General features: G+C 41.1%; 53 protein-coding genes, 2 pseudogenes and 1 riboswitch (1 of these 56 running past the window's edge). Of the genes and pseudogenes, 47 read left to right on the forward strand and 8 right to left on the reverse strand.

Going from position 1 to position 57,671, the window contains the following annotated elements:
* Window positions 1-170, forward strand: a 170-nt coding sequence (locus H539_RS28785; protein WP_035322899.1) for a transposase, incomplete at its 5' end; no start/stop codon positions are given.
* 394 nt (window positions 171-564) lie between these two features.
* On the opposite strand, the pseudogene H539_RS28790 reads toward H539_RS28785, so the two are convergent.
* Window positions 565-1,371 (reverse strand): annotated as a pseudogene (locus H539_RS28790) (family 43 glycosylhydrolase); the annotation flags it as partial.
* Between the two features lie 527 nt (window positions 1,372-1,898).
* Between H539_RS28790 and H539_RS0115875 the strand changes: the two are divergent.
* The 4 genes from H539_RS0115875 (at window position 1,899) to H539_RS0115890 (ending at window position 6,776) form a co-directional block, all read left to right on the forward strand.
* Window positions 1,899-3,164, forward strand: coding sequence for an ABC transporter substrate-binding protein (locus tag H539_RS0115875; RefSeq protein ID WP_035322905.1), 1,266 nt, complete (start codon window positions 1,899-1,901; stop codon window positions 3,162-3,164).
* A 99-nt stretch (window positions 3,165-3,263) separates the two neighbouring features.
* The gene (locus H539_RS0115880) at window positions 3,264-4,154 is read left to right on the forward strand and encodes a carbohydrate ABC transporter permease (protein WP_026694330.1); all 891 of its coding nucleotides are present in this window, start codon (window positions 3,264-3,266) and stop codon (window positions 4,152-4,154) included.
* Between the two features lie 6 nt (window positions 4,155-4,160).
* Window positions 4,161-4,991: a carbohydrate ABC transporter permease gene (locus H539_RS0115885; RefSeq protein WP_026694331.1), complete on the forward strand. Its 831-nt coding sequence runs from the start codon at window positions 4,161-4,163 to the stop codon at window positions 4,989-4,991.
* Between the two features lie 30 nt (window positions 4,992-5,021).
* A complete protein-coding gene (locus tag H539_RS0115890) occupies window positions 5,022-6,776 on the forward strand; it encodes a glycoside hydrolase family 2 protein (protein ID WP_026694332.1) in 1,755 nt (584 codons plus the stop codon).
* Between the two features lie 329 nt (window positions 6,777-7,105).
* Here the strand turns inward: H539_RS0115890 and H539_RS0115900 are convergent, their stop codons facing one another.
* The 3 genes from H539_RS0115900 to H539_RS0115915 all read right to left on the reverse strand — a co-directional run bounded on the left by H539_RS0115900 (window position 7,106) and on the right by H539_RS0115915 (window position 10,982).
* Window positions 7,106-7,501, reverse strand: coding sequence for a ribosomal maturation YjgA family protein (locus H539_RS0115900; RefSeq protein ID WP_026694333.1), 396 nt, complete (start codon window positions 7,499-7,501; stop codon window positions 7,106-7,108).
* 365 nt (window positions 7,502-7,866) lie between these two features.
* The gene (locus H539_RS28795; RefSeq protein ID WP_081415915.1) at window positions 7,867-8,493 is read right to left on the reverse strand and encodes an extracellular solute-binding protein; all 627 of its coding nucleotides are present in this window, start codon (window positions 8,491-8,493) and stop codon (window positions 7,867-7,869) included.
* A 1,250-nt stretch (window positions 8,494-9,743) separates the two neighbouring features.
* The gene (locus tag H539_RS0115915) at window positions 9,744-10,982 is read right to left on the reverse strand and encodes an ROK family transcriptional regulator (protein ID WP_035322908.1); all 1,239 of its coding nucleotides are present in this window, start codon (window positions 10,980-10,982) and stop codon (window positions 9,744-9,746) included.
* A 333-nt stretch (window positions 10,983-11,315) separates the two neighbouring features.
* Here H539_RS0115915 and H539_RS0115920 point away from each other — a divergent pair, with 333 nt between their 5' ends.
* On the forward strand, window positions 11,316-11,624 hold the full coding sequence (locus H539_RS0115920; protein WP_026694335.1) for a hypothetical protein: 309 nt from the start codon (window positions 11,316-11,318) through the stop codon (window positions 11,622-11,624).
* A gap of 137 nt (window positions 11,625-11,761) precedes the next feature.
* On the opposite strand, the gene H539_RS0115925 is transcribed toward H539_RS0115920, so the two are convergent.
* Complete coding sequence (locus H539_RS0115925) at window positions 11,762-12,793, reverse strand: LCP family protein (protein WP_026694336.1); 1,032 nt, start codon at window positions 12,791-12,793, stop codon at window positions 11,762-11,764.
* A 138-nt stretch (window positions 12,794-12,931) separates the two neighbouring features.
* Window positions 12,932-13,564 carry a YigZ family protein gene (locus H539_RS0115930; protein ID WP_026694337.1) on the reverse strand — a complete coding sequence of 211 codons (633 nt, stop codon included), beginning with the start codon at window positions 13,562-13,564 and terminating at the stop codon, window positions 12,932-12,934.
* A gap of 640 nt (window positions 13,565-14,204) precedes the next feature.
* On the opposite strand from H539_RS0115930, the gene H539_RS0115935 reads away from it, so the two are divergent.
* Both H539_RS0115935 and H539_RS0115940 read left to right on the forward strand, forming a co-directional pair.
* The gene (locus H539_RS0115935) at window positions 14,205-15,362 is read left to right on the forward strand and encodes a sensor histidine kinase (protein WP_035322912.1); all 1,158 of its coding nucleotides are present in this window, start codon (window positions 14,205-14,207) and stop codon (window positions 15,360-15,362) included.
* Between the two features lie 100 nt (window positions 15,363-15,462).
* The gene (locus H539_RS0115940) at window positions 15,463-16,146 is read left to right on the forward strand and encodes a response regulator (RefSeq protein ID WP_026694339.1); all 684 of its coding nucleotides are present in this window, start codon (window positions 15,463-15,465) and stop codon (window positions 16,144-16,146) included.
* A 449-nt stretch (window positions 16,147-16,595) separates the two neighbouring features.
* Here the strand turns inward: H539_RS0115940 and H539_RS28800 are convergent.
* Window positions 16,596-17,608 (reverse strand): annotated as a pseudogene (locus H539_RS28800) (S66 family peptidase).
* A 312-nt stretch (window positions 17,609-17,920) separates the two neighbouring features.
* Between H539_RS28800 and H539_RS0115955 the strand changes: the two are divergent.
* The 15 genes from H539_RS0115955 (at window position 17,921) to H539_RS28805 (ending at window position 29,339) form a co-directional block, all read left to right on the forward strand.
* On the forward strand, window positions 17,921-18,763 hold the full coding sequence (locus H539_RS0115955) for a DegV family protein (RefSeq protein ID WP_026694340.1): 843 nt from the start codon (window positions 17,921-17,923) through the stop codon (window positions 18,761-18,763).
* A 60-nt stretch (window positions 18,764-18,823) separates the two neighbouring features.
* On the forward strand, window positions 18,824-20,221 hold the full coding sequence (locus H539_RS0115960) for an ATP-dependent helicase ComFA (protein ID WP_245602204.1): 1,398 nt from the start codon (window positions 18,824-18,826) through the stop codon (window positions 20,219-20,221).
* Window positions 20,211-20,903 (forward strand): ComF family protein, encoded by a 693-nt coding sequence (locus H539_RS0115965; protein ID WP_026694342.1) that lies wholly within the window; start codon window positions 20,211-20,213, stop codon window positions 20,901-20,903. The genes H539_RS0115960 and H539_RS0115965 overlap by 11 nt, the downstream gene beginning before the upstream one ends.
* A gap of 50 nt (window positions 20,904-20,953) precedes the next feature.
* Window positions 20,954-21,355 carry a TIGR03826 family flagellar region protein gene (locus tag H539_RS0115970; RefSeq protein ID WP_026694343.1) on the forward strand — a complete coding sequence of 134 codons (402 nt, stop codon included), beginning with the start codon at window positions 20,954-20,956 and terminating at the stop codon, window positions 21,353-21,355.
* A gap of 181 nt (window positions 21,356-21,536) precedes the next feature.
* The gene (flgM, locus tag H539_RS0115975) at window positions 21,537-21,800 is read left to right on the forward strand and encodes a flagellar biosynthesis anti-sigma factor FlgM (protein WP_026694344.1); all 264 of its coding nucleotides are present in this window, start codon (window positions 21,537-21,539) and stop codon (window positions 21,798-21,800) included.
* Window positions 21,801-21,820: 20 nt separating this feature from the next.
* Window positions 21,821-22,315 (forward strand): flagellar protein FlgN, encoded by a 495-nt coding sequence (locus H539_RS0115980; RefSeq protein WP_026694345.1) that lies wholly within the window; start codon window positions 21,821-21,823, stop codon window positions 22,313-22,315.
* Window positions 22,316-22,351: 36 nt separating this feature from the next.
* On the forward strand, window positions 22,352-23,920 hold the full coding sequence (gene flgK, locus H539_RS0115985; RefSeq protein ID WP_026694346.1) for a flagellar hook-associated protein FlgK: 1,569 nt from the start codon (window positions 22,352-22,354) through the stop codon (window positions 23,918-23,920).
* A gap of 12 nt (window positions 23,921-23,932) precedes the next feature.
* A complete protein-coding gene (flgL, locus tag H539_RS0115990; RefSeq protein ID WP_026694347.1) occupies window positions 23,933-24,817 on the forward strand; it encodes a flagellar hook-associated protein FlgL in 885 nt (294 codons plus the stop codon).
* Between the two features lie 57 nt (window positions 24,818-24,874).
* Window positions 24,875-25,444 (forward strand): DUF6470 family protein, encoded by a 570-nt coding sequence (locus H539_RS0115995; protein WP_026694348.1) that lies wholly within the window; start codon window positions 24,875-24,877, stop codon window positions 25,442-25,444.
* A 12-nt stretch (window positions 25,445-25,456) separates the two neighbouring features.
* Complete coding sequence (gene fliW / locus H539_RS0116000) at window positions 25,457-25,891, forward strand: flagellar assembly protein FliW (protein WP_026694349.1); 435 nt, start codon at window positions 25,457-25,459, stop codon at window positions 25,889-25,891.
* Window positions 25,892-25,898: 7 nt separating this feature from the next.
* A complete protein-coding gene (gene csrA, locus H539_RS0116005) occupies window positions 25,899-26,129 on the forward strand; it encodes a carbon storage regulator CsrA (protein ID WP_026694350.1) in 231 nt (76 codons plus the stop codon).
* Between the two features lie 144 nt (window positions 26,130-26,273).
* Complete coding sequence (locus H539_RS0116010) at window positions 26,274-27,086, forward strand: flagellin N-terminal helical domain-containing protein (protein ID WP_026694351.1); 813 nt, start codon at window positions 26,274-26,276, stop codon at window positions 27,084-27,086.
* 70 nt (window positions 27,087-27,156) lie between these two features.
* On the forward strand, window positions 27,157-28,227 hold the full coding sequence (locus H539_RS0116015) for a glycosyltransferase (RefSeq protein ID WP_026694352.1): 1,071 nt from the start codon (window positions 27,157-27,159) through the stop codon (window positions 28,225-28,227).
* A gap of 314 nt (window positions 28,228-28,541) precedes the next feature.
* Window positions 28,542-28,757, forward strand: coding sequence for a hypothetical protein (locus tag H539_RS32855; protein WP_026694353.1), 216 nt, complete (start codon window positions 28,542-28,544; stop codon window positions 28,755-28,757).
* A 405-nt stretch (window positions 28,758-29,162) separates the two neighbouring features.
* Window positions 29,163-29,339, forward strand: coding sequence for a hypothetical protein (locus H539_RS28805; RefSeq protein ID WP_245602205.1), 177 nt, complete (start codon window positions 29,163-29,165; stop codon window positions 29,337-29,339).
* A 1,320-nt stretch (window positions 29,340-30,659) separates the two neighbouring features.
* On the opposite strand, the gene fliD is transcribed toward H539_RS28805, so the two are convergent.
* Window positions 30,660-32,246, reverse strand: coding sequence for a flagellar filament capping protein FliD (gene fliD / locus H539_RS0116050; protein ID WP_026694355.1), 1,587 nt, complete (start codon window positions 32,244-32,246; stop codon window positions 30,660-30,662).
* 554 nt (window positions 32,247-32,800) lie between these two features.
* Here fliD and flaG point away from each other — a divergent pair.
* The 24 genes from flaG to H539_RS0116170 all read left to right on the forward strand — a co-directional run.
* On the forward strand, window positions 32,801-33,151 hold the full coding sequence (gene flaG, locus H539_RS0116055; RefSeq protein WP_026694356.1) for a flagellar protein FlaG: 351 nt from the start codon (window positions 32,801-32,803) through the stop codon (window positions 33,149-33,151).
* Window positions 33,152-33,583: 432 nt separating this feature from the next.
* Window positions 33,584-33,985 carry a flagellar export chaperone FliS gene (gene fliS / locus H539_RS0116060; protein ID WP_026694357.1) on the forward strand — a complete coding sequence of 134 codons (402 nt, stop codon included), beginning with the start codon at window positions 33,584-33,586 and terminating at the stop codon, window positions 33,983-33,985.
* Window positions 33,985-34,332 carry a flagellar protein FliT gene (gene fliT, locus H539_RS0116065; protein WP_026694358.1) on the forward strand — a complete coding sequence of 116 codons (348 nt, stop codon included), beginning with the start codon at window positions 33,985-33,987 and terminating at the stop codon, window positions 34,330-34,332. The genes fliS and fliT overlap by 1 nt, the downstream gene beginning before the upstream one ends.
* Window positions 34,333-34,464: 132 nt before the next feature.
* A riboswitch (cyclic di-GMP riboswitch) is annotated at window positions 34,465-34,555 on the forward strand.
* Window positions 34,556-34,637: 82 nt separating this feature from the next.
* The gene (locus H539_RS0116070; protein WP_051348637.1) at window positions 34,638-39,977 is read left to right on the forward strand and encodes an OmpL47-type beta-barrel domain-containing protein; all 5,340 of its coding nucleotides are present in this window, start codon (window positions 34,638-34,640) and stop codon (window positions 39,975-39,977) included.
* Window positions 39,978-40,132: 155 nt separating this feature from the next.
* On the forward strand, window positions 40,133-40,261 hold the full coding sequence (locus H539_RS33140) for a hypothetical protein (RefSeq protein ID WP_281171434.1): 129 nt from the start codon (window positions 40,133-40,135) through the stop codon (window positions 40,259-40,261).
* Between the two features lie 203 nt (window positions 40,262-40,464).
* Window positions 40,465-41,028: a ribosome hibernation-promoting factor, HPF/YfiA family gene (gene hpf / locus H539_RS0116080; protein WP_026694360.1), complete on the forward strand. Its 564-nt coding sequence runs from the start codon at window positions 40,465-40,467 to the stop codon at window positions 41,026-41,028.
* Window positions 41,029-41,260: 232 nt separating this feature from the next.
* Window positions 41,261-43,204: a lasso peptide isopeptide bond-forming cyclase gene (locus H539_RS0116085; RefSeq protein WP_026694361.1), complete on the forward strand. Its 1,944-nt coding sequence runs from the start codon at window positions 41,261-41,263 to the stop codon at window positions 43,202-43,204.
* Between the two features lie 15 nt (window positions 43,205-43,219).
* Entirely contained in the window at window positions 43,220-43,354 is a 135-nt protein-coding gene (locus H539_RS31625; RefSeq protein ID WP_155890095.1) for a paeninodin family lasso peptide, read from the forward strand.
* Window positions 43,355-43,515: 161 nt separating this feature from the next.
* The gene (locus tag H539_RS0116095) at window positions 43,516-44,439 is read left to right on the forward strand and encodes an HPr kinase/phosphorylase (RefSeq protein WP_026694362.1); all 924 of its coding nucleotides are present in this window, start codon (window positions 43,516-43,518) and stop codon (window positions 44,437-44,439) included.
* A 3-nt stretch (window positions 44,440-44,442) separates the two neighbouring features.
* Window positions 44,443-44,736 (forward strand): lasso peptide biosynthesis PqqD family chaperone, encoded by a 294-nt coding sequence (locus H539_RS0116100; RefSeq protein WP_026694363.1) that lies wholly within the window; start codon window positions 44,443-44,445, stop codon window positions 44,734-44,736.
* Window positions 44,737-44,758: 22 nt separating this feature from the next.
* Window positions 44,759-45,214 carry a lasso peptide biosynthesis B2 protein gene (locus tag H539_RS0116105; RefSeq protein WP_026694364.1) on the forward strand — a complete coding sequence of 152 codons (456 nt, stop codon included), beginning with the start codon at window positions 44,759-44,761 and terminating at the stop codon, window positions 45,212-45,214.
* Window positions 45,214-46,398, forward strand: coding sequence for a nucleotidyltransferase domain-containing protein (locus H539_RS0116110; protein WP_026694365.1), 1,185 nt, complete (start codon window positions 45,214-45,216; stop codon window positions 46,396-46,398). The genes H539_RS0116105 and H539_RS0116110 overlap by 1 nt, the downstream gene beginning before the upstream one ends.
* Window positions 46,399-46,410: 12 nt before the next feature.
* Complete coding sequence (locus tag H539_RS0116115; protein ID WP_026694366.1) at window positions 46,411-48,195, forward strand: ABC transporter ATP-binding protein; 1,785 nt, start codon at window positions 46,411-46,413, stop codon at window positions 48,193-48,195.
* 140 nt (window positions 48,196-48,335) lie between these two features.
* On the forward strand, window positions 48,336-49,055 hold the full coding sequence (locus tag H539_RS0116120) for a YveK family protein (RefSeq protein WP_026694367.1): 720 nt from the start codon (window positions 48,336-48,338) through the stop codon (window positions 49,053-49,055).
* On the forward strand, window positions 49,042-49,701 hold the full coding sequence (locus tag H539_RS0116125) for a CpsD/CapB family tyrosine-protein kinase (protein WP_081415916.1): 660 nt from the start codon (window positions 49,042-49,044) through the stop codon (window positions 49,699-49,701). Before H539_RS0116120 ends, H539_RS0116125 begins: the two co-directional genes overlap by 14 nt.
* A gap of 230 nt (window positions 49,702-49,931) precedes the next feature.
* Window positions 49,932-50,072, forward strand: coding sequence for a hypothetical protein (locus tag H539_RS32435; RefSeq protein WP_169816036.1), 141 nt, complete (start codon window positions 49,932-49,934; stop codon window positions 50,070-50,072).
* 30 nt (window positions 50,073-50,102) lie between these two features.
* Window positions 50,103-51,920, forward strand: a complete 1,818-nt coding sequence (locus H539_RS0116135; RefSeq protein ID WP_026694369.1) for a polysaccharide biosynthesis protein — start codon at window positions 50,103-50,105, stop codon at window positions 51,918-51,920.
* Between the two features lie 13 nt (window positions 51,921-51,933).
* The gene (galU, locus tag H539_RS0116140) at window positions 51,934-52,815 is read left to right on the forward strand and encodes a UTP--glucose-1-phosphate uridylyltransferase GalU (RefSeq protein WP_026694370.1); all 882 of its coding nucleotides are present in this window, start codon (window positions 51,934-51,936) and stop codon (window positions 52,813-52,815) included.
* Window positions 52,816-52,825: 10 nt separating this feature from the next.
* Window positions 52,826-53,974 carry a glycosyltransferase family 4 protein gene (locus H539_RS0116145; protein WP_026694371.1) on the forward strand — a complete coding sequence of 383 codons (1,149 nt, stop codon included), beginning with the start codon at window positions 52,826-52,828 and terminating at the stop codon, window positions 53,972-53,974.
* Window positions 53,959-55,107 (forward strand): glycosyltransferase family 1 protein, encoded by a 1,149-nt coding sequence (locus H539_RS28815; RefSeq protein WP_051348638.1) that lies wholly within the window; start codon window positions 53,959-53,961, stop codon window positions 55,105-55,107. Before H539_RS0116145 ends, H539_RS28815 begins: the two co-directional genes overlap by 16 nt.
* Window positions 55,073-55,957: a glycosyltransferase family 2 protein gene (locus H539_RS0116155; RefSeq protein ID WP_026694372.1), complete on the forward strand. Its 885-nt coding sequence runs from the start codon at window positions 55,073-55,075 to the stop codon at window positions 55,955-55,957. Before H539_RS28815 ends, H539_RS0116155 begins: the two co-directional genes overlap by 35 nt.
* A 25-nt stretch (window positions 55,958-55,982) precedes the next feature.
* On the forward strand, window positions 55,983-57,056 hold the full coding sequence (locus H539_RS0116160; RefSeq protein ID WP_026694373.1) for an EpsG family protein: 1,074 nt from the start codon (window positions 55,983-55,985) through the stop codon (window positions 57,054-57,056).
* Window positions 57,057-57,084: 28 nt separating this feature from the next.
* Entirely contained in the window at window positions 57,085-57,231 is a 147-nt protein-coding gene (locus H539_RS31630) for a YwzD family small protein (protein WP_155890096.1), read from the forward strand.
* Window positions 57,232-57,256: 25 nt separating this feature from the next.
* Window positions 57,257-57,671: the 5' portion of a sugar transferase gene (locus H539_RS0116170; protein WP_026694374.1), read on the forward strand. 200 nt of this gene lie beyond the right edge of the window; 415 of the gene's 615 nt are visible here — the first part of the coding sequence; its start codon is at window positions 57,257-57,259; its stop codon lies off the right edge, out of view.

The raw sequence follows: 57,671 nt of genomic DNA on the forward strand, positions 1-57,671 counted from the left end.
GCACCACTAATGTATTGGAAAGATTGAACTCTGAGATTCGAAGACGCGAACAGGTAATCCGTGTCTTTCCAAATCATCAGTCTGCCTTTCGCCTAATTGGAGCTGTGTTAATGGATTATGCTGATACGTTAGACTTGGGCGGCCGAAAATATCTTCATACTTCAAATTAGGAAACGTACACCAAAGGTTTTGGGAGGAGGAGGCTAGCCACCTCCTCCCAAAACCTCATAAACATAGTGGTTTACATTGAACATTATTTTTACACAAGATGCTGGACTTGACTGTCCTTACTCGAGGAACCAAAGGTAAATAAGGGGAGGTTTTACCGTTAAATCCAAAAGGGAGGTCAGTTCGGGGAAAATTTCCCCTTATTTTAAAAAAATCCTTCCATTTTTAGCTTTTCAGGGTCGATAAAGGGAATTTCTCCCCTTATTTGAGCTTTTTTTAATCCTCATTACAAAATAAGGGGAATTTCTCCCTCTAAGTATCAGCCCGGGCTACACCTCCAACGGATCCAAAACAAAAGCAGGTGGCGTCTATCTCCACCTGCTTAATTTTAGTGAGCTATTTCACTGCAGGAACAGCCGTCGGCTTTTCGCTCGGTTCGGCATTTTTGATCGTCGGCCATCCGTTCTTCCAAATGATCTTATCAATCATGAGAGGCCTTCTTGTGACTCCGCTGTTCAGCTTGGGCTTGTTTTTTTGAATCGCATGATACACCATCCAGTCCTGCCCTTTTTCATCTGTGATGACTGCATTGTGGCCGGGACCGGCAAATTTTTTGCTGCCTGTCAGGATCACCGTTCCTTCAGAGTCTTTCAGATCGTTTCCTGCCTGATCAAGGTAAGGGCCGCCTATTTCCTTGGAACGCCCCACGGCAACATGATAGGTGCTCTTTTCCCCCTCACAGCAGGAACCCGAAGATAGAAACAGATAATAGTAGTCTTTTTTCTTGAAGATATAAGGTGCTTCAAACGAATTTCCTGCCGCCTGGAAGGGTGCTCCGGAAACCTTGAAGCCATCAGGCGAGAGCTTTACGCCATAAATGCCATGGAAGCTGCCCCAGAACAAATAGGGAGTTCCATTGTCATTATAAAATTCAGGATCGATAGAATTCTCGACCTTAATGTCTTTACTTGTAAAAAGAGGCCCGTGATCGGTGAAGGGATCCTCCGGCTTGTCACTGACGGCCACGCCGATGCCCGGATTTTCATCTCCCCAGGTAGACATAGAATAGTAGAGATAATACTTTCCATTGTATTCATTAATATCAGGAGCCCAGATACCGCCTTCCTTCCAGTTCGGCTTATCCACGGCTTCGAAGGCCTCGCCTTGATATTTCCAGTCGACAAGGTTCTTGGAACGGATGACTGGAACGTAGCGCGGCCCCTGACCGTCTCCCCAATTATCCTCTGTCCCATAAGCATATAGCCGTCTTTTCCTTTAATGATAGACGGATCGGCAATGACAGGCTCGAAGACTGGGTTTTTATACTGTTTCGTTTTAGGTGCTGACTGGTCCGATGAACAGCCTCCCAGGATAAGCATCAGGGCAGCAGCCATCCCCAAAAGTATTTTATGCATTTCTCCACTCCCTCTTAGTTAAATTATTTAACTTATCTATCAAAATAGTAACGCAGTCTTTTTGGACCTACAATACCTATTTTTTTTTGATAAAAAGTAGAGGAAATGTGTCGAAACTAGGCATAATATGGAATCTTTTAATATTCTTAGGCTAAGACAAGACAAAAAATAGTATTTTTTATAAAATAATAGTTGTAAGCGTTGACAAATAAAGAGTAGAAGATTATGATATTTACAGAAAGTAAATTAATTTAATTAAGTTTATCGTCACACCATTCAGAGCAGTACTATTTTAACCCAAGGGGGATAAACGCTATGAAAAAGAGAAAATGGCTTGGACTGGCTATGACCGCTGTTTTGGCAGTAGGATCACTGGCAGCCTGCTCTAGCAAGGATTCATCTTCATCTGATGGAGGAAAAGGAACCAAGATTACATATTGGGCGCCTTTCTCTGGTGCGGATGGTCCGCGCATGAAGAATATCGTTAACAGCTACAACAAGTCACAGTCTAAATACAATGTGGATCTTCAGATTGTTCCGCAGAATGATTATTATAAAACCGTTGACCTTGCATTCTCAGGTCAAAAGAATGCACCGGATCTTATGATCATGCATACGGATCAGCTGACAAACTATGCTGAGAAGAATCTTCTGAAGGATATGTCCGACACGATCAAGAAAAACGGCGTTAAGGAGTCTGATTACTCTCCGACTGCCTGGGGTGCAGGAAGCATTAAAGGAAAGCAGTATTCCATTCCTTTGGATATCCACCCATTGATCATGTACTACAACAAGGATATGTTCAAGGCAGCCGGACTTGACCCTAACAAGCCGCCTACCAACCGCGAAGAATTTGTAGCGGATGCTAAAAAGCTTACAAATGAGTCTAAAAAGCAATACGGATTCGTAGTTCCGACTCTTTGGCCGAACCAATTCATCTTCCCGACTGTTTTCTTCCAGAATGGCGGCGAATTGATGAAGGACGGCAAGCCTAACTACAACAGCCCAGAAGGCGTTGAGGCTCTTACTTTCTTAAGTGACCTGGTCAAAAAGGATAAAGTTTCCCCTGCTAATGTTCAGCAGGATGGGGAAGTTACTCTATTCCTTCAAGGCAAGAACGCTATGCAGCTGAATGGTCCATGGATGATGGAGCAGTGGGATAAAGCAGGCATCAATTACGGTGTAGCTCCGGTTCCTCAGCTTGGAACGAAGCAGCAGGCAGTATATGCAAACGGACACAACTTTGTTATCCCGGCTTCTGTAACAGATTCCAAGAAGCTTGCAGGAATTTCCGACTTCCTGAAATATGTAGCCGACAACACCATGGAGTGGGCAAAGTCAGGACAGGCGCCAGCATCTAAAGCAATCTATGAGCAGAATGCAGATTTCAAAAAGATGGTACAACAGCCTCAGGTTGCAAAAGAATTTGATTATGCTAAATTCGCTCCGCGTGTAGCTAACTGGGGACAAATTTCTGAGCCGCTATTCTCAGAAGTCAACCTTGCCCTGTTAGGCAAGAAAGATCCTAAGAAAGCGCTCGATGATGCAAATAAAAAAGCAGAACAATTAATGCAGAAATAATAAAACCATGAGGCGGGACAGGTGTATCACAGCATACTCACCTGCCCGCCTCTTCTAGTTAGGATTCATAAAAATCATGAAAAAAGGAGGAGAGGCAGCATGAACAAAACAAGCTGGAAATCACAGCTCACATCAAGTCTGTTCGTACTTCCATATCTGATCTTGTTTGTTATTTTCCTGTTGATTCCGATTATTTACGGAGCCTGGATGAGCCTTCACAACTGGGACCTGCTAAATCCCGTGCATGAGTTCGTAGGATTGAAAAACTATGCCAAAATATTTGATTCCTCTTCTTATCTTCACAATCTATTTTTCGACGGACTGAAGCATACCATCCTGTTTGTTGTGATTTCTGTGCCCCTATTAGTGATTGTTGGCCTTGGCCTTGCGCTTTTAATCAATGCCCTGCCGGGAAAAATCAAAGGATTTTTCCGTACGTTATACTTTATTCCCTATGCGGTATCAGTTTCCGTTGTGGCGATCATCTGGCTCTGGATTCTGGATACGAACAGCGGTTTGATGAATGAATATTTCCAAAAACTTCATCTGCCGGCTATTCCATGGCTTACGGACATGCCATGGGCCTGGATTTCCATCGTCATTGCGACCATCTGGTGGACCATCGGCTTCAATATGGTCATCTTCATCAATGCATTGAATGATGTTTCTGAAGAATTGTACGAAGCAGGCTCCCTGGATGGTGCCAATAGATGGCAGCGATTGATTTATATCACTCTGCCAAGCATTAAACCAACGATGCTGTTTGTTTTGATAACGTCCACTATCGCATCCTTCAATATTTACGGACAGCCATTCATGATGACAAGGGGCGGCCCGGGAACTTCCACGAAGGTGCTCTTAATGAATATCGTAGATGAAGCATTTAAACAAAGACAGCTTGGAAACGCCGCGGCGATGTCTCTGATGATGGCCCTAATTATGATCATCATTTCCGTCGTCCAGCTGCGCGTATCCAATCGAAAGGAGTAGTGGGATATGCAAAGCAGAACAAGCAAAACTGTATTAATCATTCTCGCGATCATCATTGGCTTGATTTTCATCGTACCGATTTTCTGGATGCTGGCTACTTCTTTCAAGACTGACCAGGAAGCTTTCACAGCTGGATTAAAATGGCTGCCGAAGGTCTTTACATTGGAAAACTATCAATATGCATTTGGAAACAACGGAGATACGCCTGTTCTTCAGTGGATGGGAAATTCCCTGTTCGTAGGGGTTGTCGGTACTCTGATCGTCCTTTTTGTAGATACACTGGCCGCTTATGGTCTGGCAAGGCTGGATGTGCCGTTTAAAAAACTCCTAGTCGGACTTTTTATCGGATCCCTGACGATTCCTTGGGTTATCACATTCCTTCCTTTATATATGGAATTTAACAAATTTGGTCTTCTTGATACCTATGCGGTCCTGATTCTGCCTTATTCCGCAAATGCCTTTGGTGTATTCCTGCTGTATCAGTATTTCAGGGGCTTTCCAAAGGAATTAGAAGAAGCTGCTTTCCTTGACGGAGCCAATAAATGGCAGGTGTTTGTGAAGGTGGTTCTTCCTTCTGCAAGACCGGTCATCTGGACACTTGCGATCTTTACCTTCATGGGAATCTACAATGACTTCCTATGGCCATTGGTTACAACCAACTCGCCTGGAATGAGGACCATCACGACAGGAATTGCTGTTATGCAGCAGGGAAGCTTCGTTTCTTCTCCTGCGAAATTGATGGCGTTGACCTCCATCGCGACCATCCCGGCTGTTCTGCTCTTTGTGATCGGCCAGCGTTCATTCATTAAAGGTGTTACTCAATCGGGTATTAAATAAGTCTATCACTAGGAAGGATTTGAAATAGAGATGTCAATTCCACGCAATGAATATCCCAGACCCCAATTTGTACGGACTGAATGGGAAAATCTGAACGGACAATGGGACTTTGCATTTGATGATGAAAATAAGGGCCTAAGTGAAAAGTGGTATGAACGCTTTCCTGATGGCCGGAAAATAACCGTTCCGTTTGCATTCCAGACAGAATTGAGCGGAATTAACGATGGGTCCTTTCATGATATTGTCTGGTATCGCCGCGGGCTTACTGTGCCGGAAAGCTGGGCAGGACGTGACCTGATCCTCCACTTCGGTGCCGTGGATTATCGTGCCTGGGTGTACATCAACGGAAATCTTGCCTGTTTCCACGAAGGCGGCAATACTCCGTTTTCAGCGAATATCACTCATCTGTTAAACTCTGAGAACAATGAAATCACGGTTCGTGTGGAGGATCCTTCTGAGGATGTCACAATTCCAAGAGGAAAGCAGTACTGGCATCAGCAGTCTGAATCCATCTTCTATACGCGCACAACAGGAATCTGGCAGACTGTCTGGATGGAGCCGGCTGAAAAAACCACGCTTGCTGGGATCCGCTGGACACCTGAGATTGACCGCGGTGACATTGAGCTTGAATTTGATGTGGAAGGAATCACAGAAGGCCTGTCTCTATCTGTCGAAATTTCCTTTAATGGCCAGAAAATCATTTCTGACAGCACGAATCTATTTGAAAGCTATAACAAGCGCAGCTTCAATCTGCGCAACCGCTTTACGGATCGAAGCAATATTCATGGGCCAGGCTGGTACTGGACACCGGAGAACCCGAACCTCTTTGATGCGGTTTTAACGCTAAAAAAAGGTGAGAAGGTTCTGGATCGCGTGGAAACGTATTTTGGAATGAGAAAGGTTTCCATTGAAGACGGCATTTTCAAGCTGAACAATATGCCTTACTATCAAAAGCTTGTCCTGGATCAAGGCTACTGGCCAAAGGCGCTTCTGACTGCGCCGACGGACGAGGATTTGAAAAAGGATATCGAGCTTGCGAAGGAAATGGGCTTCAATGGTGCAAGGAAGCACCAGAAGGTAGAGGATCCGCGTTTCCTATACTGGGCAGACCGGCTGGGCTTCCTCGTCTGGGGCGAAATGGCCAATGCGTCCGAGTACAGTGAAGAAGCGGCCCGCCGCCTGGCGACTGAATGGTTTGATGTCGTAAAACGCGACTACAGCCATCCGTCCATCATCGTCTGGCTGCCGCTGAACGAAAGCTGGGGCATTTCCCGCGTGGCTTATGATAAACATCAGCAGGCTCATGCAACATCCATGTACTGGCAGACTAAATCGATCGACCAGACACGCCCGGTTCTTTCCAACGACGGCTGGGAGCATACCATATCCGACATCTGCGGCATCCACAACTACACTAGCGCCGAAGAAATGGCCGAAGCCTATAAGGATGTGGAGAGTGCCATCTCCACCACACCAGCGAACCGCGTAATCTATGCGAACGGCTTCAACTATAATGGAGAGCCGATTTTAATCACGGAATACGGCGGTATCGCCTACAAAGTGGATGAAACCGAAGGCTGGGGCTACTCTGCTGTCCAATCCGCCGAAGATCTTGTGGAAGAATACCGCAAAGTCACAGGCGCCCTGACAGACAGCAAAATCATCCAGGGCTTCTGCTACACCCAGCTCACCGACGTAGAACAGGAAATCAACGGCCTGCTGACCTACGACCGGGAGCCGAAGTGTGATTTGAAGAAAATCAAGGAAATTAACGATCGGAAATAACGTATGGCACATCCTGCTGGTTTGGCGGGGTGTGTTTTTTTGTGGGTGAGGGGGCTGGGACGGCTGCCGTTCATTGAAAAAAGACTAAGCTGGAGATGCTAAAAAAAAAGAAGTGGCGCACAGCTGCGAAACCTTCGTCAGGCCGTTCCGATGAATTCGGAGGGGTCAGCGGCGGAGTAATGGAAAAAATGGGATTTAGAATAAGTGAAAGCAGGTGCTCTTTGCGGCAGCACCTGCTTTTTTTGAGTTATGCAGGATATTTGAAATAATTGCTGGATTACAAGGTGGATATGCAGGATTTCAGATGACATATGCCGGATCCTCAGAATTTATGCAGGATGCTTAAAAAAGGCACCAACCAACCAATCCACAACCACCCCAGCCGCTATCCCGGCTGCATACCGAACAAGATCGACAGCCAGAAAGCCATGCCCCAAGATTAACCCCCCAAGCAATGTGCCGCGAATCTCATTTATCCATTCGGACTGGTAGAGCTGGCTGAATTCAATCCCAAAGCTGAACAGCAGACTGAGGAACAAAGCTGCCCATATGCTTTTGTGCACTAGAAGAAAGCGGAATCCAAAATAGACCATCATGGCCCAGAGGGCGTCTCCGGCATTGTCGGCCAAAAATGCAGGGAGCCTGCCGCTGTATTTCCTGGAAGCCAGGCCCAGCAGGATGGCAGCAAGCATCAGCACTAAATGGATCCATCTTTTGCGTTTCATCCCGGTCACCCCGCTCGTAAGGTACTGGCTCTAGCATAGCATATAGAAAGACTTCCGAAGCATTCGGAGCCTGGTTCTTAAAAGGTTTCTCTGCCTTGTTTTGATTTTTTGACTGATTGGATTGGTTGGATCTGTTTAGCTATAAAATAGAAGGGAAAATTTCCCTTAATTCGAAATGATGAATAAAAAGAGCTGAAGTAAAGGGGGAAATTCCCTCTATTGACTTAAAAAATCAGTTTTTATCCTCATAAGGAAAAAACTTCCCTTATTTCTTCCGAAACGAACCCCATTCTGACATTAACGGGAATTTCTGCGCTTATCTTTGCTCAAGTTTAAAAGGGCCTTCCAATGGAAAGGCCCTCTCATCATTTCTTGATATTCTGATCCACGATTTTCTGTGCGGCAGCAGCTGCTTTTTTAGGGCTGTCTCCGCCGAGGACAGAGTGAATGGAGCTTAGGACCGCTTTTTCTACGTTTTCGTCAGGAATGAGGTAGCGTGGCTGGAACCTGGTTTTTTTAGTGGACCATTCTGAGATGTTGTTCAGGTCCTTTGAGTCGTAGGTCACATCCTTGACGGTCACATTTTGGCTGGTTTTGTTGGCGTATTCCTCTGCATTTTCCTTGCGGCTGAAGAACTCGATGAATTTTTTGGCTTCCTTCTTTTTCTTGGAGTTTTTATTCACTCCGAGCAGGAAGGTGGTGGTATGGATGCCCTCGTATTTCGCCTGATTCGCCGGGACGGTGATCGGGGCGAGAAGGCCGAGCTTGCTTGAGGCCGAGCTTGCTTGATGTCGCTTCCGGATGCTTGCGATGGCATAGGAGCCGGATGCCAGCATGGCGGCTTTTCCTTGGGCGACCATGGCGATGGCAGCGTCATGCTTGGTACCGAGCGCATCCTTCTGGAAATAGCCTTTGTCGTTCAGCTCCTTGAATTGTGTGAGAGTTTTGACCCACCATTCATCGGTCAGCTGTTTGAGGCGGGGATGACCGATGGGGCCTCCAGCTGGAGAATCTACCGGAAGATCGTAATTCCGCTGTCCCTGCCATCCATGGCAGCAGCCGCCATTTTCCTATTCGTCTGCAATGGAATGATTTATTTTATCCGCTGCTGTTTATTACAGACAGCAAATATAAGACCCTGCCCTTGGCTTTACTTGAGTTTCAGGGCGAATATATCACGAATTTTCCCATGTTGTTTACAGGAGTCATCATTGCCTCCGCGCCGATGGTCATCGCGTATATGTTCCTTCAGCGTTTCTTAATTGCGGGGATGACGGCAGGATCAGTTAAAGGGTAAGAAAACCAGCTGCGGCTGGTTTTTTTATGCCAACTGAATGGCTTGATTCGGATTCCGTAAAGGAAGGCTGCCTGCCCGGAGAGTGTCGGCCGGTCTGCCAAGAGCATAGCCCTGGCCCAGCTGCAGACCGAGATATTGAACCCAGTCTCAGCTCGGTCATGCTATTGATTCCTTCTGCGATAGGGAGGGTTAAGGGTTTGTAAAAGAAGGTAAAGTCTGCAGGTTCGATGAACAAATCGGTGGATGAGGATTACTGTTTATCTGCTTCAAATGGGGGCTGTTGCTATCCGTTCCAGGCCATCGCTTTCCGCGGGGCGGGCGGTGAGCTTCCTCGGCTTCGCCTGTGGGATCTCACCTGTCCCGCTAATCCCGCAGGAGTCTTCGCGCCTTCCACTTCAATCAACAGGGTTTAAATATAGACAATTATATGATGTAAGAAACCTATTAAATGGTGGGAAAACAACTTGTCCATGAATGAAGGTAATGAATAGTAACAAGACTCTAGTGTTAGGTATTAAGTAATCATGTGCTGACCAAGAAACATGCAGGGACTATCTATTCTTATAAACCTCTGACTTTTGAGGTACCTCCTCAGCTTCACCTGCGGGGCCTCTGTCCGGAGCATTATTCCCCATACTACTAAAAGTAACTAAAAATAAAGGGAGAAATTCCCCTTAAATTAAAAAATATACGATTTTTCTTAAAAATAAAGGGAGTTTTTCCCCTTATATGGTCCAACTCCTTGGATTTTGTCTTTTTTTGAGCGGTTAAAGGGAATTTCTCCCCTTATTTTGGCTTGTTAAGCGTTCTCTATATGCAATAGCGGTAAAAACTCCCCTTATGAATTCTCATACTTACACAAAAATCCATAAGGAGGGCCTTACCAAAACACCATTTGCCTGTGGGCTGCCAGTGAATAAAATGAAACCCGCCAGTGGGGGTCCCTTAATGAGCAGCGGCACGTTCACTATTTCTTGATGTAAACAGCTCTGCAAGGATCAGGGCGACGGCGCCCATGGCGGTGGCGTCTTCTCCGAATTTGGAGAGCATGATTTCGGTTTGTTTGGCCGGCTGGGTCAGGGCGCGCTGGTTTACGGTCTGGATGATGCTTTCCATGAGGAAGTCTCCTGCATTGGAAACTCCTCCGCCAATGATGATTCTTCTTGGGTTTACCGTGTGAATGAGATTGGTAATGCCGACACCGAGATAGCGCCCGGCCTGCTGAAGGGTGTTTTTGGCAAGAGAATCTCCCTTAAGCGCTGCTTCGTAAATCAGTTCTCCTGTTAAGTCTTCGAGATTGCCGTCTGTCATTTCACTAAGTAGAGTTGCTTCGCCGAGACGCATTTCTTTTTTGACGCTTTCCACGATGGCAGGTCCGGAAGCGAATGTCTGCAGGCAGCCGTAATTTCCACAGGTGCACTGCGGGCCATCGATGTCGATGACCATGTGGCCGATTTCTCCGCTTATAAAATGGTTTCCGTGATACAGCCTGCCATTGATGATGATTCCGGCGCCTATGCCGAGGCCGACGTTCATGCAGACGAAGCTGTCCAATCCTGCGCCATTGCCAAACCACAGCTCCCCAAGGCTCATGGCACGCCCGTCGTTCTCGACCTTCACAATCATGTTAAATTCCTTTTCCAGTTCATCCTTAATAGGGATGTTCTGAAGGTTTAAGTTAGGGGCGAAGATGGAGGCACCCTGATCAACATCCACAATTCCGTGCATGCCGACACCGATTCCCACTACATTTTCAACATCGACCCCGCTTCCCGCAATGACGGAACGGATGGACTCTTTCATCAGGCTTAAAAGCTCATCTGAAGAGCTGCGGTCGGGAATGGGATATACCAGTTTATTTAAAATTTTTCCGGTGATGCTCGTTAAAATGATTTTTAGGTTCTGGGAGCCGATATCCATGCCGACCACATGAAACATTTCTTCATTCAGTGTCAGCAGGGTAGGCTTGCGGCCGCCGCTTGATTCACCCAAGCTCAGCTCGATCACAATTTCCGCTAAAAGCAGTTCCTTTACCAGGCTGCTTACGGTAGGTGGCGTCAGCTTTGTCAGTTTTGCGATTTCTGCCCTTGAGATCGGGCCTCTTTCCCGGATTATATTTAAAATTAATGAACGGTTAATGGACTTCATTAACTTGAAGCTTCCTCTTAAAATGTTTCGTGCCATTTACATTCCCCCGTCTACACAAGTTGCGCCGAACTTTGTTAAGTATAATTATAAACTATTTAGGAGAGGGATTAAACCAAGTTTGAACATAATTAGCTTTTAAACATGCTATTCCCTGAACTACAAACTCTAAAAAGCCGTCTGCCGAATATTTTCCCAATGGTAAATGAATACTCTGGCCTATTTTAGATATAGGATAAATAAGGTAAATATATAATTAATTACAAGATTCGATGTATATTGACACACTTTTCTATTTCTTTGTAAAATTATGTGTTGGACTTATTCGATAACACGAAGCAAAATAGTAAGGACAGGAAAGGGATGCTGACCATGGAAGAAAGAACACCATTTTCTTTATATGAAAACGAGACAACACTGACGAGAAACGAACTAAAGGATATACTGGAAAATTGTATAAGTTCTTTCAAGGATTTGGAGATCAAGGTCGCAGAGCATAATGAGGTAAAGTTAAGCAAGGTCCGAGCCACCAATATTCTGGTGGACAGGCTGAAGAAGGATCAGCTGGTTGAAATTATTAAGCAATTATATCTTATTAATATGAGGAACTCAGATGAAATATCATTTTTAAAGTTTATTTTGACTGGACTCTTGAGCGAGCAGGCTGAAAAGAGAAAATAGTTTAGAAAACAGTTTGAGCAGTGGGCAAGCTGTTATTTTGCTTGTTATCGGTAATGGGAAAACAGAGCAGTGCACAAGCCTTCTTCCTTTCGTCTAACAAAAAAGCCATAGAGAATGATGTCTCTATGGCCTTTTCTTTATTGCTGATCTGCCTGTGCTGTATCGTTTTCTGAATCAAACTTTGCTTTTTCGGACGGTGTCAGTTCAAGATGGGACTGCAGCTCGGTCCGGATTTCATTTAAAGAAGTGTCGTCAAGCTTGTAGTAATAGATACGATTTATATACTCGTCAGATCCCTTAAGACTAAGTGACTGAACCTGCAGTCCTTTGCTGGACAGAACATAGTCGACGAAGGACTTCATTTCAGAGAATGTCAGGTTGGTAGACATGTTGTCGCCGATGGCTTCTATGACTTTTGTATATTTGGAAACAGCTCCGACAGAAGTGGCTTTATGGGCAATGGCTTCAATGGCCTGCTGCTGGCGTTTTCCTCTGTAGATATCACTGTCTTTATGTCTTGTACGGACAAAGGCCAGAGCTTCTTCGCCGTTCAATGTCTGCATACCCTTTTGCAGGTGAATAGCGTTTTTGTGGTCCTTAGAATCCTGCTCATACATTTCATAAGGTACATCCACTTTAATTCCGTTGAGAGCATCAACCACATCCATGAAGGCATTAAAGTTCATTTTGACATAGTAGTCAACCGGCACATGCATCAGCTCTTCGACCGTGTCGACGGTTGCTTTCGTGCCGCCAATGGCATGGGCATGTGTGATTTTTGTATACGTGTTATTCGCTGGTATATGAACATAGGAATCACGAGGGATGCTCACCAGCTTGATGGTTTTCTTTTTTGTATTAAAGGTGGCCAGCATCAAAGCGTCCGACCTCGTATTTCCTTTCAGGTGCCGTTTTTCGCTATCATCGATTCCTATGAATAAAAGGGAGATATTATCCTTTTCCGGATTGACGGCGGTATCACGCTTTGAAGATTTTCCAATAGAATGATAGGTTTTGCCAAAGACATTTTCGGCCTTATTATAAAGAAAGGCGGCATAGCCTGTCCCGGCCAGTGCCATCATAAGTATAGGAACAAGAATAAAAGATACTAGACGCTTGCGCTTACGCTTCTTTCTATATACTTTATAAACTCTCCTGTTGGAAGACATACTCGTTATCTCCTTAATTTTTGTCTTTATCCGTGACAAGATCCGATATTTTTCTGATCATATTTTACAATTTTACGCAAAATTCGTAAACAATATTTCTACACGGGAACAAGTCCCTATATATTTCCCATTCAATTCTCAAATAAGAGATTCCTGATACAGTGTACCGCCTCGATGAATTTCTGACTGGCCGTTTGTCATTTCCGTCATCCAGTCGATAAAGTTCTCGATGGCATCTTCTTTTACAAACACTTCGATTTCCACAGAATCGCTGTAATGAATTTCTTTGATTTCATACTGGGATGAACGAAGCTCATTTTCAAGCTTTCCAAGCCAGGTATAATCGACCTTCGTTTTCATTATGCGCGTCAGTCGGCGTTCCACGATGCCGGTATGGGCCAGCCCTTCTGAAACAGAACTGCCATAAGCACGAATCAGTCCGCCGGCGCCGAGCTTGATTCCGCCGAAATATCTGGTAACGACAACGACTGTATCCTTTAGATTCTTTTTCTTCAGGACCTCCAGCATAGGTACACCGGCTGTTCCGCTGGGTTCCCCGTCATCATTGGCCTTTTGGACCAGGTTGTTCTCTCCTATTAAATAGGCGGAGCAATTATGATTCGCATCATGATGTTTCTTTTTTATACCAGCGATGAATTCCAGGGCAGCTTCCTCTGTTTCTGCGCGCTGAACATAGGCAATAAAACGAGATTTTTGTATGATCAGCTCATGCGCGCCATACCCTTTTACAGTCAAGTAGCTCTGAAGCATTGATTCACCCTCTTATGATAAAGGACTATCAGTATTAAGCCTGCTATTTTGCACGCTCAAACCATTATTATACGGCCTTATCCATACTTAGGCAATGGAGGATGTTAGGAAACCCGCCAATCTGTTGAAAAGCTGGCAGAAAAGGTTTCTGCTAAACATAGGAATACAGGGGTTTCCGTAATCTTATTTCGCAAGATTGTAAAGGAATTTTAATATTACTAAAGACACATCATGATATAATGAAAAATATTCTAGTAGATAAAATTTATTATTTTAAAATACATAAACAACGGGGATAAATAGTAAAATACCACTGTTGCTGCTTGTAACTAATTATTGTAATCTAGGGAAATATTATTATACGAAAATAGTTCAATTTTCATAAGAATTGGAATAAATAGGTCCTTTTGACCCTTTTACCCAATTTGGTATTTTCCCAACCTCAAAGTCCTTTGAACTGCGAAATTTAATGTTACAATAAAATAGTAGAAATTCCTTGTTTAAGTGGAATTTATTGAGAGATATACATAAGCGCAGTGTGGATGTCTAGTAGAATAGTTCAGTATATTAAAGTAGGCCTTATGAAGCAATGGGCAGGCACTGCAAAGCTTAGGCTGCTTGCAGTATTGGGGGATCCGAGATGTTGAAAAAAGTCGATAACAAGGCCCTTGACTCCATACTCGAGACAATGGTTGATACCGTGGGGCAGAGCAAAAATGAAATCTTCCATATAGGAGAGCAGTGCCGCCAGGATTTTTCCGCTATGTCTGCCGAGTTAATTGAAATTAAAGCAAGAGTCGTCAGAATTATCGATGAAGGCGATACTCTTGAAAAAAATGCAAGATTTGCCCGAAAGAGGCTTTCGGAAGTCAGCCGCCACTTTCATCAATTCAATGAAGAACAAGTAAGAGAAGCCTATGAAAAGGCACATGCCCTGCAGGTCGATCTCCAAATAAACCGCCAGCTGGAAAAGCAGCTGCGTAATCGCAGAGATGATTTGGAACGCCGGCTGTTTGGACTTCAGGAGACCATTGACCGGGCAGAACAGCTGAGCTCGCAAATTTCCGTGGTGCTTAATTATTTAACAAGCGATCTCCGCCAGGTAGGGGAAGTTCTTGCGGATGCCAAGCGTAAGCAGGAATTCGGCTTAAAAATCATTGAAGCCCAGGAGGAAGAACGCAAGAAACTTTCGCGTGAAATCCATGATGGTCCTGCACAGATGATGGCCAATGTGATGATGCGTTCAGATCTGATTGACCGTGTATTCCGCGAGCGGGGAGTTGATCAAGGACTGCAGGAAATCAAAGACCTGAAAAGAATGGTGCGGAACGCCCTTTATGAGGTGAGAAGGATCATATACGATTTAAGGCCGATGGCGCTGGATGATTTAGGATTGATTCCGACCCTCAGAAAATATCTTCAGACCATCGAAGAGTATAATAATAAGGATGTAAGAATTGCCTTTACCAGCTTAGGAGAGGAAAAACGGCTTCCGGCCAAGATGGAGGTAGCGCTGTTTAGGCTCGTGCAGGAATCTGTCCAGAATGCGCTGAAGCATGCGCAGGCAAAAAACATCCAAATTAAGATGGAAACCATAAAGGACCAGGTGACAGTGGTGGTAAAGGATGATGGCATCGGATTTGACTCCTCGGCCAAGAAGGAAGGCTCCTTCGGCTTGATGGGGATGGGAGAGCGTGTCGATCTCCTCGAAGGCTCCATAAGCATTGATTCAAGTCCGGGCGCAGGCACCGTGATTGTCATCCAGGTACCGATCAAAGTCACATCATCTTTGTCCTGATAAAAAACATATGAAAAACTTCGATTCAGGAGTTTTATATAAAATACTACAAAAAATAAGACATAAAAAAACGTATTAGAATTTTAGGGAGGCGAAGTCGTTGACAACGAAAATCATCATTATTGATGACCATCAACTTTTTCGCGAAGGAGTCAAGCGCATACTGGATTTTGAATCTTCATTTGAAGTGCTTGCAGAAGGCGACGATGGATCAGAAGCAATGGAACTGGTAGAAAAAAATAACCCTGACGTGGTAATCATGGATATCAATATGCCGCATATCAATGGCATTGAGGCTACCAGGCAGCTGGTGGAAAAATATCCGGAATCGAAGGTCATCATCCTGTCAATTCATGACGATGAAAACTATGTCACTCATGCACTGAAAACTGGTGCAAGAGGCTATTTATTAAAAGAAATGGATGCAGACGCTTTAATCGAGGCAGTCAAGGTCGTTGCGGACGGCGGTTCTTACCTCCATCCCAAGGTTACCCACAATCTTGTGGCCGAATACAGACGCCTTGCCGCCGAAGAGGGACAGGGCTCCGACAGAAGGCCGGCTTACGAAATCCGCAGGCCGCTGCACCTTCTGACCCGACGTGAATGCGAAGTCCTGCAGCTCCTGGCTGACGGACAAAGCAACCGCGGAATCGGCGAAACCCTCTTCATCAGCGAAAAAACCGTAAAAAATCACGTAAGCAACATCCTGCAGAAAATGAACGTAAACGACAGAACCCAGGCCGTCGTACTTGCCATCAAAAATGGCTGGGTCGAAGTCCGATAAAGCTAATACCCGAAGAACGCTCAGGGAGAATCCTCTCTCGAGCGTTTTTTATTTGAGCTGCGGGAACTCTATGGGGTCTGGCCCTAAGGCAGCAGGAAGATTGGTTATGAGCCGAGATGCAGAATAAATGGTCCGGTTTTTTATTTTTATGATCCGGTTTCTTCAAAGAATGATCTGAAATCAGTAATTAATAGTCCAAGCGGTATTCTGGAGGGGCTGCACGGTTTTGTAATGGTCCGGTTTTGTGGTGAATGAACGTAAAAATAGGGGGAATGATCCCCATCCTTTTTAAATGGTCGTAGATTCGATGAAATGATTCTGCCAGCGATAAAATGATCGGCGAACCAGGGGAATGGTGCGATTAGGGGCGAAATGGTAGAAGAAGGTGAGCAATGATACGATCTACTTCTGCTATAGACAGGCAAAGAGATTGGAAGTCTTCCAATCTCTCATTTAAAATGCTGTACAATGATCCCGCGGCCATTTGCCGCACTTACTTCTGCATAAGCGCCATTTACAAAGGTGATCTGGGGAGGCATGTGGCCGCAGTCTATGTCGTAGATAATGGGAAGTCCTAAGTCTTCCGCCATATCCTGATACACATCCACGATTGTGTAACCGTCCACTTCCTGAACTTCAGGGCTTCTGCCGAACATGAGACCTGCGCAGTTGTTGAACCAGCCGGCCAGCTTCATGTGAACGAGTGTCCGGCGCAGATCTGTGGAGGAAAGTCCGCAGTTTTCCAAATACCAAATGATCGGTTCATTCACAATGAACTGCTTTTGGAAATAGGCAACATCTCCAAATGGAGTCCCGATGAGGTGCCGGATGATATCGATGCATCCGCCAAGGAGCCGGCCCTTTGTTTCAACAGCTTTGTCCGAAAGTGTCTTCCAATTCGTTTCTTCTGTTAAGTGAAAGACGCATGGCGTGGGATTGTTGTGCTGCCATCTTTTCTGATATTTTTCGGAGGAGGACTGGTGCACAGCTTCTCCTGGCCTTGTAGATAAAACTGTCTGCCACATGGCCGTAGTCTCGTCCGAATATTCTCCTCTTATATCCACTAAATTTGTCCCGTGTGCCGTAGCAATTCCGGTTTTTAAGGTAATGGCAAGATTAAGGCGCTCACATCTGAATACCCCAGCACCCATTTATTTTTCATTGAATCAAATTGGATATGCTCCAATATTTCAATCAACAATTCCCCGCCCCAGGGAGGGATGATGATATCGATGTCAGGGTTCTGCATCATGCTCATGAACTCGTCAGCCCGGGTTTTGGCTGATGAAGACCTGGCCTTCTCCTGGCCCCAGGCCGTATCGCCGAAAACCACACTGAATCCTTTAGAGTTCATAGAGCGCTCAGAGAGCGTAAGAAGATGGTGCAATTCAGCCGGCACACCTGATGAGGGGGCGGTCACACCTATTACTGCGCCTGCTTTTAAATGTGGATATTGGATCATTTTGGTTCCTCCCTTTTTATTTATCCATTTTAAGGGAAGTTAGCTGCCAAGGGCTAGCTATTTTTGGAAAAATATTCATCCTGTGAGTTGTTTATGCAGGAATTCAACATGGTTATGCTGGATTATTTGAGGAAATGCAGGATAATCGAAATTTATGCAGGTTATTTTAGAATTATGCCGGATTATCGTATTTTATGCAGATGCTCGCATTCCGGGCGGCCGCCTCTCCTTGACAGAAACACAAAATGGGACATAATGGGTTAGAATGATATGTTATAATGTGAGAAATTAAGATTAAGGCAGGTTTTTTGCATGAAAACGGCTGTAGTAACAGACAGTACAGCATATATTGAGAAAGACATCCTGGAGAAATACAACATACATATGGTTCCGCTGAATGTGATATTCGGGAACGAGTCATACCGCGAAGAAGTGGATATTACGGCGGCAGAGTTTTATGAGGAAATCAAGAAGCAGGAAAAGCTGCCTACCACCTCCCAGCCATCGATCGGAACGCTTGTGGAAAAGTATGAGGAGCTCGCAAAGGAGTATGATGCGGTCATCAGCATCCATCTTTCAAGCGGAATCAGCGGTACCTATCAGGGCTCGATTACGGCAGGCGATATGGTTGAGAACATCAAGGTGTATTCATTTGATTCCGAAATCAGCTGCATGGCACAAGGCTTTTTCGTGCTGGAAGCGGCGAAGATGGCCTTGGAAGGGGCAGAACCGGCTAAGATCCTGGATCGTCTCATGAAAATGAGAGAAGTTTCGGATGCCTATTTCATGGCGGATGATCTTTCACATCTGCAGCGCGGCGGCAGATTGAACAGCGCCCAGGCGATCATCGGCAGCCTACTTCAAATCAAGCCTCTATTAACCTTCGAAAACAAAATAATCGTCCCGTTTGAAAAAATCCGTACGCGAAAAAAAGCGCTCAAGCGGATTGAGGATCTCCTGCAGCAGGCCCAGACCGGGGAACCCATGCAGGCGGCCATCATCCATGCGAATCGGGAGGAAGAAGCCATTCAGTGGATGAATGAGCTGAAGCCCCGTTTTCCTCATGTCAAATTCTCCATTAGCTACTTTGGACCGGTTATCGGGACTCATATTGGTGAGGGAGCATTAGGGATGGGCTGGTCCCGCAGATTTTAAAAAGGAATTTCTTGAATCGATGCCGAATAAGTAGGCATCGATTTTTTTAGGAGGTGCTAGTTGAAAATTCATTTAAAACCCCTTATTCCCTTCTCTTTTTCCACTGAACTTCAAATCTATCTCACCGGCCGGGCCCTTCCCTATGATGAATTAACCGATTTCCACCCCATCCTTGAAAAACATATCACTTCTGGCTATGTTGGCTGGATGGACGGCCTCAGCCAAGGAACCTGCCATCGTTGCGGCAATACTGAATCCCATTTATTCGGGGAAATGCCGTGCAGCCGCTGCGGTAAAACCTGTACCTACTGCCGCAAATGCATTATGATGGGCCGAGTGAATGCCTGCAGCAGGCTGCATGTCTGGACAGGGCCGCATTTAGAGTATCTTCTAAAAGAGGAGCCGCTGAAGTGGAGCGGAAAGCTTTCACCCCAGCAGGCCGAGGCTTCAAGAAAGGCCATAGAGGCTGTAAAAACCCATTCTATACTCCTAATCTGGGCTGTATGCGGTGCAGGAAAAACCGAAATCCTGTTTGAAGCAATAGCGGAAGCGATCCACACAGGGAAGCGGGTATGTCTGGCAGCTCCGAGAACGGATGTTGTGCTGGAGCTCGGTCCGAGGCTGAAAGCTGCCTTTCCCGGCATAGAAATCGCTGTTTTATACGGCGGCAGCGAGGACCGTCATCATCACGGCCAGCTCGTGATCAGCACCACGCATCAGCTGTACCGTTACCGAGATGCATTTGACCTCATGATTATTGATGAAGTAGATGCCTTCCCCTTCTCTGGAGATCCTTCCCTTGAATACGCTGCACAAAAATCCCGCAGAGAAACATCCTCCCTCATCTACCTGACTGCGACTCCCTCCTCTGAATTCAAAGCTCGTGTTAAAAAAGGTGTGCTGGATGCTGCCATCATCCCGGCCCGCTATCACCGCCATTCCATTCCGGTTCCAGAGCTGAGCTGGTGCGGAAACTGGGAGAAAAGTTTTGCCAAAAAGACCATCCCCAAGGCTGTTTCAAAATGGCTGGCCGAACGTCTTCAATTCTCCACCCCTTTTTTGCTGTTCTTCCCCAATATAAAAATCATGGAGGAGGCACTTCCTCTTTTTCAAAGGCTTCATCCTGACATCCAATATGTTCATGCCGAAGACCCGAATCGGAAAGAAAAGGTCCAGTCTCTGCGGGAAAATAAAGTACCCGGCCTCCTCACAACGACCATCTTAGAGAGAGGAGTCACCATCCCCCGGCTTGAAGCCGCAGTCCTGGGAACGGAAAAGCCCATTTTCACGGAAAGTGCACTGGTCCAGATTGCCGGCAGGGTCGGCCGAAGCGCAGATCATCCAACGGGGAATATCTCCTTTTTTCATTATGGAAAAACAGAAGAAATGCTGGATGCTGTATCCCATATCAAACAAATGAATGCCGAAGCGAAAAGGAGGGATTTGATTGTGGAATAAGAGCTACTGCCTCTACTGTGAGCTGCCGCTGGAAGAGGAGACCACTTGGAAATCTCTTTTCCTAGGCGATGAGAAGAAAAATGAGTTCTGCACGGAATGCCTTATGAAACTCCAAGCTATTGAAGGGAAGCGATGCAAAATCTGCAGCAGACCTCAGGATGAGGAAGGAATCTGCAGGGACTGCCAGCGCTGGGAGGAAGATCCGGCCTGGCAGGGCGTGTTAAGCAGGAATCTTTCCCTCTATACTTATAATGAATTTCTCAAGGAGCTTATGGCGAGATACAAATACAGAGGGGATTATATCTTGATTTTCGGCTTTAAAAAGCAGCTGAAAAAGATTCTTGCAGAAGTGACATTCGATTTGGCCGTACCCATTCCGCTTAGTAAAGAGCGTTTGTTTGAAAGAGGCTTTAATCAGTCGGAAGCAGGTCTCGCGGCTATGGATCTCCGGCCAATATATGCCCTCAAGCGGAAGCATTCTGAAAAGCAATCCAAGAAATCCAGGGAGGAGCGCATCCATTTAGAGGAGGTATTTCTCCCAACTGAAGAGGATATATCGGGAAAAAATATTCTTCTTTTTGACGACATTTATACAACAGGCTCTACCTTAAGGCATGCGGGTAGGGTGCTGAAAGAGTCTGGTGCGCTGCAGATAAGCTCCATCACCATAGCCAGAAGCTAAAATGTTTCCGTTTTCTGCCGATAATGAAAATAAAAAGGAAGTAAAAACATATGGCTGAATTAATGAATTGCCCGGCTTGCGGCTCCCTTTTCGTGAAAAATAGCGTCCGGGATGTCTGTGAGAAATGCTACAAAGAAGAACAAAAAGAATTCGACAAAGTCTACCATTACATCCGAAAAAGAGAAAACCGTACTGCGACCATCGATCAGGTGATTGAAAATACGGGGGTCGAAGAAGAGCTTCTCTTAAAATTTATCCGAACAGGCAGGCTGAATCTGGCACAGTTTCCGAATCTCGGCTATCCCTGTGCGAAATGCGGCACCTTGATCAGAGAAGGGAAGCTGTGTACAAGCTGTAATAAAGATCTTAAAGGGCAGCTGGAGAGTTTGGCGAAAGAAGAGGGCGGAAGTCAGAAGGACCAGCCTCGTAATACGTTCTTTATCAAAAAGTGATATCTGCCTATGCAGATATTTTTTTTTGAAAAGGAGCCCTTTTTCCTCAAAATTCTGGAAAAAGTAACAAACCTGCAAAAATTGTCAATAAAAAGTAACACTGAATAATTTAATATTGCGCAGTCCCTTCCGATAGAATAGATAGGGAGAAAAAAAGTCGGTTGAAAGCGAGGATATGAGAATGAAAATCAACCATATTAGTCCAGCTGGAATGAATCCTTATCAGCGTCAGCTAAACAAGACTGATGAAGTAAAACAGAGTTCACTTAAAGCCGATAAAGTAGAAATTTCTACGGCTGCCAAGGACTTGCGGCAGACATCCCAGATTCCTGCACAGCGAGAAGCGAAGGTACAGGAGCTTAAAGAACAGATTAAAAATGGAACATACAAGCTGGATGCGGCTGAAACAGCCAAGAGCATCCTAAAGTATTATCAAAATAAATAAAGAAGCCAAGGGGGAGCAGCATGCCTGCCCAAAACATCATTTCAGCTATGGCAAAGCTCCTAAAGCTCCACAAAAGCTTATTGGATCTGGCCCGGCAGAAGACGGAAATTGTTAAACAAGGATCCATGGAGGAGCTCAACAGGATCATGATCGATGAGCAGAAGCACGTCAAGGCGATCACAGTCGTTGAGGCTGAAAGAGAACAGGCTGTCGCCATGTTTCTAGCGGCGCAGGGCTCCTATCACCTTCAGCCCTCTTTGGCTGCCTGCCTGGAGTTTGCGGCTGAAGAGGAAAGAACTCAGTTTATTACACTGAGAGAAGACTTGAAAGCCCTCGTCTATGAGCTGAAGGACGCCAATTTCCTGAATCAGCAGCTCATTTACCAATCCCTTCAATTCATTAATATGTCCCTGGATATGGTAAGGCCGAGACCGCAGGCGTTCAACTATGAAAGACCTATGGCGGCAGGGGCGGCTTCAGCTGCCCCGCGGTCCTACTTTAATTCAAAAGCGTAAGATAAAGAGAAACACCGATAACGGAGGAAGCATCTTATGGTTTCAACTTTTCATGGCTTAGAAGTGGCCAAGCGGGGAATGACCACCCAGCAGAATGCCCTGTATGTTACAGGCAATAATATATCCAATGCGAGCACTCCCGGCTATTCACGACAGCGGGTTAATTTTGAACAAACCGAGGCTTTCCCAGCACCAGGTATGAACCGTCCGCAAATTCCGGGACAAATGGGGACAGGGGTAAAGGCGGGAAGCATAGAACGCATCCGCGAGGGCTTTCTGGATGTGCAGTACCGGGGTGAATCTAACAAACTAGGCTACTGGCAGTCAAGGTCGGACTCTCTGCAAAAGATGGAAGAAATCATGAATGAGCCTTCTGATGCAGGAATATCCGCAGTTATGGATCAGTTCTGGCAGTCGCTTCAGGATTTATCTGTAAATCCCGGCAACTCCGGCGCTCGTTCCGTAGTAAGGCAGCGCGGGATTGCAGTGGCTGAAACCTTTAACTATGTCAGTAATTCACTAAAGTCTGTTCAATCAGATTTGAAGCATGAGACAGATGTAACAGTTACAAGCATTAATTCATTGTTATCCCAAATAAATCAACTGAATCAAAATATTGCACAGGTTGAACCGCACGGAATGCTGCCCAATGATTTATATGATCAGCGGGACCTCCTGGTGGACCAGTTATCATCATTGGTTCCAATTAATGTAAAGACAGAACCGGTAGGCGGACTGCCTGCAACCAGACCGGATGGATCATCGATGGCCTTGGGAAAATATACAATCGAATTGGTTACCCCTTCTGGAAATGTTACGCTGGTAGATGGTACTGCTAATAGTGCAAACGAACTGCAGGTCAACGAAGATAATACGACTAAGTTAGCTGCAAGTATTACAATCGGCGTTCGTGACCAGGCGACAAATACAGTAACAGGTACAGCAGTAAATGTCAGTCAGTTCTCCAGTACGGGGAAACTTCGCAGCTTGATAGATGCATCTGGGTATATGGATGGGAGCACCAAAAAGGGAATTTATCCTGAAATGCTGGATAAGCTTGATCAGATGGCTTTTTCATTCGCAACTGAATTTAATAAACAGCATCTGGAAGGCTATGACGTGGATGGCATCAAGGCTAACCCGCCTGTAAAAACCACAAATTCCTTTTTTGATATCGGTACGACTGCTGCAGATGCTGCGAGCAGTATAAAAATTGACTCTTCGATCATGACATCTCTTGACAATATAGCGGCAGCCTCGACTCCCAGCTTAGGTGATGGCAGCAATGCGGTTCTGCTGGCTAAAGTGAAAAACACGGAGGGATCCATACCAGGACAGTCTGGAACGATTCAAAGCTATTATGAAGGTATGATCGGCGGCATGGCTGTTCAGTCCCAGGAAGCCCAAAGAATGACAGCAAACAGCGAGGTACTTCAGCAGTCAGTAGATGAACGCAGACAGTCGGTCAGCAGTGTCTCGCTGGATGAAGAAATGACAAACATGATCAAATTCCAGCAGGCCTATAACGCATCTGCACGAATGATAAATATAGTTGATGAAATGCTCGATAAAATCATCAACGGCATGGGCACTGGTGGAAGGTAAGGTGAAAAATAAATGCGTGTAACACAAAATATGCTGGCAAACTCATCGTTAAAGCATATCAGCGAAAGCTACAGAAGGTTGGATAAATATTCAGATCAGTTGTCGACCGGTAAGAAAATAACCCGGCCGTCGGATGATCCGGTGGTGGCAATGAAGGGGATGTTTTATCGGACTAACTTAACAGAGGTAAATCAGTATCAGAGGAACCTCTCTGAGCTGAGCCTCTGGATGGATAACTCAGATTCGAGTCTGGATCAGGCTAATTCCTCGCTTCAGCGGATGAGAGAACTATTGCTTCAGGCTAAAAATGGAACAAATACAGCTGATGAACGGACGGCGATCGCAACTGAAATGGACCAATTAAAGCAGGATCTGGCTTCTGTTGCGAATACAAAGGTTGGCGACAAATACATTTTTAATGGTACGGACATTGATAATCCTCCAGTTTCAATAGATAGTTCAACCGGACAGGTTACTGTAAAAACGAATAATAATGATTTTAATGTGGAAGTCGGCCCTAATGTCAAATTAAGGGCAAACATCCATCCGGGAAATATTTTCTCTGCTGCGATGTTTAGCGACATTGAGAATATTATATCTGATTTGAAATCGGATAACATAACAAACCTTGATGCATCGTTAACAAAGCTCGATACACATCTCGATAATCTATCTGCGGAGCGCTCAGATCTTGGTGCACGATCCAACCGTTTAGATATGATCAGTTCGAGATTGGACAGCCAGGAGGTTTTCGCTAATCAGGTGATTTCTGATAATGAGGATGCAGATATTGAGAAGGTCATCACCGATTTAAAAACTCAGGAAAGTGTCCATCGAGCTGCATTAAGTGTTGGTGCCCAGATTATCCAACCAACACTAATGGATTTCTTAAAGTAAAAAGGCTATTCATATGAATAGCTTTTTTGTAATTATAGGAATAGAGGAGTGCTTTAAATGAACATTCCACAAATTAGACTGGAAACAACAAGAGGCCAGATTGAACTAAATACTCTTAAACCGGTTCAATCTATTGAGCAGCCGTCGGCTGATCTCAGCATTGAACAGCCCAAGGCAGAACTGGAAATCGAAACAACACCAGGCAAATTATCCATGGACCAATCAAAGGCAAGGGAAGATGTTGATTTAAAAAGCATTTTTAGAAGGACGGAAGAGTTCGCCCAGCAGGGATATGAAGATTGGCTGAATGGCCTGGCACGAGTGGCAAGTGACGGGGATGAATTGATGATGATTGAGAACGGCTTTCATGCACTTCCTGAGCAGGCTAAGCGGAACAGCGAAAGTCCTCAATACGATTTTAATATAGGCTTTGTTCCTTCTGCCGGCAGTGTGAAGATCCATTATGAGCCTGCCGCAGTCAGGATAGAGGCTGCGCCCCAAAAGCCAAGAATCGATGTAAACATAAACAGGCCTATCCATACGTACACTCCTGGAAAAACAGAAATCAGTTTGAAGCAATATCCAGAGCTAAAAATAGATTTTACGACTTTCGATAAAAAATACTAAGGAGAGTCTTTTATGCTAATCAAAACGAAATATCATCAAGAAGTAGAAATAAATGAACGGGAAATTATACAGTTTGAAGAGGGGATCCCAGGGTTTATTGAAGAAAAAAAGTTCGTCTTTCTACCTCTTAATGATGAGTTATTTGTTTTACAATCTACGAATGAAAAGAACATTGCTTTCGTAACTATCAATCCATTTACAATCCAGAAAGATTATGAATTCTCATTAGATGATAATACAATTGAACAATTGAAGATCGATGCAGCAGAAGATGTAACCGTATATTCGATCATGTCTGTAAGGGACCCATTTAATACATCTACCATTAATTTGGCTGCGCCTGTTGTGATTAACTATAAAGCCAGACTCGGAAAACAGGTAATCCTGGAAAAAGCTGATTATTCTATCAGAACACCATTACTGCCGGCTGCAGAACAAAAGGGGTGAAGCTCAGGTGCTAATACTTACTAGAAAAAAAGGCGAATCCATCCAAATAGGATCCGATATAGAAATCAAGATAATATCTGTTAATGGAGACCAGGTGAAATTAGGAATTGATGCCCCTAAAACCATCGATATATACCGCAAAGAGCTATACGAAGAAATCCAGCTGGAAAACCAAAATGCCCTTTCTTTAGGGGAGGATTTAAGCAGTATAGTAGAGTCCCTGAAAAAGCAGGAATAAAAATAAATTTTATTATAAAAACTATTAAAACTGCGGGCATTCCTCCGATAATACTTATGTAAAGGTTGAAAGGCGGCCGACTTTCAGCCTTAGATACGGGCCCACAAGGATGTGAGCCTTCATAATCCAAGGAGGAATATAACAATGATTATTAATCACAATATTGCAGCTCTTAACACACATCGTCAGTTGACAAATGCTACTAACGCACAAAGTAAATCAATGGAGAAATTATCTTCAGGTATGCGTATTAACAGAGCTGGAGATGACGCAGCAGGGTTAGCAATTTCTGAAAAAATGCGTGGTCAAATCCGCGGTTTGGAACAAGGTTCAAGAAATGCCCAAGATGGAATTTCAATGCTTCAAACAGCTGAAGGCGCACTAAATGAAACACATGACATTTTACAACGTATGCGTGAACTTGCTGTTCAATCTTCAAATGATACGAATGTAACTGAAGACCGTGCTGCAATTGATAAAGAGTACCAAGCATTATCTGCAGAAATTACTCGTATTTCTGATGACACAGAATTTAATAAACAAAAACTTTGGGATGGTACTACTACTGCAACTGATTTTCAAGTCGGACCAAACGCTGCTCAAAAAATCACATTTACATTTGAGAACATGGATGCAGCAACAATTACGGGTGGAGTTGGAGATTTAACAACAAAGGGTAACGCACAAACAGCTATAGGTGCTTTAGATACAGCGATTGGAAAAGTTTCAACTGTTCGCTCGGACTTAGGTGCTACTCAAAATCGTTTGGAACACACTATCAACAACTTGAACACTTCTTCTGAAAACTTGACTGCTGCCGAGTCTCGTGTACGTGACGTAGATATGGCGAAAGAAATGATGGCGCAAACTAAAAACTCTATCCTTTCTCAAGCAGCTCAAGCTATGCTGGCTCAAGCTAACCAACAACCTCAAGGTGTATTACAGTTATTACGTTAATCTTAATAAAGGGGACCTTAGAATATCTAAGGTCTCTTTATTAATAATTAGGAATCAAGGAGTTGTTTTCTTGAAGACATTAGCTTTGGTAACAATAGTGAAAAATGAGGAAAAAACGCTTAAAAGGTGTATTGATAGTGTAAAAGACTATGTAAATGAAATAATTATTGTTGATACAGGTTCAACAGATAACACTAGAAATATTGCACTTGATAGTGGAGCAAAAGTATTTGATTATAAGTGGAGAAATGATTTTGCTGATGCGAGAAATTTTAGTATAAGACAATCAACTTCTGATTGGAACTTAGTCTTAGATGCTGATGAGTACATCTTATCAAATCATCAATTAATAAGAAATTTTATAGAAAGAGATAACCAATTGATTGGAAGAATAAATATCTTGAGCAAATATTTAGATAATGGACAAGAAAACATTGAATCATCTTATGTTTCGAGATTGTTTCCTAATAAGGGTATTTTCTTTAAGGGAAAGGTTCATGAACAATTAGAGTCAATTTTACCAAGAGTGAAGATTTCTGTTAGTGTGGCACATGACGGTTATTTTCAAAATGATAAAACTGATAGAAATCTCCCTCTTTTACTCGATGAACATAATGCCACCCCAACAGATGCTTATATTCTGTATCAAATTGGAAAACAATATTATTTGAAAAAAGATTATACTAAAGCAAATCATTACTTTTCTTTATCTTATAAAAATATAGAAGATAATAAATCTTTTAAACCTAAAATGGTTGTTGATTATTTGTATAGTTTAATAAGGAGCAAGAATTTAGAGATTGGCTTAGGGATCATTGACAAAGAAAAAGATAATCTAGATTTGTCAACAGACTATCACTTTGTGTGTGGCATTTTTTATATGGAACTAGTATTTAGTAATGTGAATAAATATATAAATTATTTCCCTTTAATTGAACATGAGTACTTAAGATGTTTAGCAATAGATCAAGAAAAAAAACAGGAAATTGTTAAGGGTACTGGTAGCTATTTAGCCCTTTATAATTTAGGGACGGTATATGAAACAACGGGTAATAAAAGTAAGGCAATAGAGTATTACGAAAAATCTGCGGAATATAAATATAAACCGGCTACAAAAAGGTTAGAAGAACTGATGCATTGACTTAGTACAGGCTATTCAGTCAATAGATCAAAAATATGATAACACCGTCTTTGGTTTTGGAGTTTAAACTAACCAACAGCCACAAGGTGTAACTCAAATTATTACGTTAAATTATAGATTATTGGAAGAGACTCTAGTTATCTAGAGTCTCTTTTCATATAAAGCTGCTCGACAGGAGGAAACTAGATGTATAAAGATGCTCATGAACATAAAAAGTTTCTTGAAGAGCAGCTCAAATGCATAAGACTTCATAAAATGAAAAGAAAGCTGAATACTCCCGTGACCATGAACTTACTTCGAAAGAAGTTGACAAGTTGAATGATAAATTGAATGAATTTAAAAAAGAAATTCAACCCCTAGAAGAGCAATTACATTCGATTGTCATTAAAACTATAAAGGTGGTGTTCATGGATATTGCGTTAATGTCTATGCCATTAAGTCAAGGACAAGTACAACAACAAGCCTATGTCAGTTATGAAAATGGCGATGGGGAATGGCCGAAAAGCAAGGAGAGGCTCTTCAAAAGTTGATGAGTATAAATGACATAGCTGCTATTCAACACGCTGCTCAGCCACATTTGGGTGGGGACATGGATTCGAAATATAAAGGAGACATTTTAGGGATAACCTAGATTAACGTTTTTTTCTTTTTGAGTGAAAATGGGGAAAGTTGATTGTACCCTGAAAGTCCTTGCCAAAAGTAGCCCATCATAACCAGTAATAACCCAATATTGAGATATATATTATAATTATAGAACGTAAGTTTTTTTATGTGCATATTAGATGTTCAAGAAATAAGCAATCTAAGCCTCTACTTTGACCTTCGGAGTAGGGGCTATTTCTATTTTAGGAGGAGAAAAGAAGATGTATTTAGACTGGTTTTAGGAACAATGAAAAAGACATTTAATATTGAAGTAAAAAGAGAGGATGTAGGATATGCACCATGAAGAACTGGATAATTCACTCATTCCAGCGGAACACTTAGAAAAGCTACCTAACCCTTTGCTTATTGAAACAATTTCGTATGTGGATAATGAAGGATATGAGTGGATTGCTGGTTATGTTTTAGAAGAAGGAATTGGAAAGAAGCTGAAGCTGTATAAAGTTTTATAACAAATGGGGAACAAATTGCTTATATGATTTATGTCGATTAGAAAATCATTTTGAACCATTTAGAATTAGATGGGAAATTCGTTTCTGGCTGGTCAAAAACTAACCGAAACTCCCTAAAATAAAAGTTAGTCATACCAAGGAATCTAGCATGTTTTGTAGCTGGAAAACTCCCAGCATAATGATAATACTGCAGGGAAGAAGAACAGAACTTTTTAACTACCCTGATTTCCACTTTGTTTGCGGTCTATTCTTTATGGAGCTTGTTTTCAGTGATGTAAAGAAAGATATTAGTTATTTTCCGTGGATTGAAATATCCTATCTTAAATGTTTAGCTCAGGGGAAACGGATCAGTATGACAGCGTAAGAGGTACAGGAGCTTTAGTGCAGGTTACAATCTAGGTGTTTTTTATGAAACACTAGGTGACATTGCAAAAGCTACTTTAGAGAAGTTTTTTTGAAAATTATTATTTAAAGCTGTTACAGTTATCAACGCTATTATCCCTGTTGCCTTCTTCATTAGAACTACCATTAGTTCTCCTTGTATCCCATTTAAAGTATGTTTGGAGAAAGATTGTTTTTAAAGAATTCTCTAGATCCATGAAAAATTCTTTGTGCATTGGGTAAACATGAACGAGGGTATTCTGATGTGGCATTTAAAATAAGCTGCTATTTGAACATAATTTTTTATTGTATTTAATTGTAAATTGGTTACGTCAAATATATTCAAAAGGATATAGTTTGGATAAGAAAGTAGCAATAAATGAAATGATAGTTATCAGAATTAGAATTTAATCCAGCAGGGGTGGATTTTTTCGAAAAGGGATTAATCCTCAATAATCTAGATTTCCTTTAATTTACAAAGCTAAAAGGACAGGTGTATTCAACTCTGTGGTATCTCTAGCCTAATCAATTCGAGAAAAACCACCTTTATTCTACGGGTAAGAAAGGGACTGTCCAGGTCTAAACCTTCTCCTTAATGAAGGACACACTTAGGTTATTTAAGACAAGCCATATTTAAAAAGTTATCCTTATATAAGCTCCAATTTTTTGACAGAAATCCCCATAAGCTCCTTTTATCTTTAGGGTATTATTTTTTACGATGAAATTTTATACAAAGGATGTTGAATATAGCTTCTTTCAGTCTGTCGGAAATATTTTCAATAATAGAACTTGAATAAGAGTGGATAATAAAGGTAAAAGCCGATAATCTTCAGGAGAAGTACCGGCTTTTATGATAAAAAAGACATATTTCTTTTACTTCAATAAAATATCGATTAAAAGAAACCCGTGTCGACCGAGGTAAACCTTGATAGAACGGAGTTATTGCCCGCCGCCAAATTGGCTCATCAACCAGCTGCTTTGACTGTTAGCCTGCTGCATTGCTTTTTCCATTGCAGTAAATTGTTTATAATACCTGTCTTCCAATGAACCCATCCGTTTTTCAAAATCATCGATACGCTTGTCTATTTCAGAAATTTGTTTCCCTACCACACTAGTGGTTCCATTTAAAGCTTGTGTCCCTAATGATAACATGGATGCGTCTAATTGCTCATACAGCCTATCAGCAACACCACTTTGGTCATATTTAGCCAGACTTTTGAGAGTATTGGAAGTGTCAGTAGATGGAAGATTGCTGGTACTTTTACTGAAAATATCTGTCACCTTAGTTAAATCATTGGCGATTGCAGCCTTTAATTTGGTTTCGTCTATCTTTAATTTTCCGTTGTCCCTCCAACTATCCGCCAATCCGACTCCTATTGATGATAAAGTACCCACAGTTTCGGGAGTATAAGTGTTTGTGGCAATGTCAAGCTTCATGTTAATGACGGGAGCATTTACAGAAGCACGCATTTTTGTAAGAAGATTAGTAATAAGCGGATCTTTGCCTAATAGACCTTCCTTAGCTTTTGCTTCCCAGCTTTCAATTTGACTATCTTTCATGGCAGATTTTTGCTCATCTGTGAGAGGGTCATATCCTTTAGCTTTTCTCTCATTAACCTTATTGGTCAGATCGTCAACCAAACCATTATAAGTATCAACAAATTTTTTGATTCTGTCAAAGATGGCATCATTATCTTTCTTTTGCGTCACAGTTGTAGTAGATGCAGAGGTACTTTTTAGATCAAACTTTACACCATCATAAGTAATTGAGTTAGTGTCGGACTTATACAGCAAACCATTAATAGTTGCTTCTGCTTGTGTTTTATTTCGTCCCTGTACAGACGATATTGTAGAGTCTGCAAAAGTATTAGGATCATTTAGATCATTATTTTTTCCAGTCGATCCTGTTTTTATGCCTAAACCTGATAGAGGATTCACTGCTCCAGGTGCACTAGGGTCGATCGTAATCTTAGATGAATCACCTGTACTACTACTACTAAATGTGATAGACTTCTCTGTTGCAGAATAACTCATAGTTAAGCCAATACCGGCAGTTGTATTGACCGTTGTAATCAAGTCGTTAAGTGATTTAGCAGGATCCACAGTTATAGATATTCCGTTAATTAATATAGACCCCGCTGTTGCTCCGTAATCTGACATTGGCTTAGTTGGGTCTGTAAGATTACCATTACCAAAAAATTTGACGGAAGCAGCTCTTTCTGATTCTGCTAATTTTATGCCGGTGATATCATAACTTGTCTGTGTAGGAGAACCAGTTACAGTCGCTGTCACAGCATCAGGATTAGAAGACTCAGATGAGTTCTTGTTAAAGTCTCCTGTCCAACGCATATCTTGCATCAGATTGCGAAGTTCAGATATCTTTGTATTAACGTCTCGATATGCATCAGTCTTCCAAGTTTGCAGTTGTTTTTGCTGATGTAACTTATCTGCTGGTTTTCTGGCCGCAGTCATCAGTTCTTTAACAGCCGCGTCTACATCAAAACCTGAAAATCCATTAATCCTCATAATTACTTCACCTCTATAATTTATATTTAATTGCCAAATAAAAAAACTTGATACTTGTTTAACTCTAACACTTGTTTCTTTTGTACCGGACAGAATATTGTTGCCTTTTTCCAACAGGATAAAGGCATGGCACTTACGAACCTTCTAGAGTTAGAGAAGTATTTTTTCTAAAATTAATAGAAAATAACTCGAATTTATGCGCAGGAATAGTTCTTTGGTGTTGGAAGATAAATGAACTTAATAATCTAAACCGTTATTGGTCCGTTATGTAAATACCTTTTTATAAAACGTGCGTATATTATTATATATCGGCATAACATATTATTTTTAAATAAATTTATGCTTCTGTTTGGTTTATTACAGCAACCCTGCCCTTGAAATACTAAAGAGAACTTAGTGAATTCGGATAATTGGCCGAAGTTGCATAAGAGGTATGTAAAATCAAGGGGGGCATAAAAAACCACTTTTTGTACTGGGAATTTATTATTAACAATACGGAAGTGTGTCCGATAAAATAACTAGATAGAAATTTTCTAAATGCGGAGGATAATTTTATGATTGAACGACTTTCAATTAACCTTTCTCCTACCTCACCCAGACCTGCAGAATTTAACGGTAAAGAGAGTTCTCAAGTAAATCAAGAACAGCTAACTGTTTTAGACCGTAACCAAGATAAAGAAGAAATAACCAAAGAAAAATTAAACCATATGGTTGACAGTGTGAACCAATTCTTAAATCATACTGCTCTCAAATTTGAGTTTCATGAAAAACTGCATGAATATTACGTTACCATAGTAGATAGCGAAACAAATGAATTAATTAAGGAAATCCCCCCTAAAAAAATGTTAGATGTGTTTGCACAAATGGAACAATTTTTAGGAATAATCATTGATAAGAAAATATAATGGGGCGGCTACTAGAATCAGTGGTCGAGGCAGACGCGTTGTAAGAACGGTATCTGTTTCTGAACAACTGCTTTTCAACAAAAATATTAATTCAAAATCAAAGTAACCTAGCTGTCATCTTAAAATTAAATCTAAAAAAGCTTCAGGACATTTGTCCGATCAAAAAACCGGGGGTCAGTCTTTTCAGTGAGCCAGCAATACAGACAATTGGACCTGATGGAGCTTTAGAAAATCAAGGCTATAAGTCACGATAAGTTGCCAAAAAGCTACCATGACTGAGTTTGACACTCGACAGACTTAATTAGTTTCAATAGACAGCTAAATTAGTGACTTCGATGACCGCTGCTACCGTCAATATACCTCCATGGACAATACAACAATCCAGCAATCGATCTCACGCATCATTTTAGTGGGGCGTAGGAAAGGAAGAAAATTTCTTTGCAAAATCCTTATCAAGCTTATCAAAATAATAGTGTAAATACTGCTTCGCCAGGTGAATTGACACTTATGCTTTACAACGGCTGTATTAAGTTCATTCACCAAGCTAAGGTCGCTATGGAAAATAGACAGATTGAATTCAAGAATATTAATCTTCAAAAGGCACAGAATATTATCCAGGAACTGATGGTCACTCTGGATATGAAACTGGAAGTCTCAAAAAACATGATGTCTCTTTACGACTACATGAACCGCCGTCTAATTGAAGCAAACATAAAAAATGATACTTCCATCTTAGACGAAATAGAAGCACTGGTAACGGAGTTCCGTGACACCTGGAAGCAGGTAATTCAGGTTAACCGCCAAAAGCAATTCAGCCAGGGTGGTTCCGTTTAATGAACCGCCTGCTCCCGTATCATGAGATGTCGCTTAAGCTGCTTGATTTAATTAAGACTTCTTCTGAAGAAACGCGTGATGAACAGATTGAACAGATAGTAGATATGCTGGACTCACGGCAAAAATTTCTTGCTTCAATACTTCCTCCATATTCAGAGGAAGAATTATTTACGGGCAGTATACTAATAGAAACTGAAGAGGAAATAACCAAAAAATTATCAGTGATTAAGCGGGCTATCCAGATGGACATACAAAAGCTTCAGAAGAAAAAACTGGGCAGTCAAAAATATAAAAACCCTTATCAGTCACTGTCGTTGGATGGAATGTTCTACGATAGGAAAAATTGAAAGTTGAGCCATCCTTTGGGATGGTTTTTTAAAACAAACATTTTTAGACATTTTTCTACAATATAGGTATATTTGACTATTCACTAACACTTGTACACCTATTAATATAGTAATTAAGACTTAGGTAAAATATAGTGAAAAAGGCAAATCGCGGGAAACTGTGAGACGCAAAGCCAAGGGCCTGATCCTAAGCGTAAGCTTTGGAAGGCAGCCGGTTGCCACAAGGGCCTCATAGCCAAAACTCTATGAACCTTGTATAAGGTTCTTTATTTTTGTCTTTTTCACAAAAGAAAAGGCGGGAAATTATGATGAGAAGGTCACTTAAAAAAACTTCATTGTTTTTAGCGGTGCTGATACTTGTGTATCAATTTATCGTACCTATTGGAAACGTTCTTGCGGCAGAAAGCGGGACATTGCTTCCACCGAGCAATCTTGTCTACTCTCAATCAACACCGAGTGACGGAAAGCTCCAATGGAGTGCCGTGTATGGCGCTACGGGATATGTCATTTATGCCATTGAGGAAGGCCAGCTGATCAGACTGGGGACTGCCAGTACGAATAGCTATAGTTTAACTAACCTGGCAGAAGGAACACATCAATATGTGGTCTCTACATTGAGTTCTGATGGTGAATCGGGACCATGTGCACCTGTAAGCAATACAATTTCCTATCCAAAGATGCAGGCACCGCTAAACCCGGCTTCTGTCATCAAGAATGGAAATGACATTGTACTAAGCTGGAATGCTGTCCAGTATGCGCAGAACTATAATGTATACCAGTTATCAGAAACCGGAGAGGAGACATTGGTCAAAACCGTGTCAGCCCCTTCAAGCACCTATACCATATCGAATTCTCCTGAAGGACAATTCAAATATGGGGTTAGGGCCGTAAATAATCTTTATGGAACATCGGATTTATCAGCATTGGTGGATGTAAATTTGGTTTATCCGAAGATGGCGAAGCCGGGAAATCCAACTTTTTCAATCACAAATGGAAATGATGTAACTCTTAGCTGGCAGCCAGCAAGCTATGCCAGCGGCTATAAGGTATATCAGACAGTAAATGGAGAAGATGTTTTAATCAATACAGTTACAAACACAAGCGTGAAATTAACCAATCAGCCCGCTGGTGATTATGCCTATAAAGTATATTCTTTCAGCGATCGATTTGGACAGTCTGTAGATGCGGGTATTATTAATATAACGGTAGGTGCAATTACACTGACACCGCCCTCAAACTTAACCTCCAAGATACAAAATAATAATGACATTGTTCTTAGTTGGTCTGCAGCTGCGAATGCCACAGGATATAAAGTTTACCAGGTGACGGATAATGGAGAAGAACTGGTTAAGACGCAAACGGGCACAACTGTTACTTTTACAAATATGCCTGCCGGGGATTACACCTATAAAGTCTATGCCTACAGCGACCGTTTTGGAACTTCCCAAGGATCAAGTGTCACTGCTTCCATTAGTCAGGTCATAATGGCTGCACCAGAAAATGCGGCCTATAAGCTTCAAAATATAAATGATATCGTTCTAACCTGGTCACCGGCTGTTAATGCAACGGGCTATAAAATATATCAGGTAGTGGATGGGGAAAAAGTATTAAAGAGTACTGTGTCCGGTACCACTGTTACCTATTCGAACATCCCGGCCGGCAGCTATGAATATGCGGTAAGCTCTTACAGCACAAAGTTCGGGGAATCAGAAACAGGCAGCTCAGTTTCCGTAACCATAGATCCATATATTATGGGGATTCCAAACAGCCTTGCTTATAAAATTCAAAACGGAAATGACATCATTTTAAGCTGGGATGCTGTACCAAATACTACTAATTATAAGGTGTATCAAATTGTTAATGGACAAAGGGTATTAAAAAGCAGTCCTACTGGCGCCTCAGTTACATTTACCAATATGCCAGCAGGGGAGTATAAATATGAGGTTACTGCATTCAATACAAGATTTGGAGAATCACCTGAGGGAGCAGCCGTATCCACTTCCTTGGAGCTGCCAGTTATGCAGCCTCCATCAGAAGTTACACAGACCATCAAGAACGCTACAGATTTCTCTTTAAGCTGGAAGCCTGCTGACTATGCAGCAAATTATAGAGTCTATCAAATTGTTAACGGGCAAAAAACGTTAAAAAGTACAGTAACAGGTACAAGTATTAGCTATATTAATATGCTGCCTGGAACCTACAATTATGAAGTAACATCCTACTCTTCCCGTTTTGGGGAATCTAAAGGTACATCTGTCGAGGTCAACCTAAATGGCCAGACCATGTCTGCTCCAACCAATCTATCTTATACAATATCAAATGGAAATGATATTACCTTTAGATGGACGGGGGCGCAGTATGCTTCAAGCTACAAGGTATATCAGGTTGTTGACGGAGAAAAGGTCTGGAAAGCAACTGTTACAGGTACAAGTGCGTTTTTAAGTAATGTATCTGAAGGGAACCTGCAGTTCTATGTTACCTCTGTTTCATCACTGCTGGGCGAATCGCCTCAGGGGGCAGAAACGGCTGTTAATATGGCATATCCAGTGATGGCTGCCCCGGCAAACCTTACAAAGACCATAACAAACGGAAACGACATTACATTAAGATGGAACACATCCGCATATGCAGTCAACTATAAGATCTACCAAGTTGTAAACGGTGAAAAGATATTAAAGAAAACGGTAACTGGAACTTCGGTATCATTTACAAATATGCCGGAGGGAGACTATCAGTACATAGTTACATCATACAGTGACCGTTTTGGAGAGTCAGACGACAGCAACCCGTTATATTTTCAGCTGGTGTTCCCGACCATGCAGGCACCGGGAAATCCAGCCTATTCGATCGCAAATGGAAACGATATTGTCTTGCGATGGAATGCATCTTCATATGCAGCTGGATATAAAATCTATCAGCTGACAGACGGAGAGAGAAAATTAGTTAAAACGGTAACAGGCACAGCTTACACATTTGTTAATATGCCTGAAGGAAATTATAGCTATGAGATTACTTCCTACAGTGACAGGTTCGGCGAATCACCGATTGCATCAGCCATAAGCTTCAATCTTATCTGGCCGACCGTACCGGCTCCGGATTTACAGGGAACGGTAGTTAATGCTAATAATATTACGCTTACGTGGAAGGCAGTTAACTGGGCGAATGAATATAGAGTTTATAGGCTTAATGGAGGAACAAGGGAGCTCCTCTATAAAGGAACGGCACTGACATACAAGGTGTATAACTTAACGGAAGATACCCATTCATTCATTGTGACAGCCTATAATACAAGATTCGGTGAGTCGGTTTCGTCTAATGAAATGACTGAAACCATCGTCTACCCGGTTATGCAGGCACCAAATGCCTCTGCTGCAGTTACGGGGGCCGACAGTGCAAGGCTGAGCTGGAACTTTGTAGCCTATGCTAATGGATACAATATCTACGAGGTTAAAGATGGGAAGACGGAATTGATCGTTAAAAATGTGAATAATCTTTCTTATTCACTTCAAAACTTAAGTTACGCTAATCACGAATATGTCATCACGTCTTACAGTAATTCTTTCGGGGAATCCATCCCTTCAAACAGTGTTATGGCAAAACTGATTGTTGATACAGAAGCACCAGTAACAACTAGTAATGTGAGCCCGAATTGGACAAAAGAGGGCCAGCTTGTCAGCTTAACAGGAGACGACAATGAGACCGGAGTCGCCCACACGTATTATTCAGTGAATGACGGTGCTTTTACAGAAGGGACATCTGTTTCTGTGGAAAAGGAAGGGAGTACAAAGCTATCTTTCTATTCAGTGGATCAAGCCGGCAATGTTGAAAAAACAAAAACTGTGTATGTCAAAATAGATAAAACGGCGCCAAAAACCACCTCCGATGCACCACAGGAATGGGTTAACACCAATACACTGGTAGCTCTTACAGCATCAGATGAAAATAGTGGAGCAGAGAAAACCTATTTTTCCCTTAATGGTTCTGAATTTAAAGAAGGGAATGAGGTAACTGTTGAACAAGAGGGTATAAACCACATTTCTTTTTACACAGTAGATGGTGCAGGAAATAAAGAGGAAGTACAAACCGCTGTGGTAAGAATAGATAAAAAAGCACCTCTAACTAGAGTTTCAGTACCTGAAGGGTGGGTCAACAAGGAAGCCGAAATAAACATGACCGCTGAAGATGAGCAAAGCGGGGTAAAGGCAACCTACTATTCTATTAATGGATCCGACTATAAAGAGGGAAATTCGTTAACTATTTCAACACAGGGAGTAAATAAAGTAGATTACTATTCTGTTGATAGTGCGGGAAATAAAGAAGAAAGCCAATCTATTACTATAAAGATGGATACAGCCGCGCCTAGTACTGAGCTTAGTGCGCCTAAAGGATGGGTTCAGGAAGCAGCCGTTAAGCTGTCAGCAGAAGATGAGTTAAGTGGAGTTTCAAAAACCTACTACTCTATAAACGGGTCTGACTATAAAGAAGGTTCTTCTTTTACTCTTAATCAAGAGGGAATTAACCGTATTGCCTATTATTCAATCGACAACGCGGGAAATAAGGAAGAGGTTAAAAGCAGTGAAGTAAAAATAGATAAAACAGCACCTGCAACAACCACATCCGTTCCTTCAGGCTGGGTGAATGAGGATGTGAACGTAGTATTAGAGGCAAGTGACGAGGAAAGCGGTCCAGCAAAAACACTTTACTCTGTCAACGGTTCTGAATATATGAAAGGAAATACTTTTACCGTGCAGCAGGAAGGAATGAATACCATTTCCTACTACTCCGTTGACCAGGCCGGAAACCGAGAAGATACACATACCATTCAGGTAATGCTTGATAAAACAGCGCCGGTTACAGGAGACAATGCACCCCAATCATGGGTTAAAGATGATACGAAAATAGTGCTGGTCCCACTAGACCAGGCAAGCGGAACAAGTAAAACGTATTACTCTATTAATGGATCGGGATATAGTGAGGGAAGTTCATTCACCATTGAAAAAGAGGGGATCAATAAAGTTTCCTATTATTCAGTGGACCGTGCTGGAAATAAAGAAGAAGTACAAACAATTGAGGTAAAGCTTGATAAATCAGCTCCAGTTATTCATACAAACCTGACTGAGTACTATAAATTGGGCAGCAAAATGAAACTTGACTTTTCATCAGAAGACACACTTTCCGGGATAAATGAACAAAAAGCGTTGATACTTGCCCCGGGAGAACCGTCTGAAAAGAATGTAAGCAATGGCTCAGAGATCGTTTGGGATAAGCCGGGGAATTATTTGGTTACTATATGGGCCACTGACCTAGCAGGAAATGTTACTACAGTTAAAAAGCTGATCACGGTTTATATACCGGCTTCTATCGAAGTCACACCAAAAGTAATTAAGGGCAATAAAGGGATCTTTACAGTGAGGGCAGAGCTGCCGGCCGTGATTGCAGGCGAGTTTGAGCTCAACAAGACCACATTAAATAACGTTAAGGCTTTAAACAGTAATAATGGTTATTACAATCAGGCCAGAAACGGCCAATTTAAATTTGAACGCTCCGACTTTAACTGGGCTGCTACTAATGTTACCCTTGAACTGCGCAGTGAGGTGAATGGATATTTAGTGATTGGAACGACTACTGTCACTGTTCAAAAATAAGCAAAAATGGATAAGATCCCTCAAGCACTGCTTGAGGGATTTTTTATAGTGATGGCAAAAACGACATACGAAATTATTACTGATAGCAGGGGAAGGCTTGCGTTATAGTTCGGCTGAGTGCGGAATTTGAATTTTGAAGTAAAGGAGGGGTAATAATGGCTGATATCAGGTACACTTCATTACACTTGATTGCAGGATGGGGACGACCAGAAGCTGCAAAAGATTTACCAGGAAGAGGGGGATTGTTTTTAAACATGATATGTTCCTTTTTTAACCCACTGTAAAGGTTCCAAATAAAAATTCGACATTAACAGAAAAATCAGTTATCTTTTACAGCCGAATAGCTTATAATGGGTTAAACCCTCATAAAGAATTTTCAAGACAAAAATCTTTTCATTTCGACAAAATTCTTTATGCGTTTATGAAGGATTTGTAAAGGGTACCGTAGAAAGTATAGATATACCCTTAATAAAGGAGGAATTCATCGATGAATTATAACGTTCGTGGTGAAAACATTGAAGTAACTCAAGCTTTGCGTGACTATGTAGAGAAAAAGATTGGAAAGTTAGAGAGATATTTTAATGATACTCCCGATTCAAATGTAAATGTAAATTTAAAGGTGTATAACGATAAAAATACCAAGGTTGAGGTGACCATCCCCATGTCAGACCTCGTCCTCCGCGCAGAGGAATTCAACCCTGACATGTATGCAGCCATCGACCTGATATCCGATAAATTAGAGCGCCAGATCCGAAAGCATAAAACAAAGGTGAACCGCAAGTTCCGCGAAAAGGGCAGCATCAACCAGCTGTTCGCAAGCGCCGCTGATGCCGAGGCAAGTGCAGCCATCGTAGATGTCGAGGAGGACAATGAGCTTGAGGTTGTCCGCAACAAGCGCTTCGACTTGAAGCCAATGGATAGCGAGGAAGCGATCCTTCAGATGAACATGCTGGGCCACAGCTTTTTTGTCTTTACAAATGCGGAGACCAACGTGACGAATGTTGTATATAAACGTAATGATGGAAGATATGGGCTGATTGAGCCTAGTTAAATAGATTGAAAGTATGACAGAGAGCCTGATTCATAATGAATCAGGCTCTCTTCATGTTGAAACATGTCTAATCCTTCCATCTTTTGTCCTATAAAAATATAGTGCTGAGGACGGAATCATGTTGACATTACGTAGTGCCGGGTGATATCTTATCATTAAGATGTTCTTTATAAAGAACAAAACGAACTAACATTAAGAAAATCTATCTATTAAGCAGCGCGGGAGGATCCCAATGAGTGCAATTACCGGAATCATGAATTTTAATCGCGAACCAGTCAAACCAGAGGATGGCGTGAGATTAATGCACGGTTTAAGTCAGTTTCCCTCTGATGATATTCGGGTATGGCAAAAGGATCATGTCTTCCTTGGCTGCCACGCACAATGGATCACACCGGAATCTGTCGGGGAACAGCTGCCGTTTTATCATCCAGAAAAACGACTGGCCATAACTGCGGATGCGATTATAGATAATAGAGACGAACTCTTTGATAAATTGCCAGTTAATAAAATACATAGAGAAGGAATGCCTGACAGCCAACTGATCCTGCTTGCTTATGAGAAGTGGGGGGAGGATTGTCCTAAGCATTTGGTTGGTGATTTTGCCTTTTTTATATGGGATGAGAGAAAACAAAAAATATTTGGAGCCAGGGATTTTTCGGGAAGCAGGACTCTTTATTATTTCAATGATCAAAAACGATTTGCTTTTTGTACAGTCATAAACCCATTGTTCGAACTCGATTTTATAAAAAAAGGCCTGGATGAACAATGGCTTGCTGAATATTTGGCCATATCTGGTGTGATTGACACGGCAGACTCATCTATAACCCCATACCTGGGAATAAAACAAGTGCCTCCATCGCACAGCCTATCCATCATGAAAGGTGAAATAAATCTGGTTAGATATTGTCATGTATACCCAGATAAGAAGCTAAAGTTAAAGTCGGATGAAGAGTATGTAGAAGCATTTCAAGATGTGTTTCAGAAATCTGTAAAATCACGTTTGCGCACCTTTCGTAAAGTAGGTTCTCACTTAAGCGGCGGGCTCGATTCAGGTTCGGTTGTGAGTTTTGCTGTAAAAGACCTGAGAGGAGCCAATAAAAAATTACATACTTACAGCTATATTCCGCCAAAGGATTTTGTAGATTACACACCGAAAAACCTGATACCTGATGAACGTCCCTTTATTACTTCCACTGTTCAGCATATAGGAAAAGGAATCAAAGATCACTATTTAGACTTTGAGAATACGGATTCCTATTCGGAAATAGATGATTTTCTTGAAGTAATGGAGATGCCATATAAGTTTTTTGAAAACTCCTTCTGGTTAAATGGGATATTTAGAAAAGCTCATGAAGATGGAATTGGCATCCTGCTCAATGGTGCGAGAGGAAACTTTAGTATTTCGTGGGGGCCAGCACTAGATTATTACGCACTCCTTTTAAAAAAGTTCAGATTATTCAATCTTTACTATGAGCTGAATCAATTCAGTAAAAATGTAAGGGGTGCCAGACTCAGGAGAATTCCAGTTCTAGCAAAATTGGCTTTTCCATTTATTGAACGGTTTTCTTCATCTAATGACACCTATAAATTTCCGACGTTGATAAATCCTGATTTTTCAAGTAGAACGGGTGTTTATAAAAAAATAGAGAAGTTTGGAATTGATCAAGACGGCTGGTTTGCTACATCTAATGTTTACGATCAAAGAAGGAGACATTTTGAAGATGTATTTCATTGGAATGCTTCAAATACAGCCGCAACAAAATTATCATTACGATATTCACTATGGGAACGGGACCCAACTAATGACTTAAATGTAATCCAGTTTTGTTTGTCGCTGCCCGAGGGACAATTTGTAAAAAATGGTCTTGATCGTTCTCTTATTCGTAGAGCAACCAAAAACCATTTGCCCGATAAAGTCAGGTTAAACCAGCGGGTCCGCGGAGTCCAAGGTGCAGACTGGGTTCATCGGATGATGCCGCACTGGCAAACTTTTATTAATGAGTTAAGCCGGCTTGTATCAGATAAAAGAGTAAAAGAATACCTGAATACCTCAGTGCTGGAAACAGCATTAGCCAAGGCAAAAAAAGGACCTAAGCCCGAACAGGCAACTGATCCGGAATATCGGATACTTATGCGCAGTTTAATTGTTTATCGATTTATCAATCATTTTAATTGAAAGGGGGTGAACTTAATGAAAAAGCAGTGGGAAAAGCCTGTTCTGGAAGTACTTGATGTGAAAATGACTATGGGACACACAGCACAGATGGACCATCTTGACGCTAAATATGAAGCTGGTACACCGTATGCGAAGTTGACTTGGAGTTAAATATGTAACAAGTCTCACACTTCCCACTATTACGGGTCTACTAGGGTTTTATACATATGGAGCCAGGTAGATGGTGGTAATCAGGATTCAATGTTATGCCCTTATACATGATCGAAGTATAAGGGCTTTAACATTATGTAATTTACATTGGAGTGAAAAAAATGTTGAAAACTGAAACAAAGACTTTGTATAAAGCTTTTGGTTTATCAGTGACAAGTGATATTTTTCTGCCGGAATTACCTGTTCTGGAAGAAGCGGCAACTTCAAGTGATATAGAAATCAGCATAGGGGAACTGTCAAAGCTCTGGTCAGAATTATCGAGTGAAAATAACGCATTTGTGATAAAAAAAGAGTTCATTATGGTTCACGTACCGAAAGTGGCCATTTTTTCTATCAGGGATGGAAGCAAGATAACGGTCTCTCCTTTGGGGGAGTATGATGAAGACCTGGTAAGGCTATACCTTTTAGGGACTTGTATGGGAGCAGCTTTGATTCAAAGAAAGGTCCTCCCGTTACATGGAAGTGCAATAGCTATTGATGGAAAGGCATATGCAATAATCGGAGACTCAGGTGCGGGTAAGTCCACACTTGCCTCAGAGTTCTTAAACAGGGGATATCAGCTGTTGAGTGATGATGTTATCGCTGTAACAATGGATGGACATATCCCGCTGGTGACACCAGCATATCCGCAGCAAAAGCTCTGGGATGAAAGTCTTAGCATTTTTGGATTGGAGTCAAGCAAGTACCGATCGGTATTTGGAAGAGAAAATAAGTACTGTGTACCTGTCACTTCCAGTTACATCTCTGACCCGCTGCCCCTTGCTGGTATTATTGAGCTGGTAAAAACCGAGGAAAAGGATATGACATTTCAGCGTGTGGAAAAATTAGAGAGATTACAGACACTATTTCTCCATACTTACCGGAATTTTTTGATTTATCCTTTGGGATTAATGGACTGGCATTTCAATATGACAGTAAACATCATTAATACTCTTGATATTTTTCAACTGCAAAGGCCAAACAAGGGATACTCACCAGACTTTATAGCATCGTTAATACTTAAATCAATAAAAGGGGAGAAATAAGCGATGGTTAAAACCTTTACCATGGACCAAAATACACTATTTACTCAATGTCCAGGCAGCATTGTCAGTGATATGGATGGAGAAAAAGTCATGCTAAGCATTAGCAATGGAAAGTATTATAACCTTGGAGACGTAGGGGGAGATATATGGGAATTATTAAAGACTCCCATATCAATAAGCGGGATCATTAAGAGTCTAACCCAGGAGTACGATGTGGAAATTGAAGATTGCACAGAACAAGTTCATTCATTTATCGAGCACTTATATAAGGAGAAGCTAATAGAGAAAGCAGAATGAATAAGAGAAAGGACCATGCAGCTTGAGGAAATTAAAAACGTTTATTTTCTTAGATATAGAGACTAAATGGTTATTAATAGAATCTTTTATTTTCTTGGGATGGGCACGATTCCTTAAAATGCTTCCATTTTCAAAAGTTGCACCTGCGCTGGGGATTCAAATGGTTGAGACTTCTTTTTCTGACCATTCAAACAATAAATGCTTAAAGAAAGTATCCTCTGCGATTCATATAATGAGCTCGTATACTTTTTGGGAAAGCAAATGCTTAGTAAAGGCTGTGGCAGCTATGAAAATGCTGGAGCGAAGGAAGATTGAAAGTACGCTATACTTTGGAACCGCTAAGGATGACACCGGGCAAATGATTGCGCATGCCTGGCTGCGGAGCGGTTCAATCTATGTTACGGGATCAGAAGGAATGGAGCAGTTTACCGTCGTCAGCCATTTTGCTAAAAAGATCACTGACAATAGGGGAATATGATGGATAATAACTTCGATCTTAATTTATCACGTATACCAAAAGAATTATTGCTGCTATTAGAAATCATCAAGCAACATACACAGGAAAAGCCCGACGTTCGCATTTCCTCACTAAAAGACACGGATTGGGAGCTTTTTATTGAATTAGCCAAGCATCATCGCATTTATCCATTTGTTTATACATCTTTAAACAGAATAAGTCCTGATGCAGTCCCGGCAACTGTTCTTCAAGAATTAAAACAATATTATAAACATAATACTTTTCAAATGCTTAGCTTAACTGCTGAAATGAATAGGATCAATGAAGTGATGAGCGAGACTGGAATACCAGTTTTGTTTTTAAAAGGGCCAGTTCTGGGAGCAGAACTATATGGTGATATTTCACTTCGCACTTCTGGTGATTTGGATTTTTTGGTTCCATTGCATGCACTTGATAAAGTAGAAGCTCTTCTTGCAAATTTAGGATTTATTAAAGACGATTATATTCAAACCGTGCTGGATGACTGGAAATGGCGGCATCACCACATCACCTATTTCCATCCAGAACGAAGAATAAAGCTCGAAATCCATTGGAGACTGAATCCGGGACCTGGAAAGGAACCGAGCTTTAATGAACTCTGGTCAAGAAAAAGGCGCAGTACGGTAACCGGATCTTCCATCTATTTTTTAGGCCGGGAGGATCTATTCTTGTTTCTTGTTTCACATGGAGCCCGCCATGGATGGTCTCGTCTTCGCTGGCTGTTGGATATTCATCAAATGGTGAATCAAGAAATGAATTGGGCTGAACTCCAAAAGCTATTACGCTCATACAATTATGCACATATAGGCGGGCAGGCAATCATACTAACCTCTGTACTATTTAATACCACTGTCCCCAAAGAAGGGCAATCATTCCTATCTTATAAAAAATCCAGGACATTAGCCCAGGAGTCTATATTTTATCTCGAGAGACTAGTTAACCTGCACACGGATCCTGTGCCAGAACACATCTCAAAGTATCATCAGCGTCATTTGTTCTCTTTGATGGATCTGCAGCGAAAGATTTTCTATATGTTAAGCCTTTTGCATCCCTTTCCTACGGATGCTGGAACCTTACCATTACCAAAAAAACTGCACCTTCTTTATTTTCCTTTAAGGCCTTTTTTATGGATTTGGAGGAAGACTAGGAGACATGCATGGTCATAGGAGGATAAGGTAGTGAAACAACTGCTGTACTTCGTAAAAAAACTGCATATCTTCTCTGGAAAAATCATCTATTTTAATCTGATCTCTATGATCCTGATAGGTCTGGTTGAAGGGATCGGAATTTTCATGTTGATTCCCCTGATAGGGGTGACTGGAATCTTTCATTTACCCGTTTCAGATATATCTATTATAGCCATGCTAACCAGCCTGTTTAGAGGTATGCCAGAAACCATCAGTTTAACCATAATTCTGGGTGCGTATGTGCTGCTAATCGTTGCTCAAAGTTTTTTTAAAAGATACCAAACCATATTAAGTGTGAAAATCCAACAAGGCTTTATCCGCCATTTAAAAGAAGAAACCTATAACCGAATAATTTATGCCAACTGGAACTTTTTTTTGAAAAGAAGAAGGTCAGATATCATTAACTTAATGACAACGGAGATTTTTCGTGTGAGCGGAGGCACTAATTTATTTTTTCAATTTTTATCTTCTGTCATATTTACCTTCATACAAGTCAGCCTTGCAATGTGGATATCATTTAAAATGACGGCACTTGTCTTATTTTTTGGAATTGCCCTGATCATAACTTCAAGGAAATTTATAAAGAAGTCTCAAACGCTGGGCAGTGAATCCGTTCGGCTGTCCAAAGAGTATTTAGCGGGGATGACAGACCATCTTAATGGAATAAAAGAAATTAAAAGCAATTCATTAGAAGAAACTCATGCAGCATGGTTTTTAAATTTGAATAAAAAGATTGAAAAAAATATTGTTAATTTTGCCCGGCTCTCTACTAAATCGCAGCTTATTTATCAAGTCATATCTGCTTTATTAATTGCGGTCTTTGTTTTTTTATCTATTAAGATGTTTAAAGCTCAGCCAGCACAATTGATGATCATTACCGTTATTTTTTCAAGGCTGTGGCCGAAATTTTCAGGTATTCAAGCAAACTTGGAACAGATTGCAGCGGTGCTGCCATCCTTTAAGGCGTTGTTAGATTTACAGAAGGAAGGGATGGAGGAGAGGGAGCAAAATCCGGGGGATCATCAAAACATAAAGCCATTATCCGTTAAGGAAGGAATAGAGTGCAGCGATCTATATTTCAAGTATAACCAAGAGAAATTAGCTCTTGAGAATATAAACTTGTACATCCCGTCGAATGGTATGACAGCAATTGTTGGGCGTTCGGGGGCAGGAAAGAGTACATTAGTAGACATCCTAATGGGACTTAACCGTCCTGAGAAAGGGAAAGTATCGATTGATGGCGTTACTGTAGAGAAAGAGCATTTAATCTCATTGAGAAAATCGATCAGTTATGTGCCGCAGGACCCATTTCTTTTTAATACGACGATTAGAGAAAACCTGCTGCTGAACGCTCCAAATGCCAAGGAGGAATCACTTTGGGAAGCTCTGGAATTCTCAGCTGCTGCCGACTTTATAAGGAAACTCCCAGAAGGATTAGATACACTGATTGGAGACAGAGGGATCAGGCTTTCTGGAGGGGAAAGACAGCGGATTGTACTGGCAAGGGCCATTTTGAGAAAACCATCCATCCTAATACTGGATGAGGCCACAAGTGCATTAGACTCGGAAAATGAATCCAAAATCCAGCAGGCTTTAGAAAAGATGAAAGGAAAAATAACCATCATTATCATAGCTCATCGACTATCAACTATCCGTAATGCCGATCAGCTGATTGTGCTTGATAACGGAAGGATCATTCAAAAAGGAGGCTATCACCAGCTTTCCAACGAAAAAGGAGGGGTTTTCAGAGAACTATTATTCAGACAATTAGGATAATTTTACTTTTCATCATTGACATGTTCTTTATAAAGAACTAAAATAGGACTATATTAATAGACATACTGATAAAATAGTAACAGAAATTTTTTTTGCTCACAATGTTCTTTATTTAGAACGAAAGATTGAAAGGAGGCTTAATGAATACCTTGAATGATGATAACAGGCAGGCTAAGGAAATTAATTTAAAGGAAATTATGCTGGTTATAAAAAGACGGCTATTGATTGTGATCTTAATGACAGTTGCAGGGACTGCTGCGGGAGCTATTTATAATAGCATAAATAAGCCTGTTCCTTTGTATCAATCTTCTGCAAGAATTGTCATTGATACAAATGCCGATAGCAGGGCCACTCTTCAAGTTATCATTAAAGATTCGATTATATTGAAAAAAGTTATTGATAAGCTGGGTTTAACTGAACAGCCGGAGGATCTGGCACAACAAATAACTGTGACCAGTATTGAAAATTCTCAAGTAGTAAATATTGCAGTAATAGATACGAATCCAAAGCTGGCAGCGGATATTGCCAATACTACTGCCGCCGTATTTAAGGATGAAATTGTTCATATACTTAATTTTAAAGGAGTTACACTATTATCATCTGCGGAAGAGAAGCCTTTCCCCATCAATGGCAGCAGCAACAAACTAATCATTATCGGGTTCATTGCCGGATTAGCGGCAGGTATAGGCTTAGTCTTTTTACTAGATTCACTGGATGACACAATTAGATCTGTAGAACAGGCAGAAAAGCTATTTGAGGTACCAGTTCTGGGCAGGGTTAATAAGATCAAACAGAAAAAGGAAAAGAAAAAAAATACGATGGATCTCATAATGAGAGGTGATTCATTTGGTTCTAAGTAAGATGAAAAACATGATGAAGGCTCCTAAAAGAAGAAATTTAATAGCTTTCACTCAACCTGACTCTAAAATTTCAGAACAGTATAGATCCATATGGGCCAACCTAAAATATATTAAAAGGGGTGCTGGCAGTCACAGGATATTAATTACTTCTCCAAGTATGAATCAAGGAAAGTCGACAACTGCTGCCAATCTAGCCGTTACCATGTCCCTTCAGAAAGAAAGAGTGTTACTGATTGATGGGAATTTAAGAAGCCCATCGCTTCATTACATATTTAAGCTGCCAAATACAAGAGGACTTACAGACATACTGAATGGTGCAATGACCTTTGAAGAGACGATTTATCCGTCTAAAATCGGAAAGCTTGATATTCTGACAAGCGGATCAGTTCTGGAAAATCCGGTAGAGTTGATTGAATCAGAACAAATGGATTCACTGTTAAAAATGGCAGAATCTCAATATGACATGATCATTATGGATTCTCCTTCCATTCTTGATATCACGGAAACAAAGTTATTGGCGAATAAATGTGATGGAGTGATCATAGTAGTGAAAAACTCCAAAACCAATACTGAAGCGGCTTTGACTGCCAGAATAGCCTTAGAGAGGGTTAATGCAAATATTGTTGGTTTAGTCATAAACAGTTGATGCAAAAAAATTTTATTTCAATGTTCTTTATAAAGAACTTATCGGTGATGCCTACTTACCGCTATCAATGGAGGCACTCGGTCATGCTGTGGGTTAGCTGCCTTAGACGCCGGTCGTCGAGAGTGTGATGTGAGGAGGGGTTGAATGCCCCATTTATTAAAGTTTTTAAGCATGGGGTTTCATGCTTAGACTCTATGCCTAAGTACTTTAATCTTTTAAAGGAGGAAGCCGTGAAAGACCTGGATAAATACCCAAAATCTATAACAAAAGCGATCCGCTATATTAAGCAGGATGCACCGATCGAACAGCTGGAGGAAATTAGAAATCTCGTAAACTATGCCATTTGGAAACGAAAACTGAAGTCGGAATGATTTGAATATGAAGAGAAGGAAGGATGAAATTTGACCTATCGCCAGCGCTTGTCACTATTTATTGTTATTGATGCCTGCATTGTTTTAACGGCCATCTACATAGGAAGGTTCATGGTGGACCCAAATTATAAAGTGGTAACAGAAACTGTTGTCATCAGCTCACTAGCAATCATATTAAGTCATTTTATTTTTTCCGTTCATTTTCATCTATACCGTAAAGTCTGGGAGTATGCGAGCACCGGTGAACTTATCATTATTTTAAAAACTGTTACCGCTTCTATCATTTCTGCTTCGATAATACAGCTGTTAGTCTTTCAGGAAGTCTCCTTCAGGCTTTTATCGGTAACGTGGCTGCTTCATGTGACTTTTATATGCGGGTCAAGATTTTGCTGGCGTATGTTTAGAGATTCATATATAAAAAAGGATTTGAATAAAAAAAGAACTCTGATTGTCGGTGCCGGTATGGCGGGAACCATGGTTGTCAGGCAGTTACAAAAGAGTAGAGAGGCAGAGCTGCTTCCAGTCTGTTTTGTAGACGATGATACTAAAAAGTACAAGCTGGATATCCTTGGGATTCCAGTGCTGGGCGGGGTATGCAGGATTGAAAAAATTGTGAAGGAAGAGAGAATTGAAAATATCATCATTGCAATCCCCTCTCTTAACAAGAAGGAATTGAACACCATATTTAAAGAATGCGCAAAAACAACCGCAAAAACACAGATATTGCCCATGCTTGAGGATTTGGTTACAGGCAAGGTTTCCGTCAACCAATTCAGGGATGTGCAAGTTGAAGATCTACTGGGCAGAGAACCTATCTCTCTTGATATTGAGAGTATTTCAGAATATGTGACAGACAAGGTCGTGCTTGTTTCTGGTGCTGGAGGGTCGATCGGCTCTGAAATCTGCCGTCAGATATCAAAGTTTAATCCCAGCAAATTGGTATTGATGGGACATGGAGAAAACAGCATTTATTCCATTGAGATGGAACTCAAACAGAAGTTTAAGAATAATTCGATTGAATACATTACAGAAATCGCTGATCTTCAGGATGCCAAAAAAATGATGGCAGTGATGGCAAACTATCAGCCAGACGTTGTTTACCATGCGGCTGCCCATAAGCATGTTCCACTAATGGAACGTAATCCGGAGGAGGCCATAAAAAATAATGTGATCGGGACCCTGAATATTGCGGAGGCCGCGAGCTGGCATGGAGTAAAAACCTTCGTCATGATTTCCAGCGATAAAGCAGTTAACCCGACCAGTGTCATGGGATCAACCAAGAGGCTTGCAGAAATGATTATTCAGAACATGGACCGGCTCAGCGAAACCAGGTTTGTGGCTGTCAGATTTGGAAATGTCCTGGGAAGCCGGGGCAGTGTAATTCCTCTATTCAAACGACAGATAGAAGAAGGGGGACCTGTCACCGTTACAGATCCTAAAATGATTAGGTACTTTATGACTATTCCTGAAGCCTCAAAGCTTGTTATCCAGGCAGGTGCATTGGCAAGCGGAGGAGAAATCTTCGTGCTCGATATGGGAGATCCTGTGAAAATTGTAGATCTGGCTAAAAATCTCATCAAGCTGTCGGGGAATTCAGTGGATGATATCGGAATTGAATTCACGGGAATGAGACCGGGAGAAAAGCTGTTTGAAGAACTTTTAAACAAAGATGAAGTTAATGAGAATCAAGTGTATCCAAAGATTTATATAGGTAAATCCGCGGAGCTGCTGATTCAGGAAATCGACGATCTTATTGCTAATTATGCCGTATTGGATAAACAAACTTTAAGAGAGCAAGTTTTGAAAATCGCAAATCATAAAACAGAGCCAGAATTATCATATACATAAAGGAGGATTAACGTTGAAGGTACGAAAAGCAATCATCCCTGCGGCTGGATTAGGGACAAGGTTTTTGCCTGCAACAAAGGCGATGCCAAAGGAAATGCTGCCCATTGTGGATAAGCCGACTATTCAGTATATCGTGGAAGAAGCCATCGAATCAGGAATAGAAGATATTATCATTGTAACAGGAAAAGGGAAGAGGGCGATTGAGGACCATTTCGATCATTCCTTTGAACTTGAGCAGAATCTTCTGGAGAAGGGGAAGCTTGAGTTATTAAGTGAGGTCCAAAAATCATCAAAGATGGTAGATATCCATTATATACGCCAAAAAGAGCCTAAAGGCTTGGGACATGCCATCTGGTGCGCAAGAAAGTTCATCGGTCATGAACCCTTTGCTGTGCTTCTGGGAGACGATATAGTACAAGCGGAAAAACCTTGTTTAAAGCAGATGATCGAGCTGTATGATCGATATAAGGCCTCTATTCTGGGTGTTCAGACGGTTCCTCAGCAGGATGTTTCGAGATATGGGATTGCTGATGGAGTTAACATTGGCGAACGTTTTTACACAATAAAGAGTCTAGTAGAAAAGCCAAAAGTGGAAGAAGCTCCCTCTAATCTCGCCATTATGGGCAGGTATATCTTAAATCCAAAAATCTTTGAAATACTTACAGAACAAAACCCAGGCGCAGGAGGAGAAATTCAGCTGACAGACGCCATCAGCAGGCTGAATCAATTCGAAGCTGTATATGCCTATGATTTTGTTGGAACAAGATATGATGTAGGTGAAAAAATGGGCTTTATCCAGACCACTATTGAATTTGCCTTGCAGCGGCCAGAGCTGCATAAGGATTTGCTGGAATACCTCTCAAATGTTTTAGAAAAAGAAAAGGTTTTGAAATAAGGATGAAACGATGAGAAAAAAAATCTTGTTTTGTGCCACAGTCGATTATCATTTTAAGGCTTTTCATCTCCCGATTATGAGATGGTTTAAGGAGCAAGGATGGGAAGTGCATATAGCCGCAGCTGGTGATATTATCCTGCCTTATACGGATGAAAAAATTAACATTCCTATTCAACGTTCCCCTTTTAGAAAAGAAAATTATGCTGCGTATAAACAGCTGAGGAAAGTTATTGATAAAAATAATTATCAGATTGTTCACTGCCACACCCCAATGGGAGGAGTTCTTGGCAGATTAGCCGCACGAACAACCAGGAAAAAAGGGACTAAAGTACTTTATACCGCCCATGGCTTTCACTTTTGTAAAGGTGCACCCTTAAAAAACTGGATTTTATATTATCCTATTGAAAAATGGTTGGCACAATTGACGGATAGACTAATTACCATTAATACAGAAGATTTTAATCTTGCCTCTACTAAACTGCAAGCTAGCATTAATCATGTTCATGGTATTGGCATCGATACAGATAAATTCAAACCTATACCAAATCTCAAAAAAATAAACTTGCGAAAAGAATTAAACATAGAGCAGGATAGGTTCATTATGTTTTATGCTGCTGAATTTAATGGTAATAAAAACCAAAGATTAATCATAGAAGCGTTAGCAAATATAAAAGACTATCTGCCGAATGCAAAGCTTTTGCTCGCTGGAGAGGGGCCTTTGATGTCGTCCTGTAAAGACCTCGCCAAAAATTTGCATGTGGACCATATGATTGATTTTTTGGGATATCGAAGAGACATAGTCAATCTTCTAGGTATAAGCGATATTGCAGTGGCATCCAGCCTAAGGGAGGGATTGCCGGTAAACATTATGGAAGCTATGTCCAGCGGTCTTCCGATTATTGCAACACATAATCGGGGTCATAAAGAGCTAATATTCAATAACTCTAATGGATGGTTAGTAAACAACGATCCCAAAGAGTTTAGCGAGAAAATAGTAAATCTGGCAGCTAACAGGCACTTAATACCAGAACTTGGAGAAAAAGGAAGGCAGCTAATTATTGAAAAATACAGCTTACGTAAAGTACTTGAAGAGCAAAGCAAAATATATAGTGAAATTATAAAGAGTGAAAAGGAGCAGTTAACGTGGGCAGCACATTAAGGATATTACATGTGGTAGTCAACATGAATAGAGGCGGAGCGGAGACGTTATTGATGAATCTTTATCGGTCTATCGATCGTTCTCAAGTTCAATTTGACTTCTTAACATTTAAAGAGGGTGTGTTTGACCAAGAAATTAACTCCCTTGGTGGAAAAGTATATAGAATACCCTATGTCACCGAGACAGGCCATATAGGTTATTTAAAAAGTCTAAAAAGATTTTTTGCAAACCATAAGGAGTATAAGATCATCCACTCACACTTAGACAAGATGAGTGGTTTTGTTCTTAGAGCAGCAAAAAAAGCAGGAATACCAACACGGATCGCTCATAGCCATAATACTGAGAGTGAAGGGAATATAGCTATACGAACTTATAAATCTTTGGCAGGAAGAAATATAATTCCATATGCAACTGATTTGTTTGCGTGTTCTGATCTTGCCTCCCAATGGTTATTTAAATCTCAAAAAGGGACGGCTAAAATCCTAAAGAATGGAATTAATCCAAGTGATTTTATTTTCTCAGAGAAAAAGCGCAAAACAGTACGAGAGGAATTAATGATAGATGCACAAAGCTTTGTATGGGGGCATATCGGAAGATTGGCAAATCAAAAGAACCATGCCTTCTTAATTAAATTATTCAGCGAGTACTCAGAAATGAATAAACATGCTGTTTTATTGCTTGCTGGTGATGGCCCTTTACGCGAAGAACTCGAGAAAAAAGTAAAAGAAATGAATTTGGAACACAAAGTCAGGTTTTTAGGGATTAGGAGCGATATTAATCAATTATTACAGGCTTTTGATGTTTTTGTATTCCCCTCATTACATGAAGGCCTGCCGGTTACGTTAATAGAAGCTCAAGGATCTGGACTACCATGTGTGATTTCTGACACGATTACTCAAGAAGTTGATTTAGGAGCCAATTTAGTTACCTTTAGGTCACTTCATGATGTGAGCAGCTGGTTAGGCAAGATAAGTGAAATAGATTCGGCACCTAGACACAGATCTAACACGTATACGAGATTAGTTGATAGTGGATACGATATTAATAAGACAGCTTTGGAATTGCAGGATTACTACCTTGCTTGTGGAGGTGATACCAGTGAAACTTCTTACAATCTTTACTCCAACATTTAATAGAGCATACTGCTTGCATAAATGTTATGAAAGTTTGCTTAGGCAAACTGATCGAAATTTTATTTGGCTGATTATAGATGACGGTTCTACAGATGGAACAAAAGAATTAGTGAAAAAGTGGATAAGAGAGGAAAATCTCGAAATTCATTATATTTGGCAAGAAAACCAAGGAATGCATGGGGCACATAATACAGCATATAACAACATATTAACTGAGTTGAATATTTGTATAGATTCTGACGATTATATGCCAGACGATGCGGTAGAGGCTATCATATCTTTTTGGAAGAAACATGGCAGTGAAAGGGTGAGTGGATTTGTAGGCCTGGATGCTTACAATAATGGTCAAATAGTGGGTTCAACATTACCGGAGAATCTAATTAGTTCTACCCTATTTGACTTATACAACAAGCATGGGGTTAAAGGAGATAAAAAAATAGTTTATCGTACAGAACTAACAAAGCATTTTCCTTATCCGATTTTCAAAGGGGAAAATTATGTAGGACTTGCTTATAAGTATTACAAGCTAGACCAGGATTATGAATTGCTGCTTTTAAATAAGGTGTTATGTTGTGTTGAATATCTTCCTGACGGTTCATCGCATAATATGCTAAGACAGTATAAAAGAAATCCTAAAGGCTTTTCATTTTACCGCCGTGAGCTTATGAAATTACCATCTGCTGGCCATATTTTTAAATATCGACAGGCCGTCCACTATGTTTCTAGCAGTTTATTCGATAAGAATATCTGGTTTCTAAAGGAATCTCCGAATAAGTTTTTTACTTTAGTCGCGATTCCTCTTGGTATTACTCTACATTTTTATATAAAAGCTAAGACCGTATTTAGTTAGTAAAGGAGGATTGGAGAGAAATGAAATGACTATTCTTTGGTTAAATCTAGCTCTGGTTTTTATGATTTCATTCTTTTCTAGGTATTTTTCGGTGCCTGTTATGGTACCAGTAAATTATATTAGTATTAAACCTAACAAGATATTAATATTCGGTACCTTAATATCATTAGTTGCTGTCTCAGGTCTGAGAAATAATATAGGTGATACCTTTTTTTATATGCATGCATATAGTATGCAGAATTTCACCTGGGACTTTATTACATCGCAAAAAGATATTGGTTTTGGAATATTACAAATGATTTTAAAGAGGTATACTACCGATCCACAATTACTTGTTTTTATTACCGCGCTTATTACTAATGTGTTAATAGTAACAACATTATATAAACATTCAAGACTGCTTGAGCTAAGTTTATATGTTTATATAACTGGCGGTTTGTTTCTCGTTTCGATGAATGGAATGCGGCAGATGCTTGCGGCATCCATTATTTTTTCTGCAACTTATTTTTTGTTTAAAAGAAAATGGTTTTATTACATAGTAATCGTTTCATTTGCATCTACATTCCATGAGAGTGCCTTACTACTTATTCCAATATATTTTATGGTCGGTTTTAAAGCATGGTCAAAATCAACGATGCTTCTATTGGCATTCGCAATTATCATTGCACTAGGTTATAACCAGTTTTCTAACATTCTCTTTTCTGCAATAAAGGATACTCAATATGGAGAATATCAAAACTTTTCAGAAGGAGGCGCTAATATTATTCGGGTAGCTGTAGAAGCTGTCCCATTATTAATTGCCTTCCTGGGAAGAGAAAAACTAAGAAAAATAAATTCTTATAGCGATTATATAGTGAATATGGCTCTCATTGGTTTTGTTTTTATGATAATTTCTACTCAAAATTGGATATTTGCAAGGTTTGCTATATACTTTAGTCTTTATCAGCTTCTGCTAATATCATGGATAATAAAAATTTTTAATAAGAAAGATCAAAAGTTTGTATATTTATCTTTATTAATCTGTTATTTTGCCTATTATTATTACGAAAATGTTGTAAGTCTAAATATTATATACAAAAGCAATTTCTTAACCTTTTGATAATTGTTTAGGAAGGAATTTAGATAGTATGAACCTGCTAGAGAATTTTTCAGAAAGACAATTTAAGCAGATTCTTATAAATGCTTATAAAAAAGAATTAGAATCCGGCAATATTAAATTAGCCGAGTTTATTGAAGATATAAAGCAGCAAATTTTAAACATACAAGATAAATAAGGTTTTTAAGTTATAGGAGGATACTATGAAGAGGGTTTTTGATCTTCTTTTTTCAGCTCTTCTGTTATTAATTTTACTTCCTTTCATATTTCTTATAGCGTGTGTGGTAAAGATAGGTTTAGGATCCCCAGTTGTTTATAAACAACAACGTCCTGGATTAAATGGGAAACCATTTTATTTATTTAAATATAGGACAATGAACAATAAATGCAATGCCAATGGTGAATTGCTGCCTGATCATCAAAGATTAACAGCATTAGGGAAGTTTTTAAGGAAGTATAGTTTAGATGAGTTATTACAGTTAATAAATGTTCTAAAGGGAGATATAAGTTTAGTAGGTCCACGTCCGTTATTAATGGAATATTTACCACTTTACACTACAGAACAGTTTAAACGACATAATGTAAGACCAGGAATAACAGGGTGGGCTCAAATAAATG

This window comes from Peribacillus kribbensis DSM 17871 (genome assembly GCF_000430765.1).
Classification (GTDB): Bacteria; Bacillota; Bacilli; order Bacillales; family DSM-1321; genus Paraperibacillus; species Paraperibacillus kribbensis.

Excerpts from the sequence above, each read along its gene's own strand:
- flgL (WP_026694347.1), top strand. The coding sequence starts at position 23,933 with ATGCGTGTAACACAAAATATGCTGGCAAACTCATCGTTAAAGCATATC.
- H539_RS0115935 (WP_035322912.1), top strand. The coding sequence starts at position 14,205 with ATGTTGAAAAAAGTCGATAACAAGGCCCTTGACTCCATACTCGAGACA.
- H539_RS0116095 (WP_026694362.1), top strand. The coding sequence starts at position 43,516 with ATGTTGAAAACTGAAACAAAGACTTTGTATAAAGCTTTTGGTTTATCA.
- H539_RS0115915 (WP_035322908.1), bottom strand. The coding sequence starts at position 10,982 with ATGGCACGAAACATTTTAAGAGGAAGCTTCAAGTTAATGAAGTCCATT.
- fliW (WP_026694349.1), top strand. The coding sequence starts at position 25,457 with ATGCTAATCAAAACGAAATATCATCAAGAAGTAGAAATAAATGAACGG.
- H539_RS0115925 (WP_026694336.1), bottom strand. The coding sequence starts at position 12,793 with ATGTCTTCCAACAGGAGAGTTTATAAAGTATATAGAAAGAAGCGTAAG.
- H539_RS0115920 (WP_026694335.1), top strand. The coding sequence starts at position 11,316 with ATGGAAGAAAGAACACCATTTTCTTTATATGAAAACGAGACAACACTG.
- H539_RS0115900 (WP_026694333.1), bottom strand. The coding sequence starts at position 7,501 with ATGAAACGCAAAAGATGGATCCATTTAGTGCTGATGCTTGCTGCCATC.
- H539_RS0115980 (WP_026694345.1), top strand. The coding sequence starts at position 21,821 with ATGCCTGCCCAAAACATCATTTCAGCTATGGCAAAGCTCCTAAAGCTC.
- H539_RS0115890 (WP_026694332.1), top strand. The coding sequence starts at position 5,022 with ATGTCAATTCCACGCAATGAATATCCCAGACCCCAATTTGTACGGACT.
- H539_RS0115875 (WP_035322905.1), top strand. The coding sequence starts at position 1,899 with ATGAAAAAGAGAAAATGGCTTGGACTGGCTATGACCGCTGTTTTGGCA.
- flaG (WP_026694356.1), top strand. The coding sequence starts at position 32,801 with ATGATTGAACGACTTTCAATTAACCTTTCTCCTACCTCACCCAGACCT.
- H539_RS28805 (WP_245602205.1), top strand. The coding sequence starts at position 29,163 with ATGCACCATGAAGAACTGGATAATTCACTCATTCCAGCGGAACACTTA.
- H539_RS0115995 (WP_026694348.1), top strand. The coding sequence starts at position 24,875 with ATGAACATTCCACAAATTAGACTGGAAACAACAAGAGGCCAGATTGAA.
- fliT (WP_026694358.1), top strand. The coding sequence starts at position 33,985 with ATGAACCGCCTGCTCCCGTATCATGAGATGTCGCTTAAGCTGCTTGAT.
- H539_RS0116070 (WP_051348637.1), top strand. The coding sequence starts at position 34,638 with ATGATGAGAAGGTCACTTAAAAAAACTTCATTGTTTTTAGCGGTGCTG.
- H539_RS31625 (WP_155890095.1), top strand. The coding sequence starts at position 43,220 with ATGAAAAAGCAGTGGGAAAAGCCTGTTCTGGAAGTACTTGATGTGAAA.
- H539_RS0115955 (WP_026694340.1), top strand. The coding sequence starts at position 17,921 with ATGAAAACGGCTGTAGTAACAGACAGTACAGCATATATTGAGAAAGAC.
- H539_RS0116085 (WP_026694361.1), top strand. The coding sequence starts at position 41,261 with ATGAGTGCAATTACCGGAATCATGAATTTTAATCGCGAACCAGTCAAA.
- H539_RS33140 (WP_281171434.1), top strand. The coding sequence starts at position 40,133 with ATGGCTGATATCAGGTACACTTCATTACACTTGATTGCAGGATGGGGA.
- H539_RS0116120 (WP_026694367.1), top strand. The coding sequence starts at position 48,336 with ATGAATACCTTGAATGATGATAACAGGCAGGCTAAGGAAATTAATTTA.
- hpf (WP_026694360.1), top strand. The coding sequence starts at position 40,465 with ATGAATTATAACGTTCGTGGTGAAAACATTGAAGTAACTCAAGCTTTG.
- H539_RS0116145 (WP_026694371.1), top strand. The coding sequence starts at position 52,826 with ATGAGAAAAAAAATCTTGTTTTGTGCCACAGTCGATTATCATTTTAAG.
- H539_RS0116100 (WP_026694363.1), top strand. The coding sequence starts at position 44,443 with ATGGTTAAAACCTTTACCATGGACCAAAATACACTATTTACTCAATGT.
- H539_RS0116160 (WP_026694373.1), top strand. The coding sequence starts at position 55,983 with ATGACTATTCTTTGGTTAAATCTAGCTCTGGTTTTTATGATTTCATTC.
- fliD (WP_026694355.1), bottom strand. The coding sequence starts at position 32,246 with ATGAGGATTAATGGATTTTCAGGTTTTGATGTAGACGCGGCTGTTAAA.
- H539_RS0115930 (WP_026694337.1), bottom strand. The coding sequence starts at position 13,564 with ATGCTTCAGAGCTACTTGACTGTAAAAGGGTATGGCGCGCATGAGCTG.
- H539_RS31630 (WP_155890096.1), top strand. The coding sequence starts at position 57,085 with ATGAACCTGCTAGAGAATTTTTCAGAAAGACAATTTAAGCAGATTCTT.
- H539_RS0115885 (WP_026694331.1), top strand. The coding sequence starts at position 4,161 with ATGCAAAGCAGAACAAGCAAAACTGTATTAATCATTCTCGCGATCATC.
- flgK (WP_026694346.1), top strand. The coding sequence starts at position 22,352 with ATGGTTTCAACTTTTCATGGCTTAGAAGTGGCCAAGCGGGGAATGACC.
- H539_RS0115880 (WP_026694330.1), top strand. The coding sequence starts at position 3,264 with ATGAACAAAACAAGCTGGAAATCACAGCTCACATCAAGTCTGTTCGTA.
- H539_RS0115970 (WP_026694343.1), top strand. The coding sequence starts at position 20,954 with ATGGCTGAATTAATGAATTGCCCGGCTTGCGGCTCCCTTTTCGTGAAA.
- H539_RS0116010 (WP_026694351.1), top strand. The coding sequence starts at position 26,274 with ATGATTATTAATCACAATATTGCAGCTCTTAACACACATCGTCAGTTG.
- H539_RS0116110 (WP_026694365.1), top strand. The coding sequence starts at position 45,214 with ATGGATAATAACTTCGATCTTAATTTATCACGTATACCAAAAGAATTA.
- flgM (WP_026694344.1), top strand. The coding sequence starts at position 21,537 with ATGAAAATCAACCATATTAGTCCAGCTGGAATGAATCCTTATCAGCGT.